This is a genomic window from Cellulomonas iranensis NBRC 101100 = JCM 18110 (assembly GCF_001552375.1).
Classification (GTDB): Bacteria; Actinomycetota; Actinomycetes; order Actinomycetales; family Cellulomonadaceae; genus Cellulomonas; species Cellulomonas iranensis.
The window spans coordinates 1-57,671 of record NZ_BCRB01000002.1 but is presented as its reverse complement, the minus strand read 5'-3'; the positions used below and the strand labels follow the sequence as shown (position 1 = coordinate 57,671).

The window sequence follows — 57,671 nt, the reverse complement described above, 5'->3', positions numbered from 1 at the left end:
CGACGACGTTGACGTACTGCCGGCTGCGCAGGCAGTGGTCGTACGTGCTCAGCAGCGTGTTCGCGTCCGGCGGCAGGTAGACCCGCACGACCTCGGCCTTCTTGTTGACCACGTGGTCGATGAAGCCGGGGTCCTGGTGGCTGAAGCCGTTGTGGTCCTGCCGCCACACGTGGCTCGACAGCAGGTAGTTGAGGCTCGCGATCGGCCGCCGCCACGGGATGTCGTTGGTGACCTTGAGCCACTTGGCGTGCTGGTTGAACATCGAGTCGACGATGTGGATGAACGCCTCGTACGACGTGAACAGGCCGTGCCGCCCGGTGAGCAGGTAGCCCTCGAGCCAGCCCTGGCACTGGTGCTCCGACAGCATCTCCATGACGCGACCCGCGCGCTCGAGGTGGTCGTCGACCTCGGGCCCCTCGAACTCCGCGTTCCACTGCTTCGCGGTGACCTCGTACACCGCCTGCAGGCGGTTCGACGCGGTCTCGTCGGGGCCGAAGATGCGGAACGTGTCGGGGTTCCGGCGGATGACCTCGGTGAGGTACTCGCCGAGCACGCGCGGCGCCTCGGCGATCGTCGCCCCGGGTGCGGGCACGTCCTGCGCGAAGTCCCGGAAGTCCGGCAGCCGCAGGTCGCGCAGCAGAAGGCCGCCGTTCGCGTGCGGGTTCGCGCTCATGCGCAGGTCGCCGTGCGGCGCGAGCGCCGTGATGTCGGCGTCGACCCGGCCCGTCGCGTCGAACAGCTCGGCCGGCCGGTACGACTGCAGCCACTGCTCGAGCACCGCGAGGTGCTCCGGGGTGTCCCGCGCGTTCGCGAGCGGCACCTGGTGCGCACGCCACGAACCCGTCGTCTTCTTGCCGTCGATCTCGTCCGGGCCCGTCCAGCCCTTCGGGGTGCGGAACACGATCATCGGGTACATCGGGCGGCTCACGTCGCCGGCGGCGGCGTTCGCCTTGATCTCGGCGATCTCGTCGAGCACCTCGTCGAGCAGCACCGCGAAGCGGCGGTGGATCTCGAGGTCGTCCTCGTCGTCGAAGCCCGCGACGAACACGTGCGGCTTGTGGCCGTAGCCGACCATGAGGTCGTGCAGCTCGGCGTCGCTGATGCGCGCGAGCACCGTCGGGTTCGCGATCTTGTACCCGTTGAGGTGCAGGATCGGCAGGACGATGCCGTCCTGGCGCGGGTTGACGAACTTGTTCGAGTGCCAGCTCGTCGCGAGCGGGCCCGTCTCGGCCTCGCCGTCGCCGACGACCGCGGCGACCAGCAGGTTCGGGTTGTCGAACGCGGCGCCGTACGCGTGGCTCAGCGCGTAGCCGAGCTCACCGCCCTCGTGGATCGAGCCCGGCGTCTCGGGCGCGACGTGCGACGGGATGCCGCCCGGGAAGGAGAACTGCCGGAACAGCCGGCGCAGGCCCTCCTCGTCCTCCGTGATGTCGGAGTACACCTCGGAGTACGTGCCGTCGAGGTACGCGCTCGCCACCAGGCCGGGGCCGCCGTGGCCGGGGCCCGTCACGTAGATCGTCGACTGCTCGCGCTCCGCGATCGCGCGGTTGAGGTGCGCGTAGAGGAAGTTGAGGCCGGGCGTCGTGCCCCAGTGGCCCAGCAGGCGCGGCTTGACGTCGTCGCGGTGCAGCGGGCGGCGCAGCAGCGGGTTGTCGAGCAGGTAGATCTGGCCGACCGACATGTAGTTCGCGGCGCGCCACCACGTGGACAGGCGCTGCAGCGTCGCGTCGTCGATCTGCCCGGATCCCTTGCGCCAGGCGGTGCGGGCTTCGGCGGCCGCGAACGGTCCCGGGGCGATGGGGCCTGCGTCCGCAGCGTTCTGCGGGTCCGAGGCGGTGGTAGTCATGTCCCCTCCTTGAGGGTCTGCCGTGGTCGGCCGGGGTGCTCCCCAGCCTTCCGTGAGGTCGCAGCGCGAGGTGGGACGTCCGGCCCACCGCGGCTGTGCTCCTGACCACAGCCATCCAACCCCACGCGGCACGTGGTCGCGACGAGGGCGCGGAGGGCACGACGGCGCACCTCCAGGGTGCCCCCGCCGCGTCGTCGGCGCCCGTCCGCGGCGGACCACCGGGCAGCACCCGGGTGCCGGGCGGGTACCGTGAGGTGGTGGCCGAGACCTCCCTGTGGCGCGCCGCGGTCCGCCCGCGGATGCTCGGCCTGCTCGTGCTCCTGCTGGCCGCCGCGGCCGTGTGCGGGCGCCTCGGGGCGTGGCAGCTCGAGCGCGCCGAGGTGCGCGGCGCCGCCGCCGCGCAGCGCGAGGCCGCACGGGTCGTGACGGCCGACCCGGAACCGCTGGCCGACCTGCTCGCGCCCGGCCAGACGTTCGTCGGCGACCTGGTGGCGCGCAAGGCCCTCGTGACCGGCACCTACGACGACGACGGGACGCTGCTCGTCACGGGCCGCGAGCACGCGGGCCGCACCGACGGCTACCTCGTGCTCACGCCGCTGCACGTCGCGACGCCCGACGGGACGGCCGTGCTGCCGGTCGTGCGCGGCTGGTCGCCCACGCCCGACGTCGCACCCGCCCCCGCGGGCGAGGTCGAGGTCGTCGGGTGGCTGCAGGCGGGGGAGGAGGCCGGCACGACGCCCGTCGACGGCCGTACCGACGCCATCAGCGCGCCGCAGCTGCTCACCGTGTGGGGCGGTCCTGTCTACACCGGCTACCTCGTGGTGCAGACCGGCGACCCCGTGGACCCCGCGGGGCTCGAGCCGCTCGACCCGCCGACACGGGCGGGGTCGGGGCTCAACGTGCAGAACCTCGCCTACGCCGCGCAGTGGTGGATCTTCGGCCTGTTCGCCGTCGGGCTGTGGTGGCGCCTCGTGCGGGACGAGGCCGCCGGCCGGCCGCCGCTCCCGGGCGACGGCGACGCCCCGCCCGCGGGACCGGGCGACGGCACGTCCGCGGACGGCAGCACGGGCACGGGCGACGGCACGTCCGGCGGTGCTGCGGCGCCGGACGACCGCAGGGTCACCAGCGGCGCCTGACCACGTCGCCCGGTGCCGTCGGCGGGGCGGTGGGGCAGGGCCTCGCCGTCGGTGGGGCAGGGGTCGCCCGCCGCGGCCGTGCGCGCCGACCCTCCCGACGTGCCCCCGGCGGACCGGTCCACGGGGGCACGTCGGGGTTCAGCGCGGCGACGTCAGGCGGACTCGTGCTGCCACGAGCGCCACAGCGCGGCGTACTCGCCGCCCGCGGCGACGAGCTCCTCGTGGGGGCCGATCTCGCTGATGCGTCCCGCGTCGACGACGGCGACGCGGTCGGCGTCGTGCGCGGTGTGCAGGCGGTGCGCGATCGCGACGACGGTGCGCCCGGCGAGCACCGCGGACAGCGACCGCTCGAGGTGCCGCGCGGCACGCGGGTCCAGCAGCGACGTGGCCTCGTCGAGCACGAGCGTGTGCGGGTCGAGCAGCACGAGCCGCGCGAGCGCGACCTGCTGCGCCTGCGCGGGGGTCAGCGCCGTGCCGCCCGAGCCGACCTCGGTGTCCAGGCCGTCGGGCAGACCCTCGACCCAGTCCCACGCGTCGACCGCGCGCAGCGCGCGCTCGATCTCGTCGTGGTCGGCGTCGACCTTCGCCAGGCGCAGGTTGTCGGCGAGCGTGCCGACGAACACGTGGTGCTCCTGCGTCACGAGCGCGACGTGGCGGCGCAGCTCGTCGAGCGGCAGGTCGACCAGCGGCACGCCGCCGACGGTCGCCGACCCGCCCGTGGGCGGGTGGATGCCCGCGAGCATCCGCCCCAGCGTCGACTTGCCGGCGCCCGACGGCCCCACGACCGCGAGCCGTTCGCCCGGCGCGAGGTCGAGGTCGATGCCGTGCAGCACGTCGTGACCCTCGCGGTACGCGTACCGCAGGCCGCGCGTCGACACGCGGTCGTCGACCGGGCGGGCGCCCGACGCCTCGCGGTCGGACTCGACCAGGCGCACGCCCACGATGCGCGCGAGCGCGGTCGCCGCCACCTGGATCTCGTCGACCCAGAAGATCAGCTCCCACACGGGTCCGGTGACCTGGTACGCGTACAGCACGATCGTCGTGACCGCGCCGAGCGTGACGTGGCCCTGCGACGCGAGCCAGCCGCCCCACACGAGGACCGCGACGGGCGCGAGCACGAACGCGAGGTCGACGCCCGGGAACAGGATCGTGCGCAGCCGCAGGGTCGCGCGCTCGGCGTCGAACGCCTCGCGCAGGTCCTCGTGGACGCGGCGCTCGCGTGCCTCCGCCAGGCTGAGCGCGTCGACCGTGCGCGCGCCCTCGACCGTCTCGGTGATGGTGCCGTTGAGCACCGCGTACGCGGCCGACTCGCGGATGTACGCCGGGGTCGCGCGCCGCAGGTACCAGCGCACCATGACGACCATGGTGGGCACGCCCACGAACAGCGCGACCGACACCAGCGGGTCGATCACGAGGCACGCCGCGACCGTGAGCGTGATCGTCACGACCGCGACGATCACGCGCGGCACGCCGAACCGGACCGCGTGCTGCAGCTTGTTGACGTCGTTCGTCGTGCGGGTGACGAGGTCGCCCGTGCCCGCGCGCTCGACGGTCGACAGCGGCAGCGACGTCACCGTCTCGAGGAACTCCTCGCGCAGCTCGGCGAAGACCTTCTCGCCGAACCGCATGGACGCACGCTGCGCGTACCGGATGAGCCCGGTCTGCGTGACGACGGCCGCGAGGCCGACGGCGACGAGCGTGTTGATGTACCGCGCGTCGGTGCCCCGCGTGACGGCGTCGACGATGCGACCCAGGAGCAGCGGGCCCGCGAGGCCCGCGATCGCGGCGAGCGTGTGCAGCACGGCGATGCCGCCGAGCGGTCGCCGGTGGCGGCGCAGCAGGTCGGCCGCGTAGGCGCGGACGGTCGCCGCGTCGGCGATGGGGAGCTTCACGCGGCACCTCCGGGGGTCGTCGTGGGCTGGGTCAGGGTGCGGGCGTCGGGCTCGGCCGCCTCGAAGGTCTCCTCGACCGGCAGGTCGTCGTCGAGGTTGCGCCCGACCACGCGCCGGTACGTCGCCGCGACCTGCGGGCCTGCGGCGCCGTCGAGCAGCTCGGCGTGCGTCCCGCGGGCGACCAGCCGGCCGTCGTGCACGAGCTGCACCTCGTCGACGTGGTCGAGCACGAGCGGGCTCGCGGTGACGACGAGCGTGGCGCGGCCGCGGCGGGCGTCCGCCAGCCGCGCCGCGATGCGTGCCTCGGTGTGGGCGTCGACCGCGCTGGTCGGCTCGACCAGCACGAGCACCTCCGCCTGCGTGAGCAGCGCACGCGCGAGCGCGACGCGCTGGCGCTGGCCGCCCGACAGCGACCGGCCCTTCTCGGTGAGCTCGCCGTCCAGGCCGTCGGGCACCGAGTCGAGCACGTCCTGCGCGTCGGCCAGGCCGATGGCGGTCAGGAGGTCGTCGCGCGTGGCGCCGCCGCGGACGTCGAGCCCCTCGGCGAGCGGGCCCGAGAACAGCTGCGGCATGGCCTCGGCGACGACGACGCGGCGGCGCAGCTCGGCCAGCGGCAGCGTCGCGAGCGGCACGCCGCCGAGCGTGACGGGCGTCGCGGACTCCTCGGCGTCGTCGAACCGGCCCAGGCGCGTGGCGATGCGTGCGGACTCGTCCGGGTCGGCCGACACGAGGGCGACGACGCGGCCGGCCTCGACCGTGACGCCGCTGGCCTCGTCGACGAGCGGCGACCCCGCGGGCGGCATGACGGTGCCGTTCCGCGGCGCCGTCCCGGCCGCGGGCACGACCCGCAGCACCGTGAGCACCTTGCGCGTGCCGACGACCGCGCGGGTCGTGGCCTGCAGGAACTGCGTGGCGTTCTGCACGGGCCAGCCGAGGAACGCCGCGTAGCCGTAGGTCGTCACGAGCTGGCCGGGCGTGATCGTCCCGGCCAGCGCCATGTGCGCGCCGAGCCAGACGAGCGCGACCACGAACACGCCGGGCAGCAGCACCTGGAGCGCGTCGAGCCACGACTGCGTGACCGCGACCTCGACGCCGCGCCGCCGCACGAGCTGCGACTGCTCGCGGTACCGCCCGGTGAAGACGTTCTCGCCGCCGATGCCGCGCAGCACGCGCAGCCCCGAGACGGTGTCCGCGCCGAGCGTCGTGAGGCGGCCCGACGCCTCGCGCTGCGCGGTCTGACGCCGCTGCAGCGGGCGGACGAGCAGCGCCAGCACGCCCGCGACGGCGGGGAGCCCGAGCAGCACGACGAGCCCGAGCTGCACCGAGACCTGGAGCATGAGCACGGCGACCGCCGCGTACGCCACGACCGAGCCGACGAAGCGCGCGAGGGACGCGTACACCTCGCCCACGCGCAGGGCGTCGTTCGCGACCGCGGACACGACCTCGCCCGTGGGCAGCTCGGCGGTGATCGCGTCGCCCGAGCGCGCCGCGGTGCGACCGACGAGCTGCGACGTCGTGAACGCGGCCCGCAGCCAGTTCGCGACGTCGTACCGGTGCCCGACGGCCGACGCCGCCGCGCTGACGAGCCCGAGCGCGAGCAGCAGGCCCGCGGCCTGCAGCAGCGCGGGCCCGAAGCCGTCGGCGAGCCCGTCGTCGATCGCGCGACCGGTGAGGTACGGCAGGAACGCCTGGCACGCGAACTGCACGACGCCGCACGCGACGGCCGTCAGGAGGATGCCCCACTGGCGACGGGCCATCCACCACAGGTAGGGGGCGGGGCCGCGCAACGGCGGGGTGCCGGGGTCGGCGAGAGGGAGCTGGCGCACGTCGACGCACGTTACGGGGGACCACCGACAGCCGCGAACGCCTTTTGCGCGCCGTCGCGGCGCGCACGCGTCGTGCACCGGGCGACACCGGACGGGTGAAATCGGGGGTCGGGGCTCACCCGGACGGGGGGCCTGGGACCACGGGCCCTTGCCCCCGGGAAGCCGGGCCCAGGGACCGGGCCCGGACGGGGCCGCCGGGCCCGTGCGCGTGGGCCCTGCCGCGCGGCACGATCGGCTCGTGCCACCCCTCCGTCATCCCGCCGTGCCTGCCGGCACGCGCTGCGCCACGCCGCCCACGGCCAGGCCCCAGCGCGCGAAGCTGCCGGCGGGCGCCTCGAGCACGTCGACCGCGCCCGGCCGCGGCGCCACCAGGCCGAACGGTCGCAGCACGTGGACCGCGAGCACGCTGCCGTCGGCGGCGAGCTGCGCGACGTCGAGCGGCACGGTCATGCCGACGCCGTGGACGGACGACTCCCGCACGAACCACATGGCCTCGGGCAGCCGCCGGCGCCACAGCATGCCGCGCGCCCGCGCCCCCCACGTCGACGCGACCGTCACCTCGGCCACGTCCCGGCCGTCCACCCAGAGCCTGGTCACGGGGGCAGTCTGCCGTGCCGCGGGGGCCCCGGTGCGACGCCTGCCCGGCCCCGCCGCGTGCGCGGGGGCGGACGAACCGGGAGGTATCCTCGCCCGGGGTCGCGGCGCCGCCCCCCGAGCGGGGCGCGGCCAGGGCTGGACGGGTGAAACCTCACGTCAGACATGCGACCCGACCGACCCTGCGGCACCCTCGTGAACCGGGTCGCCGACCTCACCACCACCCCACCGGACCGAGGAGGAGCCCCGTGACGATCCTGGCGCTCGCACCGGCGCACCGGCTGCCGTCGGGCACCGTGGTCGCCGAGCCGGACGCCGAGTCCGTCGTCGCCGCGCTCCTCGCGCTCGACCCCGAGGCCCCCGTCCTCGTCGTCGCCGACAGCACGGCCGGCCGGGACGCGGCGCGTGCCGCGCGGCTCGTGCTCGGGCAGGAGCGCGTCGGCGTCCTGGCGCACGAGGTCCCGCCCACCGCGTTCTTCGTCGCGGTCGCCGCGCTGCAGATGCTGCCCGACATCGCGCTCGGGCTCGCCCCCTCGGTGCTCGAGGGGCTCGGCGAGGGCGTGCGGACGGTCGCGCTCGTGTCGTCCGTCGCCGCGCTCGAGCGTCCGCGCCCGTCGGTGGCGCTCGACCTCGCGAGCCGGCTGCCGGGGTCGGTCTTCCGCGTCGACTGGACCGCGCAGACCATCTCGCGCGACCAGGCGCTCGACCTCCCCGCCGGCGTCGCGACGATCGCCACGGCCTCCGAGAGGCCCGTCGTGGCCGCCGGGCTGCCGCAGCCGGCGCAGGCCCACGTGGACCTCGCGACCGACGGCGCGTTCTGGGGCGCGAAGCGCTGGTACGAGGCGACCGTCGTCGTGCGTGCGCTCGAGGAGACCGTCGAGGAACGCCTCAGCCCGTCGTTCGTCGCGGCCGTCCCGCGCTGCGCGAGCTGCGCGCGCCTCGCGACCGGACCGTCCTGCCTCTTCTGCCAGATCCCCGTGCCGGACGGCACGGTCTCCGTCCCCACAGGAGGACACGTATGAACCCGCGCCAGCGGCGAGGGGCGCTCCTGCTCGTCATCACGGCTCTCGGTGCGATCGCCGTGTTCCTCGCGGTGGTCGTGTACGTCGGCGACGTCAGCTCGCGCGTGGGCCCGATGACGCAGGCGTACCAGCTCAACCGTGCCGTCGACGCCTACGAGCCCATCGAGCCCGACATGCTGGAGGCCGTCGAGGTCCCCGAGCGGTGGGTGCCGGCCACGGCCGTGCGCGACGTGTCCGAGACGAGCGGCCTGGTGGCCGCCACCGCGCTGCCCGAGGGGTCGCTCGTGCAGACGGGGATGCTCGTGCCGCGACCCGGCGTCCAGCCCGGGTTCCGCGAGGTCGCGATCGTCGTCGACGCCGAGACGGGTGTCGCCGGCAAGGTCGCCCCGGGCGACCACGTCGACATCCTCGCCACGGTCGACGGCGACGAGCAGCGTCCGCCGCGCGCCGAGGTGTGGGTCTCCAACGCGCTCGTCCTCGAGGTCGGCATCCCCCAGAACATGGAGGACAGCGACGTCGGCGGCAACTTCACGACGACGCAAGGGGTGCCCGTGACGTTCGCCCTCACCTCGGAGGACGCGCTGCGGCTCGCCTACGTGGAGAGCTTCTCGGTCAAGCTGCGGCTCGCGCTGCGCGGTGACGGGGACAGCCAGGTCCTGCCCGACGACGAGCTCGTGTTCCAGGCGGGGTGACGACGATGGTGACGAAGGTCCTGCTCGCCTCACCGGACGAGCGCACGCTCGAGCGCATGAGCCAGGTGCTCGCCGAGGCCGAGGCGATCTCCCTGGTGCAGGTCGTCCGCGACGCGTCGAGCGTCGACGAGGCGCTCGTGCGCCACCCCGACCTCGACGTCCTCGTGGTCGACGAGCAGGTCGACTCGGGCCGGGGGCTCGCGGTCGCCCGCTCGGTCGGCGCGGCGAACCCGCTGCTCGGCGTCGTGATGCTGCTCGACCAGGCCGGTCCGGAGCAGTTCGCCGCCGCGATGGACTCCGGCGCGCGGTCGGTCCTGTCCCGGACGTCCAGCCTCGCCGAGATCGTCTCGCGCCTCGAGTCCGTGGCGCAGTGGGTCGCCGCGGCCCGCTCGGCGGTCTCCGCCGACGCGCGCGGCGGCCGCGCGGGCCGCGTCATCGCGGTCGCGGGGGCCAAGGGCGGCGTCGGCACGTCGACCGTCGCCCTGCTGCTGGCGCAGTCGCTCGTCGCGACGCGCAGCGTCGGTCTCGTCGACTTCGACCTGCAGTCCGGCGACCTCGCGGCCTACCTCGGTGTGCACACCCGGCGCTCGGTCGTCGACCTCGTCGACATCGCGGGCGAGATGACGGGGCGCATCCTGCGCGAGACGTCCTACGACGTGCCCGGCGGCCTGCGGCTGCTGTCGGCGCCGAACGACGGCGAGCGCGGCGAGGAGATGACGGCGCGCGCCGCGCGCTCCGTCGTCAACGCGCTGCGGTACCAGTACGAGGTCGCGATCATCGACGTCGGCTCGCACCTCACCGAGGCGACGGCCGTCGTCCTCGAGGAGGCCGACGCCGCCGTGCTGGTCGTCACGCCCGACCTGCCCGCGCTGCGCTCGGCACGGCGGACGCTGGCCATGTGGGAGCGGCTCGTCATCCGGCAGCAGGCCGGCGTGCAGGTGCTCCTCAACCGGCAGAACCGCCGCAACGAGGTGACCGAGAGCCTCGCCGCCAAGATCGTCGAGACGCGGATCGCCGCGACCGTGCCCGACGGCGGCCAGCCGTTCGAGTCCGCCATGAACACCGCGTCGGTCGTGACGGCCTCCGGGCCCGCGCACAGCGCGGCGGCGAAGTTCGCCGCGGTGCTCGCGGGCAGCGAGGTCGAGGAGAACCCCGCCGACGCCGTCGACGAGGCCTACGCCGAGGCGACCGCGGGCCGCGGCCGCCGCCGCGCGCGCGGCAACGACGACGGGCAGTCGGCCGTCGAGATGCCCGTCGCGTTCACCGTGGCGCTGCTCGTGCTGCTGCTGTGCGGGCAGGGCATCGCCTGGGGCACCGGTTACCTGCTGGCCCGCAACGCCGCGCACGAGGGGGCGCGGACCGTCGGGCTGCAGCCGTGGGGTCCCGCGACCGCCGGCTCCGCCCGCACGGTCGCGCTCGACGAGCTCACGGGCCCGTGGCGCTCGGGTGCCACCGTGGACGTGAGCCCGTCCGACGTGAGCGTCCACATCGTCGCGCCGACGGTCGTGCCGGGCGTCCGGCTCACGTCGTCGGTCTCCGCCCAGGTGCAGAGGGAGCAGTGATGCGCAGGATCGTCGCCCGGCTCTCCCCGCGGGACGACCGGGGCTCGGCCGCGGTCGAGCTCGTCGGGTACGTCACGATGGTCGTGCTCGCCGGCATGCTCTGCCTGCAGGGCGTGTACGTCTCGCAGGCGGGCGCCGTGGCGCAGCAGGCCGCGCGGGACGGCGCGCGCGCCCAGGCGCTCGGGCAGGACGTCGTGGGCGCCGCCCGCGCGCAGGTCCCGTCGTGGGCGCGGCTGCAGGACGTGCGCGCACGCACCGTGGGCGGCGCGTTCGTCGTCGAGGTCGACGTGCGCGTCCCGATCGTGGTGCGCGGCGTGACGTCCTCCGAGATCGTGGTGTCGCGCGACGCGACGATGCCGAGGAGCTGACGATGGCGCTGCGCGACCGCATCCAGCAGACCGAGCGGACCTCCGACGAGCCCGACCTCGTCGGCCACTACCGGGACCGGCTGCTCGAGGAGATCGACCTCGACGAGCTGTCCCGGCTCAAGCCGACCCAGCGGCGCGCGCGCCTCGAGCGGATCCTGTCGACGCTGCTGTCGGCCGACGGCCCCGTGCTGGCGTCGCGCGACCGTTCCGCGCTCATCCAGCGGGTCGTCGACGACGCCCTCGGCCTGGGCGTGCTCGAGCCGCTGCTGGCGGACGAGTCGATCACCGAGATCATGGTCAACGGACCGCGGGACGTGTTCGTCGAGCGCATGGGCCGGCTGCAGCGGGTCCCCACGACGTTCGCGTCCGAGGAGCAGCTCTTCCAGACGATCGACCGCATCGTCTCCACGGTGAACCGCCGCGTCGACGAGTCGTCGCCGATGGTCGACGCGCGCCTGCCCACGGGCGAGCGCGTCAACGTCATCATCCCGCCGCTCGCGCTCGACGGCCCGTCGCTGACGATCCGACGGTTCCCGCGGCCCTACCGGCTCGGCGAGCTCGTCGAGAAGGGCAGCCTCGACGTGCACGCCGCCCACCTGCTGGGGGCGTGCGTGCGCGCGCGGCTCAACATCATGATCTCGGGCGGTACCGGCACCGGGAAGACGACGTTCCTCAACGCGCTGTCGGGCCTCATCCCCGACCACGAGCGGATCGTCACGATCGAGGACGCGGCCGAGCTCTCGCTGCAGCAGGAGCACGTGGTGCGGCTCGAGTCGCGCCCCGCCAACGTCGAGGGCCGCGGCCAGGTCACGATCCGCGACCTCGTGCGCAACTCGCTGCGCATGCGACCCGACCGCATCGTCGTCGGCGAGGTCCGCGGCGGCGAGACGCTCGACATGCTCCAGGCGATGAACACCGGTCACGAGGGCTCGCTGGCCACCGTGCACGCCAACAGCGCCTTCGACGCCATGGGACGCCTCGAGACGCTCGCCTCGATGAGCGAGCTGGAGCTCCCGGTCGCGACCATCCGGGACCAGATCAACTCGGCGATCGACGTCGTCGTGCAGCTCGAGCGCGGCGTGGACGGCACGCGCCGCGTCTCGGAGGTCGCGGCGCTCGTCTCCAGCCGGCGCGACGACTACGTGCTCGCGCCCCTCGTGACGTTCGAGCAGGACCTGCTCGGCCCGGACCACAAGGTCACGGGGACCTTCCGCCGGTACCCGCTGCCGGACCTGCTGGCGGCCCGCCTGCGCCGGGCGGGGGAGTCCCTCGCGCCCGTGGGGAGCGAGCCGTGACGCCGGTCGTCATCCTCTTCCTGCTGTTCGCGACGCTCGTCCTGCTGGTCGTCACGGTCGCGGTGCTGCAGGAGGACGGCGCGCACCGCCGCCGGCTCCTCGCGGCGGTCGACGCCGACCGCGACCGCGGGTCGCAGGTGACGGACCGGCTGGACGACGCGCTGCGACGCACCCGGTGGGGTCAGCGGCTGACGGCCCTGCTCGCGGGCTCGGGCCTCGGCTCGCGCTCGCCGTCGCTCGTGATCGCGCTCGTGGGCAGCAGCACGGTCCTCGCCGCGGTCCTGACCTACGCGGTCGCAGGGCGCATCGCGGCGATCGTCGCGGGCGTCGTGGTCGTCGTGTCGTTCCGGCAGTGGCTCGAGCGCCGGCGCGAGGCCCGCATCGAGAAGTTCATCTCGCAGCTGCCCGAGCTCGCGCGCCTGCTCGCCAACGGTGCGCAGGCCGGTCTGGGCGTGCGTCGGTCGATCGAGCTCGCCGCGCGGGAGATGGACGAGCCCGCGAGCGGCGAGCTGCAGCAGGTCGCCTCCGAGCTCGCGATCGGGCAGAGCCTGCGGGTCGCGCTCGAGCACCTGGCCGAGCGGCTGCCCTCGCGCGAGCTCGTCGTGCTCGTGCAGACCCTCGTCATCCAGGGCAAGGCCGGCGGTGCGCTCGTCACGGCGCTGCAGAACATCGCGGCCACGCTCGACGAGCGGCGCCAGCTCCGGCGCGAGATCACGACCGCCGTCGTCGGTGCCACGTTCTCGGGCTACGCGGTCGTGCTCATCGGCGCGTTCTCGGTCGTGTTCATGAACCTGCTGTCGCCGGGCGCGCTCGACACGATGTTCGGCACGCTGCCGGGGCAGATCGCGCTCGTCGCGGCGGCGTCGTTGTTCCTGATCGGCTTCGTCGTGATCCGGCGGATCACGAAGGTGAGGTTCTGATGGCGCTGCTGATCGGCCTCGCCGCCGCACTCGTCACCGTCCTCGGGTTCAGCGGTGCGCGCATGCTGCGCACGACCGGCCTCGAGGAGGTCGAGGAGGGCATGCGCACGACGCCCGTCGCCCAGCGCGAGCGGGGCTTCGGCGCGTTCCTCGACCGGCTCGGCTCGTTGTTCCTCGGCACGACCATGCGCGCCTACGGCCCGGCGCGGCTGCGGCGCCTCGAGGAGACGATCCGGCGCGCCGGGCGCCCCGACGGCCTGACCCTCACGGTCTACCTGCGTCGCCAGGCGGCGTTCGTCGTCATCGGCGTGGTCGGACTCGTCGTCTTCCTGCTCGTCGGGCAGCCGTGGACGGGTCTGCTCCTGCTCCTGCTGCTGTGCGGGTGGATGCGGCTGTGGCTGATGTCGGCCGGGCGGCGGCGCCAGGAGCAGATCGACATGGAGCTCCCCGACTTCCTCGACGTCCTGGGCGTCACGGTCACCGCGGGCCTGGGCTTCCGGCAGGCCGTCGAGCGCGTGTGCGAGTTCCACACGGGACCGCTCGCGGAGGAGATGCGCACGGTCCTGCAGGAGATGAGCGTCGGCATCTCCCGCAGGCAGGCGTTCATCGCGATGCGTGACCGCACGCGGTCGGACGGCGTGGCGGCGTTCGTCACGGCGCTGCTGCAGGCCGAGGAGCTGGGCGTGCCCCTGTCGAGCGCGCTCGACGACATCGCCTCGGACGTCCGCAAGGAGCACGCGCAGCGCGTGCGGCAGGCGGCCGCGAAGGCCGCGCCCAAGGTCTCGCTCGTCGTCACCATGACGATCGTCCCCGGCACCCTCATCCTCATCGGCTCGTCGATCCTGCTCGCGAACCGTGAGGTCCTCAGTGGCATCTTCTGACGCCACCGCGGTCGTGGACCGCCCCGCGCACCTGGCGATCGGGCGGGTCACGCGCCTCCTGAGCGAGGTGCGGCTCGCGACGCTCGCGCTCGCGCTCGTCGCGGCGCTCGTGGCGGGCACGGCGGACGGCGCCGACCTGTGGGTCGTGCTGCTCGCGGTGCCGTTCTCGGTCTTCCCGGCGCTGTCGTGGGACGCCCGGGGCGCGCTCCTGTCGCGCTCGGGGATCCTGCTGGCCTGCGACCTGGTGACGACGGTGCTGGTGCTGCTGGCCCTGTCGGGCGAGATCATGACGGTCTACGCCGCTGCCACGGTCGCGCTGCTGGGCGTCCTGGTCGGGGCGCGGCTCGCGCTCGTCATGGCGCTCGCCATCGCGATGGTGCTGGTGTACGCGAACGCGCTTGACGCGACGGGCACGACCTGGCTCGTGGTGGCCGTCGGCTCGCTCGGCGTCATCGCGATGGCGGGTGCGGGCTCCGCGCTCGGCTCCTGGCTGCGCGCGCAGGACGTCGCGGCGCGCGAGGCGGCGCTCGCGCAGGTGCGCCGTGCGGCCACGCTCGAGCGCGTGCGGATCGCGCGGGACCTGCACGACACCGCCGCCGGCGACCTCGCGGGCGCGACCATGCTCAGCGGCACGCTGCTCGCGCGGCTCGAGCGCGAGGGCGCCGACGAGCGCACGATCGCGCTGGCCCGGCAGCTCGACGAGGCCTGCCGCGCCGCGCACCTCGACACGCGCACGGCGCTCGGCGAGCTCCGGCGCGCGGGTGCGATGCCGGTCGACGACCTCGTGGACGCGTGCCGGAGGTGGACGCGGGACGTCGGGACGCCCGTCGAGCTCGACGTCGACCCGGCGTACGCGGAGGTCGACGTCGAGCTCGCGGGCGACGTGCGGGCGATGGTGCTCGAGCTGCTCGAGAACGTCCGGCGGCACGCCGGGGCCAACCGGGTCGAGGTCGAGGTCCGGGTGTCCTGCGGCGGTCTGACGCTGACGGTCACGGACGACGGCCGCGGCATGGACCAGGTGCCGCCCGCACCCGACCTGGTGGCGGACGGCCACTACGGCCTGCAGGGCATCGACGAGAGGGCGGCCGCGTGGCGCGGCAGCGTCGAGCGCGGCCCGGCCCCGGGCGGGGGCCTGCGCACGCGTGTGACCCTCGCGCTCACTCCCGAGACGGTGGAGGCTAGATGAGGATCCTGGTGGTGGACGACAACGCGCTGATCCGGCTCGGGCTGCGGGCGGCGCTCGAGGAGCTCGACGACGTCGAGAGCGTCGACGAGGCCGGCGACGGTCAGGCGGCGGTCGACCGGGTGGCGCAGGGCGACGTCGACGTCGTGCTGCTGGACGTGCGCATGCCCGGCCGCGACGGCCTGTCGGTGCTGCCCGAGCTCGTCGGGCGCACGACCGTCGTCATGCTGACCAACACGGACGACATGGCGGCGGTCAACGAGGCGATGCGCGCGGGCGCGGCGGGGTACGTGATCCACGGCTCGCTCGAGCCGGCGGGGATCGGCGCGGCCATCCGCGCGTGCCTCGCGGGCGGCCGCGTGGTGTCGGGGCTCGAGCCGTGGGTGTCGCCCGCCGACCCGCCGCCGCCGCCCGCGGCAGGCGTCGCGTCACGCGACGACCTGTCCGCGCGCGAGGCCGAGATCATGGACGTGGTCGCGCAGGGGCTGACGAACACGCAGATCGCACGCCGCCTCTTCCTGTCCGAGAAGACGGTGAAGAACCACATCAACCGCATCTTCGCGAAGCTGGGCGTGACCAACCGCGCGCACGCGGTGGCGGTCTGGCTGGGCACCGCCCCTGGGCCCGGGGACCCAGGGGCGAATGGGACCGGGATGGGTCCTGGGCCGCTCGTGGGCGGGGCGCCGCGACCGTAGCGTCTTCACCGTCAGCACAACGACCTCGGGGCGCTGGCCCCACGCTCAGGAGGAAACACCATGGAGAACCTCACGCGCCGCGCCATCGCCGCCCGCCTCGCCTTCACGGGCCTCGTGCTGGGCGCGCTGCGCCGCGACGACCGTGGCCAGGGCTCTGTCGAGTACGTCGGTATCATCCTGGTCGTCGTGGCGATCATCGGGATCGTGATCGCGGCGGCCTCGGGTCTCGGCGGCACGATCGTCAGCAAGCTCACCGAGGCCATCAACAGCATCGGCTGACCCAGCCACCCGGCCGGACGTGGCCGGGACACCGGTCCGGCCGCCCGTGGGGCGGCCGGACCGGTCTCGTCGTCCAGGAAGGTCCTCCATGCGCCGTGCCCGTCTGACCGCCGTCGCCCTCGCCGTCGTGCTCTCGGCCACCGCCTGCACGGGGTCGGACCCGGAACCCGGTCCGACGACGACGGGAGCGCAGCCCACGTCGTCCGCCCCGGCGGACGACGGGTCGGTCGTGGTGGAGGTCGAGCACCTCGGGGCGCCGGTCGAGCTGACCGTGCACCCCGTGCAGGTCGTCGGGGAGCACGCGCTGCTCACGGTCGACTACACGATGGGCGACGACGCACCCGCGGGCACGAACCTCTCGATCGCGGCCCTGCTGCGCAACGCGGGGTCCTTCCTCAACGTCGGCAAGCTGCGGCTGGTCGACCCGGAGGGCATGCGCGCGTGGGAGGTCGGCCGGGACGGCGGCACGTCGGTCTCGACCAGCGGCGACGCGCTCAACCTGGCGCCGGGCGGGTCGGTGACCTCGGAGGCGTTCTTCGCCGCGCCGGACGCGACGAGCGTCGACGTCCTCTTCCCGTACTTCGGGCTCGTCGAGGACGTGCCGGTCGTGACGGGGCAGGACGTCGGCACGACGCCCGAGGACCTCGGCGCGACCGCCACGGCGGTCTACCCCGAGGGTGGCGTCGAGGTCTTCTCGGTCGCGTACGACGGCGCCGCCAGCACCCAGGTGCAGGCGGAGGACGCGACCGTCACGCTCGCGTCCGACGTGCTCTTCGCGACCGACGTCTCCGACCTCACGCCCGAGGCCGGAGCGGCCGTCGACGCGGCGGCTGCGCAGATCGCGGCGGCGGCCCAGGAGGGCGAGGTCGTCGTCACCGGCCACACCGACGACGTCGGCTCGGACGACTACAACCTGGCGCTGTCCGACCGCCGTGCGGCGTCCGTGGCCGCGCGCCTCGGCCAGACCCTCGGCGGCGGCTTCACGCTCCGCACCGAGGGCAAGGGCGAGACGGAGCCCGTCGCGTCGGGCACGAGCCCGGAGGCCCGCGCCGCCAACCGCCGCGTCGAGGTCCGCTTCACCGTCGCGCAGGCCGGCCAGGCGCTCGAGGTCACGACCGGCGACGTCGCGGTGCCCGAGCCGACGGGCGCCGTCGGCACGGCGGGCTCGCCGGTGCAGGTCGACGTGGCGGGCGCCACGTGGGCCGTGAGCGCGACCGAGGTGCGCCGCAGCGGACCGTTCCTCGTCGGGTCGCTCGAGATCGAGCGCGTGTCGTCCGGCACGGGTGCGCCCGTCGGGCTGTTCGGCGACTTCGCCGAGGGGCGGCTGCTGTCGCGCGGGCTGTCGTCGACCACCCTCACCGCGGGCGCCTACGGCGCGACCCTGCTCGGCGAGGGGTCCTACCTGTACCCGGCCGACTACCTGCGCGGCGACGCCGACGGCGACGACGCGCGAGGGGTCCTGGCGGACCAGTTCGTCGACGCCCCGCTGTCGCAGGGCGAGTCCGTCACCGTCACGGTCCTGTGGCCCGACTCGGGCCAGGACTCCGTCACCGTCGACGCGCAGGGCCGGTTCCGCATCACCGACGTCCCCGTCGAGGGCTGACGCCGCGGCTCCCCGCCCCGGCGCCGCCCCGAGCAGAGAGCGAGCACCGCATGTCCTGGACCACGCCGCGCGCGTCCGCGCGACGCGTCGACTGGCGCACGGTGGCGCTGTTCGTCGTGCTGGACCTGCTCACCTTCGCGCTCCTGTACTGGCTGCTCCTGCCGGCGTTCGCGACCTTCCTCCTCGCGATCGACCCGACCACCGCGCTCGCGATCGGCTGGGTGCTCTCGGCCGTGCGACTCACGTGCGTCGGCGTCGTCGCGGTGCGCTCCTACCGGAGCCGGCGCGGCTTCGACGAGCGCCGCGAGGTGCTGCCGACCGTCGTCGTCGCGGCGGCGGTCGCGTGGTCGCTGCAGCTCGTCCTCGGCGTCCTCGGCGCCCTCGCGAGCGGGACGTCGCTGTGGTCGTGGCGCCTGGCGCTGGACCTGCTCACGTGGGTGGCCTTCCCGCTGCTGTCCGTGCTGTTCGTCTCGCCCGGCGAGGCCGAGCGGCTCCCGCTGCGCTACCGCAGGTCGCTCGCCGACGACCGGGGCGCGACGAACCTGCTGATCATCCCGGCGGTCGCCGGCCTCGTCGCGGCCGCGCTGCTCGTGGTCGCGGTCGTCGGGTCGGCGACCTCGGACGCACGCGAGTCGCGCACGGCCGCCGACGCGGCCGCCCTCGCCGCGGCCGACACCTGGCGCGACGGCGTGCGGGGTGCGTTCGACCGCGCGCGGTGGGCGAGCGACGCCGACGACTTCTGGGACTTCGCCGGGACGGACCTCGGCGCGTTCACGGGGGGCGCGATGGTCGGGTCGGCGCGGTCCTTCGCGCAGGCCAACGACGCCGAGCTCCTGTCGCTCGACGTCGACGTGCCCCGCGCGCGGGTGACCGTGCGCGTGCGCAGCCTCGACGCGGTCCCGCACTCCGGCAAGCGCGTCGAGCAGGTCGCCACCGCCGAGCTGCGCCTGAGCTCGGGCGTGTGCCGTTCGGGTCGCACGCTCGGCTACCTCGTGCGCGGCACGTGCCGCACGGTGGCGCCGGCACCGACGCCCACCCCGACGCCGACGCCGACGCCCACCCCCGACCCGGACGACCCGGACTGGACGCCGCCGCCCCCGCCGCCCCCGCCGCCGCCGTTCGCGCCGCCGTCGGGCATCGGCGCGTTCCTCGCGGAGACGCGACTGGTGGCGGGCCCGTGACGCGGCGCCGGCTGGGCCCTGCGACCCGGGTCGGGCCTGGGCCCCGTGGGGGAGCCCGGGCCCACGACCGGGCCGCGGCCCGCTCTGTAACGTCCGTCGTGAACCGAGGAGGCAGGCGATGAGCAAGGGTCACGACGGGTGCCGGCCGTCGGACGCGCGCACCGCGCGCGTCCGCGGCGACGAGGGCGCCGGGCTGGTCGAGTACGTCGGTGCGGTCGCCGTGGTCGTGGCGCTCATCGCGGGCATCGCGATGTGGGTGCTGCCCGTGGGCGACACCATCGTCGCGAAGCTGTGCGACGCGTTCGACGCGGACTGCGGCGGCGCCGGTCAGATCGACGTCGACCGCGAGCCCGAGCGGGCCTGCACGCTCGGCACGGACACCACGACGGTCCAGGCGGGCGTCTCGATCGCGTTCGTCGACCTCGGCAGCGAGGGACAGCTGTCGGTCGACCGGCTCAGCGACGGCACGTACCGCGTGACGCTGAACGGCGACGTCGCGGTCAAGGCCGTCGCGAGCGCCGGCGAGGCGCACGGCGGTCTCGAGATCATGGGCTACGGCGGCTCGGTCGAGCTGAGCGCCGAGGCGGCCGCGGGCCTGCACGCCGGCGGCGGTGCCGAGTTCACGTTCGACTCGATCGAGGACGTCCAGGACTTCAACGGCTGGGTGCAGCGCAAGTTCGCGCAGAACGTCGTCGCGTCCGCCACGGGGCCCGCCGCGCCGCTCGTCGGCATCGGCCTCGAGGGCGTCTCGCAGCTCATCGACTGGGTGACGGGCAACACGTACGTGCCGCCGGTCCCGAGCGCGGTGTACGCCGAGGGCGGCGTCGTCGCCAACGCGGGCGCCGGTGTCGGGGTCGGCGTGGCCGGCGGCTCGGCGTCGATCGACTACTCGAACGCGCTCGGCACCAAGATCGACACGAAGACCGGCGACATCACCGTGTACTCCAAGGTCGAGCTGACCGCCGAGGCGGCCGCCCAGCTGGGCTTCTCCAGCAGCGACCCGAACTGGGGGCAGGGCGGCGAGGTCAGCGGCCAGGTCCAGCTCGTCGTCGCGGCGACGGTCGGGCCGGACGGCCAGCTGAACCACGTCTCGCTCGACGGTGCGGCGTCCTCCGAGGGCGCGTACGCGCTGAGCAACGGCGCCGGCTACCCGATCGGCGACGGCTACGGCAAGGGGCTGACGCTCACGGCCGACTTCGCGGTCACCGACCGGAACCGCACGCAGGTGACGGCGGCGCTCGCGGGCCTCGGCGCCGTGGCCGTCGCGGGCCAGCCCTCGATGGCGACCTCGGCGGCGATCCCGCTGATCTTCGACGAGGCGCGGCGCAGCGGTGACATCACCGCGCAGTTCGTCGACGTCAGCTCGCAGGACCTCCTGGCGGCGGCCCTCTCGCTCAAGGCGCCGGCCGTCGGTGGCCTAGGGTTCAGCCTCGGGGCGTCGACGTCGTCGTCGGAGACGACGGACGCGTACTACATGACGCCGACGGGCTGGAAGGAGTGGAGCGGGTGCGCTGCATGAGGGTGCTGGGTGCCGCGGTCGCGGTGGTGGCGGCTCTGACGTTGTCGGCCTGCTCGCAGGACGCGGCCGAGGGTGAGGGCGGCGCGTCGTCCACGGCGCCCACGGCACCGACCGGGGGGTGGGACATCACGACGCTCGAGGGCGTCGACGGGGCGTCCCGCTCGACGGTCGACGGCATCGGGATCGACGTGCCCGCGGACTTCACGTCCGACGAGCGCACGTCGGGCGAGGACACGACGCAGCTCGTGCTGCAGCGCGAGGGCGCGGCGCGCTCCGAGGTGAACCTCACGGTCACGCGCGACGAGGACGTCGACGACGCCGGCGTCGACGCGGCCGCCGCGACGGCGTTCGCGCAGCTGGGCGCGTCGGGCATCGCGAGCGACCTCGAGCAGGTCCCGCTGACGTGGGAGGGCTTCGGTCACGCCGTGGCCGTGCGCGGCGTGCTCACGCTCGACGACGGCACCGAGCTCGACGTCGAGTACGTGACCACGCGCGACCCCGCGGGCACGCGCGTCGTCGGCGTGTGGGCCGAGGCCCCGCGCGGCGGTCTCGCGGACTCGGTCGCCTACGAGGTGCTGCGCACCGTGCGCGTCGACGGCTGACCGGGTGGACCCGGTCACGGGGGTGCAGCCCCTGAGCCCGCTCGCGACGGCGGCCCTGGTGGGCGTCGGCGGCGTGCTCTTCCTGGTGGTGTTCGCGGTCGCGTTCTCGTACGTGTACCGGCGCCACCGGGTGTTCCGGCGCGGGCTGCGCGGCACGGGGCGCGTCCTCGAGGTGCGTGCGACCCGCGTCATGGAGCGACGGTCTGTCACGGAGCGTCCGACGGTACGGGTCGTGGTCGCCACGGCCGCCGTCCCGGGGGGCGTGCTGACGGATCAGAAGCTGCCTGCGGGGGAGTACCAGCCGGGGCAGGAGGTGCCCGTGGTCCAGGACCCGCGCGACCCCCGCCGCCTCTACGTCGACCGGCCCGACCTGGAGCGGCCCGGCTTCCTGGTCGGCGCCATGGCGACGGGTCTCGTCATCTTCCCGCTCGTGCTCGTGCGCGGCCTCGTGCTGGTGCTCGCGGGCGGCTGAGGTCGCGTCTCCCGGGGCACGCGCCGGGTCGCCCGGGTCCCGGACGCGACGCCGGAGCCCGCTCGCGGGGCGACTAGGCTGGGCTGCGTGACGCAGACCCCCGAGCCCGCGACGCCCCCCCAGCCCACGGCCCACCGCCCGGTCCTCGTCGTCGACTTCGGCGCGCAGTACGCGCAGCTGATCGCGCGCCGCGTGCGCGAGGCGAACGTGTACTCCGAGATCGTGCCGCACACGGCCACGGTCGAGCAGATGCTGGCCAAGGACCCCGCGGCGATCATCCTGTCGGGCGGGCCGTCGTCGGTGTACGCCGACGGCGCGCCGTTCGTGGGGCCCGAGCTGTTCCAGGCGGGCGTGCCCGTGCTGGGCATCTGCTACGGCTTCCAGGCGATGGCCAAGGCCCTGGGCGGCACGGTCGCGCAGACCGGCCAGCGCGAGTACGGCGGCACCGCCGTCGAGATCACCGACGCCGGGACCGTGCTCGAGGGGAGCCCCGAGCAGCAGACGGTCTGGATGAGCCACGGCGACGCGGTGCACGCCGCGCCCGCGGGCTTCGAGGTGCTCGCGACGAGCGCCGGCAGCCCCGTCGCGGCGTTCGAGGACCGCGAGCGGCGCCTGTACGGCGTGCAGTGGCACCCCGAGGTCAAGCACTCGCCGCTGGGCCAGGACACGCTCGAGAACTTCCTCTACCGGGGCGCGGGCCTGACCCCCGACTGGAACCCCGGCAACGTCATCGCCGAGCAGGTCGAGCGCATCCGCGCGCAGGTCGGCGACGCGCGCGTCATCTGCGGGCTCTCGGGCGGCGTGGACTCGTCCGTGGCGGCCGCGCTCGTGCAGCGCGCCGTCGGCGACCAGCTCACGTGCGTGTTCGTCGACCACGGGCTGCTGCGCACCGGCGAGGCCGAGCAGGTCGAGCAGGACTTCGTCGCCGCGACGGGCGTGCAGCTCAAGGTCGTCGACGCGCGCGAGCGGTTCCTCACGGCGCTCGCGGGCGTGTCGGACCCGGAGACGAAGCGCAAGATCATCGGGCGCGAGTTCATCCGCGTGTTCGAGGACGCCGCGCGCGAGGTCGTCGAGGACGCCGGCGCGCACGGCGAGGACGTGAAGTTCCTCGTCCAGGGCACGCTGTACCCCGACGTCGTGGAGTCCGGCGGCGGCGAGGGCGCGGCCAACATCAAGTCGCACCACAACGTGGGCGGCCTGCCCGACGACCTGCAGTTCGCGCTCGTCGAGCCGCTGCGCACGCTGTTCAAGGACGAGGTGCGCGCGGTCGGCCTCGAGCTGGGCGTGCCCGAGTCGATCGTGTGGCGCCAGCCGTTCCCCGGCCCCGGCCTGGGGATCCGCATCGTCGGCGAGGTCACCGCCGAGCGCCTCGAGACGCTGCGTGCGGCCGACGCGATCGCGCGCGAAGAGCTGACGCGCGCGGGGCTGGACCGCGAGATCTGGCAGTGCCCGGTCGTGCTGCTGGGTGACGTGCGGTCCGTCGGCGTGCAGGGCGACGGGCGCACCTACGGGCACCCGATCGTGCTGCGGCCCGTGTCGTCGGAGGACGCCATGACGGCCGACTGGACCCGCCTGCCGTACGACGTGCTCGCGACGATCTCCACGCGCATCACCAACGAGGTGCCCGAGGTCAACCGCGTCGTGCTCGACGTCACGAGCAAGCCGCCGGGCACGATCGAGTGGGAGTGACCGGCGACGACGAGAGGACCAGCGTGAGCACCGAGGCGAACGGCCCCGTCCCGACCCCCGCCGCGGCGCCCGCGCCCGAGGTGGCCGCGTGGGCCCGCAAGGCCCGCGGCTCGCTGCGGCGCTACCGCGTCATGGCGTGGGTCACGGGCGTGATGCTGCTGCTGCTGTGCGTCGAGATGGTCCTCAAGTACGTCCTGCAGGTCCCCGGGTTCAACGTCGAGGGCGACCCGCGGTCCGAGGCCGCGCGGATCATCGCGATGGTGCACGGCTGGGTGTACGTCGTGTACCTCGTCACGGTCTTCGACCTGTGGTCGACGCTGCGCTGGCGTCTCGGGCGGCTCGTGACGATGGCGCTCGCGGGCGTCGTTCCGGTCATGTCGTTCGTGCTCGAGCGCCGCGTGCACCGCGACGCGGCGGCGCGCATCGACGCCGTCGTCCCCGCGGAGGCCTGACCGGCGTGCGGGTCGTCCACGTCTCGGACTGCTTCGCGCCGCGCACGGGCGGCATCGAGACGCAGGTCGGGGACCTCGCACGTCACCAGGCCCGCGCGGGGCACGACGTGCACGTGCTCACGGCGACGCTCGGCGAGGGCGGTGAGCGCGGCGGCGTCGTCGACGTCGAGGACGGCGTGCACGTGCACCGGCTGGGGGCCCGGCTGCCGTTCGACCTGCCCGTCAACCCGCTGACCGGTGCGCGGCTGACGCGCGCGGTGCTGCGGGACCTGCGGCCGGACGCCGTGCACGTGCACGCGGGCGTCGTGTCCCCGTTCGCGTTCGACGGCGTGCGCGTCGCGACCGCGCTGGGCCTGCCGACCGCGATCACGTGGCACTGCATGCTCGACGGCCTCGCCGACATCGGCCGCCACGTGGTGCCCCGCACCCGCTGGCGCGACGTCCCCGCCGCGCTGAGCGCCGTCAGCGGTGCCGCCGCCGAGCGCGTGCGCGCCCTGTTCGACGCGCGCGTCGACGTCGTGCCCAACGGCATCGACCTCGAGGCGTGGGCGCCGGCGCCGGACGCGCCCGTGGTGCACGACGGCCCGGTGCACCTGGTCGCGACCATGCGCCTCGCGCCCCGCAAGCGGGCCGTGCCGCTGGTCGACGTGGTCGCCGCGGCCGCGCGACGGCTGCCGCCCGGTGCGCTGCGGCTCACGCTCGTCGGCGACGGGCCGGCGCGCGACGCCGTGCGCGCCCGCGTGGCCGCCGCGGGGCTGCAGGACGTCGTGGACCTGCGCGGCCGCCTGCCGCGTGCGCAGGTGCGCGAGACGTACGCCGACGCCGACGTCTTCCTCGCTCCGGCGCGGCTCGAGGCGTTCGGGATCGCCGCGCTCGAGGCGCGCACGGCGGGGCTCGCGGTGCTCGCGCACGCCGGGACCGGCGTGGGGGAGTTCGTCACCGACGGGCTCGACGGCTTCCTCGTCGCGGACGACGCGGAGATGGTCGAGGCGGTCGTGCTGCTCGCACGCGACCGCGAGCTGCTCGCCGCGATGCGCACGCGCGCGTGCACGACACGGCCGCCGTTCGACTGGGAGCACGTGCTGGCGGCCGCCGACGCGCAGTACGCGCGCGCTGCCGGGCTCGCCGCGCGCTGAGCCCGGGCTTCCCGGCAGCGGGGCGGACGCACGCGTGCTCCGTCCGCGGGACACCGGGCGGAACGGGCATCGTGGACGTGCCGAACGCCCGCAGCGGTGGGAAACTGAGGCTGACCTGCGCTTTCGTGTATCGTCGCAGGTCCAGGGGGGCGTCGGGCCTTTGGTCCGGGGTCGAGAAGCGAGTCACCCGCACGGGTGATACGTCGCGGTACCCCGAGGGACCAGAGTCCCACGGGATCCGCTCGACCTGCGACGACGCTTTCTTACGTGAGCACGACCGCTCACCGGGACCGGCAGCGATGCGGTCCCGACCGTGGGGGTACACCGCAAGCCGATCGGGGAGAACGACCATGTCCGCAGTGCAGAGCAAGCCCGCCCACATCAAGGCCCTGGCGATCGTCGTCATGGTGTTCGGCGCGCTCTTCGCCGTCGCCGGCACGGGCACCTGGATCGCCGTGTCCAGCAACCTGCGCGCCGAGCAGATCACCGTGTCCGAGGACGCCGCGGCGTTCGGCGGCGCGATCGTCGACACGCCGTGGGAGGCGTGGGCGCAGGCCGACATCATCAACCACCACGCGCTCGACGCGTCGGGCGGCAAGACCTACTCGCAGCTCGACCGCGAGGACCCGGTCCGCGAGACCATGATGAACGGCTCGTTCCTGCGGGCCTCGCTGTTCACCTCGGTCGTCGCGTTCGGCGTCGCCCTGCTGGTCTTCGGCCTCGGCGTCGTCTTCATCATCACCGGCGAGACCCTGCGTCGCATCGCCGCCCGGGTCGAGGCGACCACCGCCGCGCCCGTCGTCCAGAACGTCTGAGCACCCGCTCCCTCCACGGGTCGCGCCCCGCGCGGTCCGGTGAGCGGACCGCACGGCAGACGCACGAAGGCCGGTACCCGACACGGGTACCGGCCTTCGGTCGTCCCGCCGGGGCGCACGGTTCCTCCACCGTGCGCCCCGGCGGCGGTTCAGCGCGGCACCCGGGCCTCGCGGCCACGGCGCATCCCCTGCACGAGCGGGCCGAGGATGAGCCCCACGCCCGCCAGGATCAGCAGCACGATCGCCGCGAGCTCGACGTCGATCGTGTACCCCGCGGCGACGAGCAGCACGCCCACGCCGAGCAGGACGCCGATGAGCCCTCCGACGACCGTGCTGACCCGCACGCCCGGCCGCGGGGCGGTCGCCGCCGGCGGGGTGACGCCGACGGGCGCCTGGTCCGGCGTCCCCGGGGCGTGGGCGGCGTCGGCGGGTGCCGCCAGGGGCTGCGTCTCGTCCGTGCTCATGCTGCGTCCTCCTCGATGATCCTGACCTCGCCGACGCCCGAGCTGATCTCCAGCACCAGGTCGGGCGTCCCCGCCTCGGCCGCGGCGTCCTCGAACACCACCTCGCCGAGCGCGATGCCGCTGCGCTCGTGGTAGTCGTCGTCCAGCCGCCACGAGACCTTGCCGATGCCCGCCGACACCTCGGCGCGCACCGCCGCGTCGGTCGGCACGACGACGGTGAGGTCGCCGGCCCCGATCGAGATCGGCACGTGCAGCGTGTCCCGCGTGATCGGCAGACCCGTGAGGTCGACCCGCGACTGGCCGAACCCGAGGCTGACGCCGTTCGCGGCGACCTTGCGGTTCGTGACCGTGACGTCCGACGCCGCGGGGGCGTCGCTGCGCCACACGACGGGGAAGTCGCCGCGCCAGTCGTCCGACTGGTGGGCGAGCGCGCCCGGCACCCACACCAGCGCGGCGACGACGCTCGCGACGCCCAGGAGGCCGCTGCGGCGGCCCCGGAACCCGAGCGAGATCCGGCCGAGGCCCGCGAGGACCAGGAAGACGCCCCCCGCGGTGAGCCACACGGGACCGTCGAACGTGCCGGTGCGCTCGGCCAGCATGAGCGCGCCCAGCGCGACGACGCTCAGCCCGACGACCGTCGCGACCGTGGTCGCGTCGGGGCCCGGACGGCGCTGCCGCGGCGGACGCGGGGGCGCGGGCGGCGGCACGGGGGCGCCACCCGCGGGGGCGCTGCCGTAGGGCGGTGCCGGCGGACCCGGGGGCACGGGCGGCGTGGCGGCGCCGTACGTGCCGGTCGGGGGCAGCGGGGTCGTCGTGCGGGCGGACCACGCCGCCGCGGGCGTCGTCGCGCCGGCCGTCGGTGCGGCCGTCGCCGCGGGCGGCGTGCCGTACGCGGGTGCCGGACCCGACGCGGCGGGGCCGCCCGGCGGGGGCGTGGGCTGCCACGGCCCGCGCGCCCGGCCGCGGCGCTGCATCGACGTCACGACCAGGACGAGCAGCCCGACCAGGAGCACGGCCCAGAGCAGGCCGGCGAGCGCGCCGCCGCCGTCCCAGAACCACCACCAGCCGTCGCCGCGCGCGAGCCCGACCACGACCACGACCAGCGACCCGAGCAGCGCGCCGTCGGTCTCCCCGGCCAGCAGCCGCTCGAACAGGATGCGACCGTCGCGGGCGTCCGGGAGCAGCGCCCAGGCCACGCCGTACAGCACGAGGCCGAAGCCGCCGAGCAGGAACGACACCGCGAGGACGCCACGCACGACCAGGGGGTCGACGCCGAGCCGGTCGGCGAGACCGCCGGCGACGCCGGCGACCCAGCGGTCGTCGGACCGGTGCAGGCCCGAGCGGCGGATGCCCGACCAGAACGACGACGTCGAGGGCGGCGCGGGGGGCGTGGCGCCCGGCTGGGGGCCCGTGCCGGGCGTCGGGCCCGGCGAGCCGGTGCCGGCACCGGCGGGAGTCTGCGTGTCCATGGCTCGATCCTGCCGGTCGCGGTACCCCGGGCACATCGGGGACCGCCCCTGAGGGCACCCTGGGACGCACCCCCAGATCCCGGGCGCCGGCCCCTGAACCTCCGTCCCGGTGCGTGCCCCGGCGGGTGCGCGCGTGTGACGATCGGGGCGTGACCACCGCCCCCGCGCCGTTCGGCGCGCCCCCGCGCCCGGCCGCCGTGCCGCGCGTGCGGCTGCCGCTGCGCCGCCCCGAGCAGGGGCGCTGGTTCGCCGGCGTCGCGACCGGGCTCTCCGCGCACCTCGCGCTCCCCGCGGCCGTCGTGCGCGTGGCGCTCGTGCTGCTGGTGCCGTTCGCGGGCACCGGCCTCGCGCTGTACGTGTTCTGGTGGCTCGCGGTCCCCGTGGGCGACCCGGCGGCCGCCGCGGCCGCGGCGCGGCCCAGCACGCTGCAGCGCCTCGCGCGGCGGCAGCCGCTGCGGGCGGACGGACGGCGCGTGCCGTGGGCCGAGCTCGCGCTCGGCGCGCTCCTCGTGCTCGCGGCCGCCGTGCTCGTCGCGATGCGGCTCGGCGCGCAGATCGACGCGGCGTGGGCGCTGCCCGTGCTCGTCGTGCTGCTGGGCCTGGCGCTGGCGTGGAGCCAGCTGGACGCCGTGCAGCGCTCGCGGGGCGACGGCCGTCGCATCAGCGTGCTGCGGCTCATCGGCGGCGGGCTGCTCGCGGGGGCCGGCGTGCTGCTGCTCGCGGGTCAGGTGGGCGGGCAGGGCGTCGAGCCCGCGCTGCTCGTGCAGTCGGCCGTGGCGGGTCTCGCGGTGCTGCTGGGCGTCGGCCTCGTGCTCGCGCCCTGGTGGGTGCGGCTCGTGCGCGAGCTCGGCGACGAGCGTGCGGCACGTGCGCGGGAGGCCGAGCGCGCGGACATCGCGGCGCACCTGCACGACTCGGTGCTGCAGACGCTCGCGCTGATCCGCGCGCGCGCCGACGAGCCCGTCGAGGTCGCGCGCATGGCCCGTGCCCAGGAGCGCGAGCTGCGCGAGTGGCTGTACGACGACCGGCACGAGCCGGGTACGTCGCTCGTCGCGGCGCTGCGCGCCGTCGTCGCGGAGGTCGAGGACTCGCGGTCGGGGCCGAGCGGCGAGGCGGTGGCCGTCGACGTCGTCGTCGTCGGCGACCGCGTGCCCGAGCCCGACACGCTCGCGCTGCTGCAGGCGACGCGCGAGGCGCTCGTCAACGCGGTCGTGCACGGCCGCCCGCCCGTGTCGCTGTACCTCGAGGTGGGGCCCGAGCTGGTCGAGGTGTTCGTGCGCGACCGCGGCGACGGCTTCGACCTCGACGCGGTCGGTCCCGACAGGTTCGGCGTGCGGGAGTCCATCATGGGGCGCGTACGGCGGCGCGGCGGGACCGCGCGCGTCAGCAGCAGCCCCGAGCGGGGCACGGAGGTGCACCTCGCGATGCCGGTCGGTCGCGGCGGCTCCGGGACGGACGAGGACGAGGAGCGGGGCGCGTGAGCGAGCAGGTCGACGTGGTGCTGGTCGACGACCACCACATGTTCCGGGCGGGCGTGCGCGCGTCGCTCGACGCGCGCGTGCGGGTCGTGGGGGAGGCGTCGGACGTCGACGAGGCCGTGCGGGTGGTGCACGAGCTCGCGCCGCCGGTGGTGCTGCTCGACGTGCACCTGCCGGGCGGCGACGGCGGCGGCGGCGCCGAGGTCGTGCGGCGGTGCGTCGACGTGCCCGGCACGCGGTTCCTCGCGCTGTCGGTGTCCGACGCGTCCGAGGACGTGGTCGCGGTGATCCGCGTCGGCGCGCGCGGGTACGTCACCAAGAACATCGACCCGCAGACGCTGTCGGACGCCGTGCTGCGGGTCGCGGGCGGCGACGCGGTGTTCTCGCCGCGCCTCGCGGGGTTCGTGCTCGACGCGTTCGGCACGGCCGCGGGCGACGTCGCGACGGGCGACGACGAGCTCGACCGGCTCTCGGCGCGCGAGCGCGAGGTCATGCGGCTCATCGCGCGCGGGTACACGTACCGCGAGGTCGCGGGGGAGCTGTTCATCTCGGTGAAGACGGTCGAGACCCACGTGTCGGCGGTGCTGCGCAAGCTGCAGCTGTCGAACCGCAACGAGCTGACCCGGTGGGCGGCGGCGCGCCGGCTGCTCTGAGCCGGCGCGCGGGCGGGGCGCCGACGGACACCGCCGCGGTCCACGGACAGCGGCGCGGGCCACGGACAGCGGCGTGCGCCTGCCCGCCGAGCCGGGAGCCTGTCCGGCGGTGCGGTGCGGTGGCGTGGCGGTTGCCACGTGCTGCGGACGGTCGCAGCGATCTGACAGCGTGTCAGATCGCCTAGGGTGGGGTCATGGACGTGGTCTACGGAGTTCTCGTGGTGCTCCACCTGCTCGGGTGGGCGATGGTGTTCGGCGGCGTGCTCGCCGGGTTGAAGGGCGTGACCCTCAACCCGGGCACGTTCCACGGCGTGCTGACGGCGCTCGTGACCGGCATCGTGCTGGTCGGGCTCGCGTCGTCCGGCGTCGCGGGGCACGAGCCGAACAACGTGAAGATCGCCGTCAAGCTCGTGGTCGCGCTGGCCGTGACCGCGCTCGTGGTGGTCGGGCGCCGACGCCCCGACGTCGTGACGCGGGGCTACCTCGGCGGGATCGCCGGTCTGACGGCGCTCAACGTCGCGATCGCCGTGCTCTGGCGCTGACGCCGGTGCCGGTGCCCGGCACCGGCACGGCGGGCAGCGTCCCGCCGTGTCGGTGGCGGCGCCTAGGCTGGGTGCTGCCATGACGTCGCTGTTCGACTCCCTGCCCCTGTTCGGCCCCGCCACCACCCGCTCGCACGCGGGCGAGTCGTCGGGGCTGCCGCTCGTCGTCCCCCCGCGCGGCGACGACGCGACCGCCGACGAGCGCAGCGCCGCCGACGAGGCCCGCGCGGCCGCGCTGCTCGACGGCCTCAACCCGCAGCAGCGCGCGGCCGTGCTGCACGCGGGCGGCCCGCTGCTCATCGTCGCCGGCGCCGGGTCGGGCAAGACCCGCGTGCTCACGCACCGCATCGCGCACCTCCTCGCGACGCGGCGTGCGCGCGCGGGCGAGATCCTCGCGATCACGTTCACCAACAAGGCCGCGGCCGAGATGCGCGAGCGCGTCGAGCAGCTCGTCGGCCCGTCGGCGCAGCGCATGTGGGTCTCGACGTTCCACTCGGCGTGCGTGCGCATCCTGCGGCGCGAGGCCGCGACGCTCGGCCTGCGCACGAGCTTCTCGATCTACGACCAGGCGGACTCGCAGCGGCTGCTCACGCTCGTCGCGCGCGAGCTCGAGCTCGACCCGAAGAAGTACCCGGCCAAGTCGCTGGGGCACAAGATCTCGGCGCTCAAGGACGAGCTGGTCGACCCCGACGCGTTCGCGGCCAGCAACGGCGGCGGCCGCGCCGACGAGTTCGACACCGTGCTCGCGCAGGTCTACACGCGGTACCAGCAGCGCCTGCAGCAGGCGAACGCGCTCGACTTCGACGACCTCATCATGCGGACGGTGCACCTGCTGCAGGCGTTCCCGCAGGTCGCCGAGCACTACCGGCGACGGTTCCGGCACGTGCTGGTCGACGAGTACCAGGACACCAACCACGCGCAGTACGTGCTGGTCCGCGAGCTCGTCGGCGTCGGCGCGCAGGACGACGCCGGCGCGCCGGAGGGCGTGGGGCGCGGCGAGCTCACGGTGGTCGGCGACGCCGACCAGTCGATCTACGCGTTCCGTGGTGCGTCCATCCGCAACATCCTCGAGTTCGAGGCCGACTACCCGGACGCCACCACGATCCTGCTCGAGCAGAACTACCGCTCGACGCAGACCATCCTCTCGGCCGCCAACGCGGTCGTGTCCAAGGTGCCGGGGCGCCAGCCCAAGCGGCTGTGGACCGACTCGGGCGCGGGCGCGCAGATCGTCGCGTACGTCGCCGACGACGAGCACGCCGAGGCGCGGTTCGTGGCCGAGGAGATCGACCGCCTCGGCGACTCCGACGGCGTGCGCCCCGGTGACGTCGCGATCTTCTACCGCGCCAACGCGCAGTCCCGCGCGCTCGAGGAGGTGCTCGTGCGCGTCGGCCTGCCCTACAAGGTCGTCGGCGGCACGCGCTTCTACGAGCGCAAGGAGATCAAGGACGCGATCGCCTACCTGCGCGCGGTCGCGAACCCCGACGACGACGTCAGCACGCGACGCATCCTCAACGAGCCCAAGCGCGGCCTCGGGGAGCGCTCGGAGTCGATGGTCGCGGCGTTCGCCGAGCGCGAGCGGATCTCGTTCGGCGCCGCGCTCGCGCGCCTCGACGAGGTGCCGGGGCTCGGCACGCGCGCGGTGACCGGCCTGCGGGCGTTCCAGGAGATGCTCGACGGGCTGCGCGACCTCGCCGCGTCGGGCGCCGGTCCGGCGCAGGTGCTCGGCGCCGTGCTCGACCGCAGCGGCTACCTCGCGAACCTGCGCGGCAGCGACGACCCGCAGGACGGCTCCCGCGTCGACAACCTCGCCGAGCTGCACGCGGTCGCCTCCGAGTTCGAGGAGTCCGACCCCGAGGGCGACCTCACCGACTTCCTCGAGCGCGTGTCGCTCGTCGCGGACTCCGACCAGATCCCGACGCCCGACGGCGCCGACGCCGAGGCGGAGGCGGCCGCCGCGGCGGCCGCGGGCGTCGTCACGCTCATGACGCTGCACACCGCCAAGGGGCTGGAGTTCCCGGTCGTGTTCCTCACGGGCATGGAGGACGGCACGTTCCCGCACATGCGGTCGCTGGCCGACCCCGACCAGCTCGCCGAGGAGCGGCGCCTCGCGTACGTCGGGCTGACGCGCGCGCGGCAGCGGCTGTACGTGTCGCGCGCCGCGCTGCGGACGGCGTGGGGCACGCCCAACGAGTTCCCGCCCAGCCGGTTCCTCGACGACATCCCCGACGAGCTCGTCGACTGGCGTCGCCGGGAGTCCTCGACGTCGCGGCTGCGCGGCGGCTGGGGCTCCGGGTTCGGCTCCGCAGGTCGCGGGTCGTCGTCGTGGTCGGAGCGGGGGTCGTCCGGCGCGGGCAGCGGGCCCGTGCGCACCGAGCGGCGCGAGCCGCTGCCGCGCACCGGTGCGTCGTTCGGGTCGGCGACACCCCGCGGGGACGTGCCCGACCTCGACGTCGGCGACAAGGTCACGCACGACTCGTACGGGCTCGGCACCGTGATCGCGATCGAGGGCGCCGGCCAGAACGCCGTCGCGAAGATCGACTTCGGGACGCACGGCGCGAAGCGCCTGCTGCTCCGGTACTCACCCGTCACGAAGCTCTGACCCCGCGCGTCGCACGGGCCGGTGGCTCCGTCTCCCCAGGAAGGCCCACGTGCTGAAGGTCATCGCCCAGGACCTCATCGAGGTCGCCGCGATCGACACGGTGATGCCGCTGTACCGCGAGCTCGTCGTGCTGACGCGCCAGGAGCCGCGCAACATCAGCTACGACCTGTACGTCGACAGGGACGACCCGGGGCACTTCGTGTTCGTCGAGACCTGGCCGGACCAGGAGGCGCTCGACGAGCACTGCGCGAGCGAGCACTTCCGCCGCCTCGTGCCGCAGATCGACGCCTTCCAGCGCGGCAAGGACACCTACATCCTCATGGCGGACGCCTTCCCGGACCTCGCGCGGGAGCCACGCGCCGAGGGCGTGCGACGGCGGCACGACGTGCCCGCCGCACCGCCGCGACCCGCACCCGGCCCCGACGCGAGCGACGTGACCCCGCCCACAGTCTCTTGATGTCGAGGGACCTCGGTCCCGGCGATACGATCACTGCGGCGACGCGGCCGCACCGGGCCGCCGCGGTGGTGACGAGAGGAACCGGACCAGGTGGACCTGTTCGAGTACCAGGCACGTGACATCTTCGAGAAGCACGGCGTGCCCGTGCTCGGCGGCATCGTCGCCACGACGCCCGACGAGGCCCGCGCGGCGGCGGAGCGCCTGCTCCCGCCCGAGGGCGGCGTGGTCGTCGTCAAGGCCCAGGTGAAGACGGGCGGTCGCGGCAAGGCGGGCGGCGTCAAGATCGCCCGGTCCGCCGACGAGGCCGCCGAGAAGGCCGGCGAGATCCTCGGTATGGACATCAAGGGCCACACCGTGCACCGCGTGATGGTCGCGGCCGGTGCGCGCATCGCCCAGGAGTTCTACTTCTCGCTGCTGCTCGACCGCGCCGAGCGTCGCTACCTCGCGATGTGCTCGGTCGAGGGCGGCATGGAGATCGAGCAGCTCGCGGTCGAGCGCCCCGACGCGCTCGCCAAGGTCGCGGTCGACCCGCGCACGGGCATCGACCAGGCCAAGGCCGACGAGATCGTCGCCGCCGCGGGCTTCGCCCCCGAGCTCGCGCCGAAGGTCGCCGACGTGCTGCAGAAGCTGTGGACCGTGTACCGCGAGGAGGACGCGACGCTCGTCGAGGTCAACCCGCTCGTGCTCACCGAGGAGGGCGACGTCGTCGCGCTCGACGGCAAGGTCACGCTCGACGCCAACGCGGACTTCCGGCACGCGGACCACGCCGAGCTCGAGGACGCGGCCGCGGCCGACCCGCTCGAGGCGCGCGCCAAGGAGAAGGACCTCAACTACGTCAAGCTCGACGGCGAGGTCGGCATCATCGGCAACGGCGCCGGGCTCGTCATGAGCACGCTCGACGTCGTCGCGTACGCGGGTGAGGCGCACGGCGGGGTCAAGCCCGCCAACTTCCTCGACATCGGCGGCGGCGCGTCCGCGGAGGTCATGGCCGCGGGCCTCGACATCATCCTGTCCGACCCGCAGGTGAAGTCGGTGTTCGTCAACGTCTTCGGCGGCATCACGGCGTGCGACGCGGTCGCGAACGGCATCGTCGCGGCACTCGAGATCCTCGGCGACGAGGCGTCCAAGCCGCTCGTCGTGCGCCTCGACGGCAACAACGTGGTGGAGGGCCGCGCGATCCTCGCGCAAGCCGCGCACCCGCTCGTGACGCTCGCCGACACGATGGACGGCGGGGCCGACAAGGCCGCCGAGCTCGCCCACACCGCCTGAGACCCCCCGACCAGAGAGAAGCAGACACACCATGGCGATCTTCCTCACCGAGGAGTCCAAGGTCATCGTCCAGGGCATGACGGGGTCGGAGGGCCAGAAGCACACGACCCGCATGCTCGCGTCCGGCACGCAGGTGGTCGGTGGCGTGAACCCGCGCAAGGCCGGCACGTCGGTGACGTTCCCGCACGGCGACGGCACGGTCGACGTGCCCGTCTTCGGCTCGGTCGCCGACGCGGTCGCGCAGACCGGCGCCGACGTGTCCGTGATCTTCGTGCCGCCGGCCTTCACCAAGGCCGCGGTCGTCGAGGCCGTCGACGCCGGCGTCCCGCTCGTCGTCATCATCACCGAGGGCGTGCCGGTGGCCGACACCGCCGAGTTCTTCGCCTACGCGCAGGACAAGGGCGTGCGCCTCGTCGGCCCCAACTGCCCGGGCCTCATCAGCCCCGGGAAGTCGAACGTCGGCATCATCCCCGCCGACATCACCGGCCCCGGCCGCATCGGGCTGGTGTCGAAGTCGGGCACGCTGACCTACCAGATGATGTACGAGCTGCGGGACTTCGGGTTCTCGTCGGCCGTCGGCATCGGGGGCGACCCGATCATCGGGACGACGCACATCGACGCGCTCGCCGCGTTCGAGGCCGACCCCGACACGGATCTCATCGTCATGATCGGCGAGATCGGCGGCGACGCCGAGGAGCGGGCCGCCGCCTACATCCAGGCGAACGTCACCAAGCCGGTCGTCGGCTACGTCGCGGGCTTCACGGCCCCCGAGGGCAAGACGATGGGCCACGCCGGTGCGATCGTGTCCGGCTCGTCCGGCACCGCGCAGGCCAAGAAGGAGGCCCTCGAGGCCGCCGGCGTCAAGGTCGGCAAGACCCCGTCGGAGACCGCCGCGCTCGCGCGCGAGATCCTCTCCGCCTGACGCGTCCGACGAGACCGGCGGACCGGGCCCGGAAGGTCCCGGTCCGCCGGTCTCGTGCGTCACGGGGTCGCGGGGCCACGACGCGCCGGGTCGGGTGCCGTCGCCCGGCCGGCGGAGCGGCGACCATGGGCGGGTGCCCACCTCCACCGGTCCCGTCCCGACCACGGGGCGCGTGCGCCGCGTCCTGCAGGACGACCCCCGCCCGTCGTTCTTCACGTCGGCGATCGACGGCGCGCCGCGCTGGGCCGTCGGGGCGCTGACCGCGCTGCAGGGCGCCGCGCTGTCGCTGCTCGCGGTCACCCTGCCGGCGGTCGCGGTGTTCGTCGCGACCTCGGCCGACCCGGCCAACGCCGACGTCGCGTGGACCCGGGCGGTCGTCGTCGCCGCCAACCTGTGGCTGCTCGCGCACGGCGTGCCCGCGACCCTGGGCGGTGCCGTCGTGTCGGTCGTGCCGCTGGGGCTCACGGCGCTCGCGGTGTTCACGTGCTACGCGTCGGCGCGTCGTTCCGGGCAAGCGACCCGGGGTGCGGCCCTCGCGGGCGTCGCGGCGTACACCCTCCTCGCCGTGCTCGTCGCGGTCGTGACCGGTGCGGGCGGGACGGGCGTGCTGCGCGCGCTGCTGGGCGGCGTGCTCGTCGGCGGCCTCGGCCTGGGCGCCGGGCTGCTGCGGCGGCCCGAGGCGCCGCCGTGGGCGCGGCTCGTCGCACCGGTGCGCGACCGGCTCCCGGGCGGCGTCGCGGTCGGGCTACGCGCGGGTCTGCTGGCGACCGCCGGGCTCGTGCTGCTCGCGTCGGTGGTCTGCGTCGTGTGGGTCGTCGCGGGGCACGCCGCGGTCGCGCAGGTCGTCGCCGGGCTCTCGCTCGACGCCGTCGGCGGGGTCGTGCTCGCGGTGGGCGAGCTCGCGTTCCTGCCGAACCTCGTGGTGTGGGCGCTCGCGTGGGTCGTCGGCCCCGGGTTCGCGGTCGGCGCCGGGACGCGGTTCGCGCCCGCCGAGGTGGTCGCGGGCCCGTTGCCGGCCGTGCCGCTGCTCGGGGCGCTGCCCGACGCGGGCGGCGGGCCGCTGCTGGCCGCGCCCGCGCTCGTGCTCGCCGTCGGCCTGCTCGCGGGGCTCGTGCTGCGGCGCTGGTCGACGCCCGTGCGGCCGCGCGACGTGGTGGTCGCGCTCGCGGTCCTCGCGGTCACGGTCGGGTCCCTCGTCGCGCTGCTCGTGGCGGCCGCGAGCGGTGCCGCGGGCCCGGGGCGCATGGCCCACGTCGGGGCGCACGTCGGCCTCGTCGCGCTGCTCGCCGCCGCCGGGACCGGCGTCGCGGCCGCGTGCACGAGCGTCCCGTTCGACCCCGAGGTGCGTGCCGCGGTGCGTCGTGGGCGCGAGCGGCGACGCGCGGCAGCCGCGGCGCCCGCACCGCGCGCGGGCGACGACGCGACGCCAACGGGCCCGGACGCCACCGGGTGAGCGACCGGCCGGCACGTCGCCGTGCGGCGACGTGCGGCCCAGCGGTCGTCAGCCGCCGAGGCCGAACACGGACCCGATGCGCTCGCGGACGTCCCGGTCGAACTGCGACTGGCACGCGCTCTGCGCCTGCTGCGTGAGCGCCGCGCCGCTGCACCGCTGCAGGTCGCGCACGGCGTCGAGGTAGAGCAGCGACTGCGCGCTGAGGAACGTCCACATCAGCGACGCGACGACGAGCACGACGGACAGCGCGACGACCGGTCCGCGTGCGCGCGCGCGGGCCGCGCGCGTCACCGCGACGATCGCGAACGCGAGGCTCGCGACGGCCGTGACGGGGGCGACCAGCAGGCCCGGGTACGGCGCGCTGAGCAGCACGACGCCGGCCAGCAGGAGGCACGCGCTCCACACCGCGGCGCGGGTCGCGCGCGCGACGCCCGCAGGGTCGGGCGGCGTCGGCGGTCGCTGCCCCGGGTGCGGCCCGGCCGGCGGCCCGGCGTGCTGCCCCGGGTGCTGGGGGCTGCCGTGCTGCGGGCCGCCGTGCTGCGGGTGCGGTCCCGGCGCGCCGGGGTACGGGCTCTGCGACCCGGGCTGCTGCGGCGGTGCGACGTGCCCCGGGTGCCACGCGCCCCCGGTGCCCGGCGGGGGCGTCGCGCCCCCCGGCGCACCGGGCGCCGGCGGCGGCGACTGGTCCCGCGGCTGCGACTGGTCCGGCGGTGCCCACGGGTTGCCCATGGCGTCATTCTCGCGCACGCGCGGCGCCGGACGCGCGGACGGGTCGGCCCGCGGGCGGGGTAGGTTCACCCGCGTGACTCGCACCGGCCCCGGTCCCGTCCCGCCCGCCCACGCCGTGTCCCGCGCGCACCGCCTCGTCGTGCTCGTGTCCGGCACGGGGTCGAACCTCGCGGCGCTGCTCGACGCGCACGACGACCCGGCCTTCGGCGCGCGCGTCGTCGGCGTCGTGTCCGACCGTGCGGGCGTCGCGGCGCTCGACCGCGCGCGCGAGGCCGGGGTCCCGACCGCGGTCGTCGCGCTGCGCGACTTCCCCGACCGCGACGCGTGGGACCGTGCGCTCACCGAGGCCGTCGCGGTGTTCTCGCCCGACACCGTGGTGCTGGCGGGGTTCATGAAGCTCGTGGGCGCGCCGTTCCTCGCGCGGTTCGGCGGGCGGACGGTCAACACGCACCCCGCGCTGCTGCCGTCGTTCCCCGGCGCGCACGGCGTGCGCGACGCGCTCGCGTACGGCGTCAAGGTCACGGGCTGCTCGGTGATCGTCGTGGACGCGGGCGTCGACGACGGCCCCGTCGTCGCGCAGGAGGCCGTCGCGGTCGCGGACGACGACGACGAGTCGTCGCTGCACGAGCGCATCAAGGTCGTCGAGCGTCGCCTGCTCGTCGACGTCGTGGGGCGCATCGCGCGCGACGGGCTCACGGTCGACGGCCGGCGCGCGCGCCTGGGTCGGCCCGCGGCCGACTGACCCGCGCGCGCCGGTGCGCCGGTAGACTCGTGCGCGGTCGTGACTGGCGAGGGTGGAGGACCACCGGGGAGCGACCGAGCACCACCCTGCCGAGTGCACCGCCCGCCTGGGTGCCGGGGTTCGTCGAAGGTCCTGCCGGACCGCCGCCCGACCCAGGAAGGTGCCACCCATGCCGCACGACCTGCCCCCCGTCGCCCCCGTCGCGGACCCGACCGCCGACGCCACGCGCCGCCCGCTGCGCCGCGCGCTGCTGTCCGTCTACGACAAGACCGGCCTGGTCGAGCTCGCGACGGCGCTGCACGCCGCGGGCGTCGAGCTCGTGTCCACGGGGTCGACGGCCGCGACCGTCGCGGCCGCGGGCGTGCCGGTGACGCGCGTCGAGGACCTCACGGGCTTCCCCGAGTGCCTCGACGGGCGCGTCAAGACCCTGCACCCGCGCGTGCACGCCGGGATCCTCGCCGACACGCGTCGCCCCGAGCACCTCGCCCAGCTCGACGAGCTGGGCGTCGCCGCGTTCGAGCTCGTCGTGGTCAACCTGTACCCGTTCACGCAGACCGTCGCGTCGGGTGCGGGTGTCGACGCGTGCGTCGAGCAGATCGACATCGGCGGGCCGTCGATGGTGCGCGCCGCCGCGAAGAACCACCCGAGCGTCGCGGTCGTCGTCGACCCCGCGCGCTACGACGACGTGGTCGCGGCCGTCGCCGCCGGCGGGTTCACGCTCGCGGAGCGCACGCGCCTCGCGGCGCAGGCGTTCGTGCACACCGCGACCTACGACGTCGCGGTCGCGTCCTGGATGGGCAACGTCGCGACGACCACCGACGAGGTCGACGGCGTCGCGACCGGCTTCCCGGCCTGGGTCGGCGCGACCTGGGAGCGGTCGGACGTGCTGCGCTACGGCGAGAACCCGCACCAGCGGGCGGCGCTCTACACGGCGGACCAGGGCACCCCCGGGCTGGCGCAGGCGCGCCAGCTGCACGGCAAGGCCATGAGCTACAACAACTACGTCGACGCGGACGCGGCGTGGCGGGCCGCGCACGACCACGGCGACCTGCCCACGGTCGCGGTCGTCAAGCACGCCAACCCGTGCGGCGTGGCCGTGGGCGCCGACGTCGCCGACGCGCACGCCAAGGCCCACGCGTGCGACCCGGTCTCGGCGTTCGGGGGCGTCATCGCGACCAACCGGCGGGTCACGCTCGCGGCCGCCGAGCAGATCGCGCCCGTGTTCACCGAGGTCGTCGTCGCCCCGGGCTTCGACGACGACGCGCTCGCGCTGCTCACGCAGAAGAAGAACATCCGCCTGCTGGTGGTCGACGCGCCGCCCGCGACGCACGTCGAGCTGCGCCCGGTGTCCGGCGGTCTGCTCGTGCAGTCGGTCGACCGCATCGACGCGCCCGGCGACGACCCGGCCACGTGGACGCTCGCGGCGGGGGACGCGGCGGACGCGGCCACGCTGGCCGACCTCGTGTTCGCGTGGCGCGCCGTGCGGGCCGTGAAGTCGAACGCGATCCTCCTCGCGCACGACGGTGCGTCCGTCGGCGTCGGCATGGGGCAGGTCAACCGGGTCGACTCGTGCCGGCTCGCGGTCGAGCGCGCCAACGCCGGGGACGTCGAGCGCGCGCGCGGCGCCGTCGCGGCGTCCGACGCGTTCTTCCCGTTCGCCGACGGGCTGCAGGTGCTGCTCGACGCGGGCGTGCGCGCGGTCGTGCAGCCGGGCGGCTCGGTGCGCGACGAGGAGGTCGTCGCCGCGGCGGCGGCCGCGGGCGTGACGCTCTACCTCACGGGCACGCGGCACTTCGCGCACTGACCCGCGTCCCGCACGGGCCCGGCCGCACGGCGGTCGGGCCCGTGCGGCGTCGGGCCGACGGGGGACGTGCCCGCGGGGGCCTCGCCCGCGTCAGGCCGGGGGCGTCGCGCGCACGAGCGTGCGCAGGTCCGCCGCGGGCGCGGCGTCGGGCCCCAGCGGGAGGTGGGGCAGCCCGTCGCGGGCGAACAGGCGCCGCGCCGCGCCGACGTCGCGCGGACGGTCCACGACGAGGGCGCCGGTGACGGCGTCGTCGTGCGACCACAGCACGGTCCAGCCCGCACCGTCGCGGGGGTCGCCCAGCACGGTCGTCCGGTCGCCCGGGCCCGGCAGGCCGAACATCGTGAGGTCGTGCCCCAGCTGGGTCGAGAACACGTAGGGCACCGGCTCCGGTCCCTCGACCGGCAGGCCGAGCAGGTGGCGGACCAGCACGTCGGGGCCGTGCAGCGCCTCGTCCCAGTGCCCACCGGGCACCCAGCCGTGCCGCGCCGAGCGCCGTACCGCGACGTCGCCCACCGCGAGCAGGCCGGGCAGCGGGCCGTCGGGACCCAGCGCGCGGTACGCCTCGTCCACGGGGACGGCCCCGTCCCGCAGCGGCAGCGCCCCGTCGAGCCACGCGGTCGCGGGCCGCGCCCCGACGGCGACGAGCACGACGTCCGCCGGCAGGTGGCTGCCGTCGGCGAGCCGCACACCGGCGGCGTCGAGCGACGCGACGGCGGCCGACGTGCGCAGGTCGACCCCGGCGGCGGCGTACCAGGGGGCCGTGAGCGCGCCGACCTCGACACCGAGCGCGGCCGCGAGCGGCGCCTCGCGTGCCTCGACGACCGTGACGTCGTGGCCCGCCGCGGCCGTGACACCCGCGACCTCGGCGCCGATCCACCCGGCGCCGACCACCACGAGCCGGCGCGGCGACACGCCGAGCGCGGTGCGCAGCGCGTCGGCGTCGGCGGCCGTGTGCAGCGTGCGGGCGCCGTCCCAGCCCGCGACGCGCACCGCCGCGGCGCCCGTCGCCAGCACGACGCAGGACGCCGCGAGCTCGCCGTCGTCGGTGCCGACCGCGGCGCCCCCGCCGGCCAGCGGGCGCAGGCCGCGCGCCGCCCTGCCCAGGTGGACCTCGTCGGCGAGCGCGTGCAGGTCGTGGCCCAGGTCGTCGGCGAGCCAGGCCGGTGACGTCCGGTCCAGCAGGTGCTTCGACAGCGGCGGCCGGTCGTACGGTGCGACGCCCTCGGCGCCGAGCACCCGCACGACGCCGTCGTACCCGTGCTCGCGCAGCGCCGCGACGGTACGGAGCCCCGCGAGGCCCGCGCCCACCACCAGGACGTCGCGGACGGGGGACGGTGCGGCAGGTGCGTCGGTCGTCACGGTGTCACCGTAACGAGGCGTCGCAGCGGTACGCTGATCCGCACCGCGCACGTCCGCCGGGTCCGCTCAGGGGGCCGACCGGCGGGGCCTCCCGGCCGGCCGCGGTGGTGGACGACGAAAGGGGCCGCATGTCGAGCGCGGCGCGCATCCCCGGCGCGGACCTCCGCACACCGACCTGGACGACGCGGCCCGGCGCCGGCGGTGCGGAGCAGCGCGACGGTGCGCCCGAGACGCCGGCAGACGGTCGTCCCCGCGTGTCGGTCGACCAGCACCCCGGTCTGCGCCCGGCCGCCGCAGCCGGCGCGTCCGCGGCACCGGTGGACCCCGACGTGCGCCCGGTGCCGCCCGAGGAGCAGGCGCTCGATCCGCGGTCGATCGCACGGGCGTCGCTCGCGGCGGGGCGCAACCGGTCGTTGTGGTGGACGCTCGGCGGCATCGCCGGTGCGGTGGGTGCCGCGTTCGCGTGGGACGCGGTCGTCGGCGTGCTGGTGCTCGCCGCGCTGCTCGTCGTCTACGGCGCGGTCCGGGCCGTGGGCACGTCGCCGGGCCCGGCCGCCGTCGTGGTCCGCTCGAAGGCGCTCGACGTGACGGTCCTGCTCGGGTGCGCCGCGGCCCTCGTCGCGCTCGCAGCGGTGCTGCCGGGCGCCTGACGCGCGCCCCCGCCGCCACGAGGCGGGCGTGACGGACGTCGGACGGACGACGAGGGCCCCGGGTCGTCCGACGGACGTCCCGGGGCCCTCGTGCGTGGTGGCTCAGCGCTCGACGACGAGCACGTCCTCCTCGGCGACGTACAGCTCGTCCTCGCCGAACAGCGAGTCCTCCGGCGGCTCGGCCGCGAACGCGCGGTAGACGAGCGCGGCGATCGCGGCCCCGAGCAGCGGCGCGACCCAGAACAGCCACACCTGCGACAGCGCCCAGCCGTCGGAGAAGATCGCCGCGGCCAGCGAGCGCGCCGGGTTGAGCGAGCCGTTGGTCACAGGCGTCGCGACGAGCAGCAGGACGGCGAGCGCCAGGCCGACCGCGAACGGGACGTGCTGCTTGTTGGCGCGACGGTCGGTCGCGCCGAGGATGACGCCGACGAACACGGCGGTCGCGACGGCCTCGACGAGCAGCGCCACCACGAGGCTGAACTCGGCCTGGCCGCCCGAGAGCGTCGCGAGGGGCGAGTGGTCGGCGTAGCCGTTGGCGACCGAGCTGAAGAACGTGCGCGTCGACGTCTGCGCGCCCTGGCTGACGAGGCCCGGCAGCGCCGCGGGCACCGTGAGGAACAGCACCGCCGCGGCGAGCGCGCCGCCGACGACCTGGGCGAGCCAGTAGGGGAGCAGGTCCTTGAAGGACGTGCGGCCCGCGAGGCACGCGCCGAACGTCACGGCCGGGTTGAAGTGCCCGCCCGAGACGCGGCCGACGGCGATGATGCCGGCGAGCACGGCGATGCCGAAGCCGAGGGCGACGCCCAGGCCGCCGCCGGTGTTGCTGAACGCCGAGTACAGCGCGACGCCGAGGCCGACGAGGACCAGCAGGAACGTGCCGAACGCCTCGGCGCCGAGCCGCGCCAGCAGGCCGGGGCCGGCGGCCACGACGGAGCCGGCGGGCAGCACGTAGGCGTCGCCCTCGTCGAGCTCCGTCGCGTCGTCGTCCGTCTCCGCCACGGCGACGACCGGCTCGGCCGGGTCGGCGGGGCTGGCCGGCGCGGGCGTGCTGCTCGCGGTGGTGCCGGCGGCGGCCGCCGTGGTGTCCTCGGGCTCCGGTGCGCCCTCGGTGGGCTCGGGCTTCTGCTGCGACATGTCGGTCCTGTCGGTCGGTGTGTGTGGGTCACCGTCGGATGCCGGGCCGCGGTGCGGCCGGCCGGCGGGCGTCGATGGCGCGGACGGGTGACGCAGGGCCCAGCATGCCAGCCGACCCTGTGCGGCGGCAGGTGGTCCGCCGGACCGAGATCTCTCGATGTCGAGTAACCTGGGCGGCACACCCACGGCACAGGAGGCAGGCCCGCGCATGGCGAAGATCAAGGTCGTCGGCCCCGTCGTCGAGCTCGACGGCGACGAGATGACGCGCATCATCTGGCAGTTCATCAAGGACCGCCTGATCCACCCGTACCTCGACATCGACCTGCGCTACTACGACCTGTCGATCGAGAACCGCGACGCGACCGACGACCAGGTCACGATCGACGCGGCGCACGCCATCAAGGAGCACGGCGTCGGCGTCAAGTGCGCGACGATCACGCCCGACGAGGCGCGCGTCGAGGAGTTCGGCCTCAAGAAGATGTGGGTCTCGCCCAACGGCACGATCCGCAACATCCTCGGCGGCGTCGTGTTCCGCGAGCCGATCATCATCAGCAACATCCCGCGGCTGGTCCCGGGCTGGAACAAGCCGATCATCATCGGCCGGCACGCCCACGGCGACCAGTACAAGTCGACGAACTTCAAGGTGCCCGGCGCCGGCAAGATCACGATGACGTTCGAGCCGGCCGACGGCTCCGAGCCGCAGCGCTTCGAGGTCGTGACGATGCCCGAGGCCGGTGGCGTCGCGATGGGCATGTACAACTTCAACGAGTCGATCCGCGACTTCGCGCGCGCGTCGTTCGCGTACGGCCTGCAGCGCGGCTACCCCGTGTACCTGTCGACCAAGAACACGATCCTCAAGGCGTACGACGGTGCCTTCAAGGACATCTTCGCCGAGGTGTTCGAGGCCGAGTACAAGGACCAGTTCGAGGCCGCCGGGCTCACGTACGAGCACCGCCTCATCGACGACATGGTCGCCGCCGCGATGAAGTGGGAGGGCGGCTACGTCTGGGCGTGCAAGAACTACGACGGCGACGTGCAGTCCGACACCGTCGCGCAGGGCTTCGGCTCGCTCGGGCTCATGACGTCGGTCCTCATGACCCCCGACGGCAAGACCGTCGAGGCCGAGGCCGCGCACGGCACCGTCACGCGGCACTACCGCCAGCACCAGCAGGGCAAGCCGACGTCGACCAACCCGATCGCGTCGATCTTCGCGTGGACCGGCGGCCTCAAGCACCGCGGCAAGCTCGACGGCACGCCCGAGGTCACGCAGTTCGCCGAGACGCTCGAGGACGTCGTCATCACGACCGTCGAGAGCGGCAAGATGACGAAGGACCTCGCGCTGCTCATCGGCAAGGACCAGCCGTGGCTCACCACGGAGGAGTTCCTCGCCGCGCTCGACGAGAACCTCGCGGCGCGCCTCGCCTGAGACGTGCACGACGCGACGCCGCCGGCCCGTGCCGGCGGCGTCGCCGTTTCATGGCACGGGTCGCCCCCGTGCGCGATAGGTTCGGTGGTGGCGCGTGGACGCGTGTCGGCGCGCCACCACCGGTCGACCGAAGGAGCCCGCCCGTGTCCGTCTCCACGCCCGCCGTCGTCACCGTCACCGGGGCCGCCGGTCAGATCGGGTACGCCCTCGCCTTCCGGATCGCGTCGGGGCAGCTGCTCGGCCCGGGCACGCCGGTGCGGCTGCGGATGCTGGAGATCCCGCCCGCGGTGAAGGCCGCCGAGGGGGTCGCGATGGAGCTCGACGACTGCGCGTTCCCGCTGCTCGACGGCATCGACGTCACGGACGACGCGACGGCCGCGTTCGACGGCGTGAACGTCGCGCTGCTCGTGGGGGCGCGCCCGCGGACCAAGGGCATGGAGCGCGGTGACCTGCTGAGCGCCAACGGTGGCATCTTCGGGCCGCAGGGCGCCGCGATCAACGCGGGCGCGGCGGACGACGTGCGGGTCCTGGTGGTGGGCAACCCCGCGAACACGAACGCGTACATCGCGGCGGCGCACGCGCCCGACGTGCCGGCCGAGCGGTTCACGGCGATGACGCGGCTCGACCACAACCGTGCGCTCGCGCAGCTGCGGCACCGCACGGGTGCGGCGGTCGACGACATGCGGCGCGTCGCGATCTGGGGGAACCACTCGGCGACGCAGTACCCCGACCTGACGCACGCGACGATCGGCGGGCGGCCCGCGCTCGAGGTCGTCGGCGACGACGTGTGGGTGCGGGACACGTTCATCCCGACGGTCGCGAAGCGCGGCGCGGCGATCATCGAGGCGCGCGGCGCGTCCTCGGCAGCGTCGGCGGCGAACGCGGCGATCGACCACGTGCACACGTGGGTGCACGGCACCGCCGAGGGGGACTGGACGTCCGCCGGTGTCGTGTCGGACGGCTCGTACGGCGTGCCCGAGGGGCTGATCTCGTCGTTCCCGGTCACCGCCGCGGGCGGCGCGTACACGATCGTGCCGGGGCTCGAGCTCGACGCGTTCTCGCGCGAGCGGATCGACGCGTCGGTCGCCGAGCTGGTGGAGGAGCGCGAGGCCGTGCGCGCGCTCGGCCTGGTCTGACCGGCGGGAGGGGCGTGCGCGTCGCGATCCGGGTGCGTCCGGGGGCGTCGCGCACGCGCGTCGGTGGTCGGTACGGCGACGCGCTGGTCGTCGCGGTGCAGGCGCGCGCGGTGGACGGCGCCGCGACCGAGGCCGCGCTCGCGGCGCTCGCGGACGCGCTGGGCGTGCGGCGTCGGCACGTCGCCCTGGTGACGGGCGCGACCAGCCGGGACAAGGTCGTCGAGGTGGACGACACCGCGACGCGGGGTGACGCCGGGGCGCGGGTGCTGGAGCTGCTCGACGCCTGAGGGCGGCCGACGGGTCGCAGGGCCGGGCGGATCGTCCGGATCGCGCGGCATGCCCGAAACCCTTGCTGCAAGTTGTTGCAACGGGTTACGGTCACCGGGACAGCCCCCCACCGACGGCACGACGACGTGCCGTGACGAAGGAGTCCCGATGGTCGGCGCCGCCCTGCCACGCCCCCTCGCCCCCCGCGCCGCACGCCGTGCGCTCGCCCTCCTCGCCGCCGGGGCCGTGGCCGCGACCGGCGCCGTCGTCGCGCTGCCCGCACCGACCGCCGTCGCCGCGGCCGGCGCGGTCACGCTCGTCGGCAGCCTGCAGGACGAGCTCGGGTGCGCCGCCGACTGGGACCCCGCCTGCGCGAGCACCGCGCTCGCGCCGACCGACGTCCCCGGCCGGTTCTCGGCGACGTTCGACGTGCCGGGCGGCGCGCACGAGTGGAAGGTCGCGCTCGACGGCACGTGGGACGCGGCGTACGGCGCCGACGGCGGCGACGCGAACACGCCGCTCGTGCTCGCCGGGCCCGCGCGGCTCACGTTCACCTACGACGACGCGACGCACCGCACGTCCGTCGTCGTCGCGGACCTCGCGGGGGGCTACACGGACGCCGACGCCGACCTCGTGGCGGACCCCGTGCGCGACCCGGGTGCGGGGGAGAGCTTCTACTTCGTGCTCACCGACCGGTTCGCCGACGGCGACCCCGGCAACGACACCGGCGGTCTCGACGGCGACCGGCTGACCACCGGCCTCGACCCCACCGACAAGGGGTTCTACCACGGCGGCGACCTCGCGGGCCTGCGCGAGCGGCTCGACTACGTCGAGGGGCTCGGCACCACGGCGATCTGGCTCACGCCGTCGTTCCTCAACAAGCCCGTCCAGGGCGCGGGCGCCGACGCGTCGGCCGGGTACCACGGCTACTGGGTCACCGACTTCACGCGCATCGACCCGCACCTGGGCACCAACGCCGAGCTCGAGGCGCTGATCGCCGACGCGCACGCGCGCGGCATCAAGGTCTACTTCGACATCATCACCAACCACACGGCCGACGTCATCGACCACGCCGAGGGCGGGTACGGGTACGTCGACCAGGCGACCCGGCCCTACCGCGACGCCGCGGGCGAGCCGTTCGACCCCGCGACGTACGCCGGCACCGGCGACTTCCCCGCGCTCGATCCTGCGACGTCCTTCCCGTACACGCCGGTGATCGACCCGGCCGACGCCCAGGCCAAGGTGCCCGCCTGGCTCAACGACCCGACGCTGTACCACAACCGCGGCAACTCGACGTGGACGGGGGAGTCCGTCACGTACGGCGACTTCGACGGCCTCGACGACCTCATGACCGAGCACCCGGACGTCGTGCAGGGCTTCGTCGACGTCTACGAGGCGTGGGTGGACCTGGGGATCGACGGGTTCCGCATCGACACCGTCAAGCACGTGAACCGCGAGTTCTGGGACGTCTTCACCACGGCGATCGCGCAGCACGCGGCCGCGGTCGGCAACCCGGACTTCTTCATGTTCGGCGAGGTGTACGACGCGGACCCGGCGCTCACCGCGCCGTACGTGCGCGAGACCGACATGGACGCCGTGCTCGACTTCTCGTTCCAGGCCGCGGCGGCGAGCTACGCCAGAGGCTTCTCGGCGGCGGGCCTGCAGGGCCTGTTCGCGGGCGACGACCTGTACACGACGCCGACGAGCAGCGCGCAGGCGCTGCCCACCTTCCTCGGCAACCACGACATGGGTCGCATCGGGTACGCCGTGAAGGACGCGGGCGACGCGCAGGCGCGCTCGGGTCTCGCGCACGCCCTCATGTACCTGACGCGCGGGCAGCCGGTCGTCTACTACGGCGACGAGCAGGGGTTCGTCGGCGACGGGACGCTCGGGGGCAAGGACAAGGACGCGCGGCAGTCGCTGTTCGCGACCCAGGTGGACGAGTACGCGGACCAGGCGCTGCTCGACGGCACGCCCGCCGGCTCGGTCGACCGGTACGCGACGGACACGCCGTTGTACCGGCAGATCGCGACGCTCGCGGAGCTGCGCGCGCGGACGCCCGCGCTGACCTCCGGCGCGCAGGTCGAGCGGTACGCCGCCGGGTCGGTGTACGCGTTCTCGCGCGTCGGCGACGACGGCGTCGAGCACCTCGTCGCGCTCAACAACGCGGCGACGCCGGCCGACGTCGCGGTCGACAGCCTGACGCCGGGTGCGACGTTCACTCCTCTGCTCGCGACCTCGGGCGCCGGCACGGTGCCGGGCGCCGCCACCACCGCCGACGCCACCGGGACCGTCGCCGTGACGGTGCCCGCGTTCGGCGCGGTCGTGCTGCGGGCCGACGGCCCGGTGGCGGCGGGCGACGACGGCCTCACGCTGGCGGCGCCGGGCGCGGGCGCGGCGCTCGAGGGGCTGGCCCCCGTGGTCGCGGACGTCGACGACGACGCGTTCGCCACGACGTCCTTCGCCTACCGCGTGGTCGGCGACGACGCGTGGACGCCGCTCGGCACCGCCGAGACCACGACGCCCCGGGTGTTCCACGACGTGCGCGACCTGGAGCCCGGCACGCTCGTCGAGTACCGCGCGGTGCGCCAGGACGTGACCGGCCACCGCAGCGCCGCGTCGACGTACGCGAGCGTCGGCGTGGCCGTCGACGGCGTCGAGCCGCCGCCGGCGCCGGGCGGCACGCTCGTCACGGTGCCCGGCAGCCACAACGCCGCGATGGGGTGCCCGGGGGACTGGCAGCCGGGCTGCGAGGTGGCGCGCCTCACGTCGACCAACGGGGTCGTCTACTCCGGGACGTTCACGGTCCCGCCGGGGTCGTACGAGTACAAGGTCGCCGTGGGCGGCACGTGGGACGAGAACTACGGCGCGGGCGGCGCACCCGGCGGCGCCAACGTCACGTACACCGTGGCCGGCGACGCGCCGCAGCAGGTGACGTTCGTGTACGACGCGACCACGCACCAGGTGACGTCCTCGGCGCAGGGTCCGCTGCTCACGCTGCCGGGGTCGTACCAGAGCGAGGCGGGCTGCGCGGCCGACTGGGACCCCGCGTGCCTGGCGACCGCCCTGGTCGACGGCGACGGCGACGGGACCGCGACGCTGACGCTGCCCGACCTGGCGGCGGGCACGTACGAGCTCAAGGTCGCGCACGGCCTGTCGTGGGCCGAGAACTACGGCGCCGACGGCGTCCGCGACGGCGCGAACGTCGCGTTCGCGGCACCCGGCGGCCGGCCCGTGACGTTCGTCTACGACCTCACCACGCACGTGCTGACGGTGCAGGTCACCGACCCGCCGCTGCCCGGTACGGGGCAGGCGCAGGCGCACTGGGTCGACGCCCGCACGCTCGCGTGGCCCGCGGGCCTGGTCACGAGCGGCACCGACGCGTCGGCGCTGCGGTTCACGCTGCACGGGTCGCCCGAGGGGGCGCTCGAGGTGGTGGACGGGCACGTGACGGGCGGTGAGGAGGTCGCGCTCGAGGTCGTCGCCGGTGGGCTCACCGCGGCGCAGGTCGAGCGGTTCCCGGCCCTCGACGGGTACGTCGCGCTGCGCGTGCCGTCCGACCGCGCCACGGTCGAGCGGCTGCTCACCGGCGAGCTGCTGGTGCGGCAGGCGGACGCGGACGACGTCGCGCAGGCGGTCACGGGCGTGCAGGTGCCGGGCGTGCTCGACGACCTGTACAGTGCGAAGGCAGTCAAGCGTACGTTCGGCACGACGTGGGTGAAGGGGGCGCCGCACCTCGCGCTGTGGGCCCCCACCGCGCAGGACGTCGCCGTGCTGGTGTGGCCCGCCGACCGGCGCGGTGCGCTCGACACGTCCCGCGAGCCCGTGCGGACCGCCGCGCAGCGGCAACCCGACGGCAGCTGGACCGTCGCCGGCGCGAAGGCCTGGGCCGGCGCGGCGTACCTCTGGGAGGTCACGGTCTACGCGCCCACCACGGGGAAGGTCGAGGTGAACCGCGTGACCGACCCGTACGCCGTCGCGCTCACGCTGAACTCGACGCACGGCGTGCTCGTCGACCTCGACGACGCCCGCTACCGGCCGCGCCAGTGGGAGCGCACGCCCCAGCCGGTCGTGCGTCCCGTCGACCAGACGATCTACGAGCTGCACGTGCGGGACTTCTCCGTCTCGGACACCACGGTGCCGGCGGCGCTGCGTGGCACGTACGGAGCGTTCGCGGTGCCCCGCAGCGACGGCCGCGACCACCTGCGCGCGCTCGCCGACGCGGGGCTGACCACGGTCCACCTGCTGCCGACGTTCGACATCGCGTCGATCGAGGAGGACCGGTCGGCGCAGGCGGCGCCCGCGTGCGACCTCGCCGCGCTCCCGCCGGACTCGCCCGAGCAGCAGGCGTGCGTGACCGCCGTCGCGGGGCAGGACGCGTTCAACTGGGGCTACGACCCGTGGCACTGGACCGTGCCGGAGGGCTCCTACGCGGTCGACGCGGTGGGCGGCGCGCGGGTCGCCGAGTTCCGCACCATGGTCGGGGCGCTGCACGCCGACGGGCTGCAGGTCGTGCTCGACCAGGTGTTCAACCACACCGCGGCGAGCGGGCAGGACCCGAAGAGCGTGCTCGACCGCGTCGTGCCGGGGTACTACCACCGGCTCGACGCGACCGGGAAGGTCGAGACCTCGACGTGCTGCCAGAACGTCGCGACCGAGCACGCGATGGCCGAGAAGATGATGGTCGACTCGGTCGTCACCTGGGCGCGGGACTACAAGGTCGACGGCTTCCGGTTCGACCTCATGGGCCACCACTCGCGGCAGACCATGGAGGCCGTGCGCGACGCGCTCGACCGGCTGCGCCCGCGCACCGACGGCGTCGACGGGCGCAAGGTCTACCTGTACGGCGAGGGCTGGAACTTCGGCGAGGTGGCCGACGACCGGCTCTTCGAGCAGGCCACGCAGGGTCAGCTGGGCGGCACGGGCATCGGCACCTTCTCGGACCGGCTGCGCGACGCCGTGCGCGGCGGCGGGCCGTTCGACGAGGACCCGCGCGTGCAGGGCTTCGGCTCCGGCGCGTTCACCGACCCCAACGGGGCGCCCGTGAACGGCACCGAGGCCGAGCAGCTCGCGCGCGTGCGGCACCAGGCGGACCTCGTGCGCCTGGGCATGGCCGGCAACCTGCGGTCGTTCGAGCTGCTGACGAGCGACGGCACCGTCAGGCGCGGCGACCAGGTCGACTACAACGGGCAGCCGGCCGGGTACGCCGACTCCCCGGAGGAGGTCGTCACGTACGTCGACGCGCACGACAACGAGACCCTGTTCGACAACCTCTACCTCAAGCTCCCGCAGGACACCCCGATGGCCGACCGCGTCCGCATGAACACGGTCTCGCTCGCGACGACGACGCTCGCGCAGACCCCGTCGTTCTGGCACGCCGGCGCGGACCTGCTGCGCAGCAAGTCGCTCGACAGGAACTCGTACGACTCGGGGGACTGGTTCAACGTGCTCGACTGGTCCGGGCGCACCAACGGGTTCGGGCGCGGGCTGCCGCCGGCGGCGGACAACGAGGCGAAGTGGCCGTTCCAGCGGCCGCTGCTGGCCGACCCCGCGCTCGTGCCGACCCCCGCCGACGTCGCGGCGGCGCGCGCGGCGTCGGCCGAGCTGCTCGAGCTGCGCGCGTCCACGCGGCTGTTCCGGCTCGGCGACCCCGACCTGATCGAGCGCAAGGTGACGTTCCCGGGCGCGGGCCCCGACGCCACCCCGGGCGTCGTGGTCATGCACGTCGACGACCGGCCGGGCTGGGACGCGGCGACGCGCCGCTGGCGCACCGACGTCGACGCGCGGCTCGACGGCCTGCTCGTGGTCGTCAACGCGTCGGACGAGCCGACGACGCAGCGGGTCGACGCGCTCGCCGGGAGGCGGTACGTGCTGTCGCCCGTGCAGGCCGCGGGCGCCGACCCGGTGGTGCGGACGACCGCGTACGACCGCGGCACGGGGACGGTCACGGTGCCGGCCCGGACGGTCGCGGTGCTCGTCGAGCAGCGGGCGGCGACGCCGCGCCCCGACCCGTGGCGGGACCTGGTGTGCGGACTGCTGGGGCGGTGGTTCCCCGGGGTGTGCCGCTGACCTGCGCGTGCGTCAGCGCGACGCCCCGTGCCTTCGACGGTCGAAGGCACGGGGCGTCGTCGTCGGGGGTCATGCCCGTTTCGAACAGACTCGATGCGGCGTGCAGCGCGCGGGTGACGTCAGGACACGGATTGGTCACGGCTCTTGCCTGCCCCAAGCCTTCAGGTCTTGAATGCAACGCGAAGCCGCACCCGGCTCCTCGGCAGCGACGCCGACCCCGGGTGGCCCGGACGACGGACGTCCCGGCCGCAGCAGCGGCGCACACGAGGGAGCGACGACGATGTCACTGGCATGGAAGAAGACGGCGGTCGCGGTGCTCGCCGCGGGCCTGCTCGCAGGGTCCCTGGCCGCGTGCAGCTCCGAGCGCGACACGGGCTCCGGCGGCGGGGCGACCGACGGCGCGTCGGGCAGCACCGAGGACACGACGGTCGGCATCGCGATGCCCACCAAGAGCCTCGAGCGCTGGAACCGCGACGGCGCCCACCTCGAGGAGCTCCTCAAGGACGCCGGCTACGAGACGAGCCTGCAGTACGCCGACAACAAGGTCGACCAGCAGATCACCCAGATCGAGAACATGATCAACCAGGGCGCGGACATCCTCGTCATCGCGTCCATCGACGGCACGGCGCTCGCGCCGACGCTGCAGCAGGCGGCCGACCAGGGCATCAAGGTCATCGCCTACGACCGCCTCATCAACGACACCCCGAACGTCGACTACTACGCGACGTTCGACAACTACGGCGTCGGCAAGATGCAGGGCGAGTTCATCGTCGACGCGCTCAAGCTCGACACGGGTGCGGGGCCGTTCAACCTCGAGCCCTTCGCCGGGTCGCCCGACGACAACAACGCGAAGTTCTTCTTCGCGGGTGCGTGGGACGTCCTCAAGCCGTACGTCGACAAGGGCCAGCTCGTCGTGCCGTCGGGCAAGGCGCCCGCGTCCGACGACGACTGGGCCTCGATCGGGGTCCAGGGCTGGAGCTCGGACACCGCGCAGTCCGAGATGGAGAACCGCCTCAACTCGTTCTACTCGGGCGGCACCAAGGTGAACGTCGTCCTGTCGCCCAACGACTCGCTCGCGCTGGGCATCGCGCAGGCGCTCGAGGGCGCCGGCTACGCGCCCGGTCCGGACTACCCGGTCCTCACGGGCCAGGACGCCGACAAGGCCAACGTCCTCAACATGATCGCCGGCAAGCAGTCGATGTCGGTGTGGAAGGACACCCGCGCCCTCGGCGACCAGGTCGCGAAGATGGTCGACCAGATCGTCAAGGGCGAGACCGTCGAGGTCAACGACGAGAAGACCTACGACAACGGCGAGAAGGTCGTCCCGACCTACCTCCTGCCGCCGCAGGTCATCACGCCGGACAACGTCCAGGTGCTCGTCGACTCGGGCTTCTACACGGCCGCCGACCTCGGCCTGTGAACCACCGCCGGCCGCGCGACCCGTCCGGTCGCGCGGCCGGCACCGCCCGGACGACCCAGCGAGGACCCATGGACACCGAGCACATCCTCGAGATGCGCGGCATCACCAAGACGTTCCCCGGCGTGAAGGCGCTCGCGGACGTCACCCTGTCCGTCCGCCGCGGCGAGATCCACGCGATCTGCGGCGAGAACGGCGCGGGCAAGTCGACGCTCATGAAGGTGCTGTCGGGCATCTACCCGCACGGCACGTACGAGGGCGAGATCGTCCTCGACGGCGAGGTGCAGGAGTTCCGCGGCATCCGCGACTCCGAGCGCCAGGGCGTCGTCATCATCCACCAGGAGCTCGCGCTGTCGCCGTTCCTGTCGATCGCCGAGAACATCTTCCTCGGCAACGAGCGCGCCGAGCGCGGCGTCGTGGACTGGAACCGCACGAACGCCGAGGCGGCCAGGCTCCTCGCGCGCGTCGGGCTGGCCGAGCGTCCCGACACGCGCGTCAGCGACATCGGCGTCGGCAAGCAGCAGCTCGTCGAGATCGCGAAGGCGCTGTCGAAGGAGGTGCGCCTGCTCATCCTCGACGAGCCCACCGCGGCGCTCAACGACGAGGACTCGGCGCACCTGCTCGGCCTCATCCGCGGCCTGCGCGACGAGGGCATCACCTCGATCATCATCAGCCACAAGCTCAACGAGATCGAGGCCATCGCCGACACCACCACGATCGTCCGCGACGGGCGCACCATCGAGTCGCTCGACATGCACGGCACCGACGCCGTCACCGAGGAGCGCATCATCCGCGGCATGGTCGGCCGGCCGCTCGACCACCGCTTCCCCGACCACACGCCGAGCATCGGCGAGGAGGTCCTGCGGATCGAGGACTGGACCGTGCACCACCCCGTCGACCAGGCCCGCAAGGTCGTCGACCGGGCCAGCCTCACCGTGCGACGGGGCGAGATCGTCGGGCTCGCGGGGCTCATGGGCGCGGGGCGCACCGAGCTCGCGATGAGCGTGTTCGGGCGCTCGTACGGCACCCGGATCTCGGGACGCGTCTACAAGGACGGACACGAGATCACCCTGGCGACCGTGCAGCAGGCCATCGCGCACGGCATCGCCTACGCGACCGAGGACCGCAAGCGGTTCGGGCTCAACCTCATCGACACCGTGCAGCACAACGTGTCGGCCGCCGCGCTGGGCAAGCTCGCACGCCGCGGCGTCGTCGACCGCGAGGCCGAGTCGACCGTCGCCGAGCGCTACCGCAAGGAGCTCAACATCAAGACGCCGACCGTCGCCTCCGTCGTCGGCAAGCTCTCGGGCGGCAACCAGCAGAAGGTCGTGCTCGCCAAGTGGCTCTACGCCGACCCGGACGTGCTGATCCTCGACGAGCCGACGCGCGGCATCGACGTCGGCGCGAAGTACGAGATCTACACGATCATCAACAGCCTCGCGGACGCGGGCAAGGGCGTGCTCGTCATCTCCTCCGAGCTGCCCGAGCTCCTCGGCGTCTGCGACCGCATCTACGCGCTCAGCCAGGGTCGCGTCACGGGCGAGGTGGCCCGCGCCGACGCGACCCAGGAGCACCTCATGCACTTCATGACGATGGACAAGGACGGGATCGCCCGATGAGCACCACGACCGACGTCAACGTTCCGTCCCCGACGCCGCCGGGTGCGCCCCGCGTGTCGCTCGGGCAGCGGCTGCAGGGCCTGGGCGGCAACGCGCGCCAGTACGGGATCTTCGGCGCGCTCGTCGTCATCGTCCTGCTGTTCCAGGTGCTCACCGACGGCAAGCTGCTGCTCGCCAACAACGTCGCGGCGCTGTTCCAGCAGAACGCGTACGTCATGATCCTCGCGATCGGCATGGTCATGGTCATCGTGGCCGGGCACATCGACCTGTCGGTCGGGTCGGTCGTGGCGTTCGTCGGCGGCGTGGTGGCCGTGACCATGCGCGACCCGATCGGCCTGCCGTGGATCGCCGCCGTGCTCGTGGGCCTCGCGGTCGGCGCGCTGGTCGGCGCGTGGCAGGGGTTCTGGGTCGCGTACGTCGGGATCCCCGCGTTCATCGTCACGCTCGCGGGCATGCTCGTGTTCCGGGGCCTCGCGCTCGTGATCGTCGGCGAGACGCTCGCGGGCCTGCCGCCCGCGTTCATCCGGATCTCGAAGGGCTCGCTGCCCAACGTGCTCGGGTTCGTCGCCAACATGGACGTCGTCACGCTCGTCATCGGTGCGCTCGCGGTCGCCGCGATCGTGCTCACCCAGGTGCGTGCGCGCCGCTCGCTGCGCAAGCACGACCTGCACGTCGAGGCGTTCGGCCTGTTCCTCGCGAAGATCGCCGCGATCGCGGTCGGCATCGGGATCCTCACGGTGATCCTGTCGTTCTCGGCCGGCGGCACGCCCATCGTGCTCGTCATCGTCGGCGTGCTCGTCGTCGCGTACTCGTTCCTCATGGGGCGCACGGTCTTCGGCCGGCACATCTACGCGATCGGCGGCAACCGGGCGGCGGCCGCGCTCTCGGGCGTCAGCACGCGGCGCGTGGACTTCTGGATCTTCGTCAACATGGGCCTGCTCGCGGGTGTCGCGGCGATCGTCACGACCGCCCGTGCCGGTGCGGCCATCGCGGCGGCCGGGCAGAACTTCGAGCTCGACGCCATCGCCGCGTGCTTCATCGGCGGTGCGGCGGTGACCGGTGGCATCGGGCGCGTGTCGGGTGCGATCGTCGGCGCGCTCATCATGGGCGTGCTCAACATGGGCCTGTCGATCCTCTCCGTGGACCCCGCGTGGCAGATGGCCATCAAGGGCTTCGTGCTGCTGCTCGCGGTCGCGTTCGACCTGCTCAACAAGCGGCGCGCGGGCACGCAGTAGAACCGGACGTGCGTCCGTGACGGGCGTGGGCGCCGGTAGGTTGCCCTCGTGAGCAGGCGAGCGGGTGCGGCGGGCTCGCAGACCGCGCTGCGCGAGGCCAACAAGGCGCTCGTCGTCGGCACCGTGCAGCGGTACGGCGGGCTCACGCAGGTCGAGCTCGCCGCCGCCACCGGGCTGTCGCAGGCGACGGTGTCGACGATCGTCCGCGAGCTGCTGGCCGCGGGCATCGTCGACACCGCCGTCACGACGCGCAGCGGGCGGCGCGCGCAGCTCGTCACGCTCGCGCGGCGCGTCGGGCTCGCGGTCGGCATCCAGGTGGGCCACCGGCACCTGCGGGTCGTGCTGGGGGACTTCGCGCACGAGGTCGTGGCCGAGCAGACGCTGCCGCTGCCGTTCGAGCACCCCTCGGACACGACGCTCGACCGCGGCGCGCTGCTCGTCATGGACCTGCTCGAGCGCATCGGCTCGGACCTCGAGGACGTGGTCGCCGTCGGCCTGGGCGTGCCGGCGCCCGTCGACGTCGGCACGGGCATGGTCTCGGTGCCGGGGCTGCTGCGCGGGTGGGAGGGTGAGCACCTCGCGCAGGTGCTCACCGAGCGCCTGGGTCGCCCCGTGCTGGTCGACAACGACGCGAACCTCGGGGCGCTCGCGGAGTCCACGCTGGGGGCGGCCCGGGGCTACCGCGACGCGGTGTACGTGCGTGCGTCGTACGGCGTCGGTGCGGGCATCGTGCTGGGTGGGCAGGTGCACCGCGGGTTCGCGGGCACCGCGGGGGAGATCGGGCACGTGCAGGTCGACCCGACCGGCCACATCTGCCGGTGCGGCGCGCGCGGCTGCCTCGACACCGTCGTGGGCGCGACCGCGCTGGTCGAGCCGCTGCGGGCGTCGCACGGGTCGCTCGCGCTGCGCGACGTCGTCGCGCGGGCCCGCGCCGGCGAGCCGGGGTCGTCGCGCGTCGTGGCGGACGCGGGTGCCGTGATCGGGGCGGTGCTGGCGGGGCTGGGCACGAGCATGAACCCGCAGTGCGTGGTGGTCGGGGGCGAGCTGGCGGAGACGGGCGACGTGCTGCTGGGCCCGCTGCGGGAGGCCGTGCAGCGGCGCGTGCTGCTCAACCAGGT

At 74.7% G+C, this 57,671-nt stretch carries 48 protein-coding genes and 1 riboswitch (1 of these 49 running past the window's edge); of the genes, 39 read left to right on the top strand and 9 right to left on the bottom strand.

The annotated features are described in order from the left end of the window. On the bottom strand, positions 1–1,846 hold the 5' portion of the coding sequence (locus CS2_RS00700) for a phosphoketolase family protein (protein ID WP_226239010.1). 689 nt of this gene lie to the left of the window's left edge; 1,846 of the gene's 2,535 nt are visible here — the first part of the coding sequence; the start codon lies at positions 1,844–1,846; its stop codon lies off the left edge, out of view. 257 nt (positions 1,847–2,103) lie between these two features. On the opposite strand from CS2_RS00700, the gene CS2_RS00695 reads away from it, so the two are divergent. Continuing rightward, entirely contained in the window at positions 2,104–2,982 is an 879-nt protein-coding gene (locus tag CS2_RS00695) for an SURF1 family protein (RefSeq protein ID WP_082739597.1), read from the top strand. A gap of 152 nt (positions 2,983–3,134) precedes the next feature. Here the strand turns inward: CS2_RS00695 and CS2_RS00690 are convergent, their stop codons facing one another. The 3 genes from CS2_RS00690 to CS2_RS00680 all read right to left on the bottom strand — a co-directional run bounded on the left by CS2_RS00690 (position 3,135) and on the right by CS2_RS00680 (position 7,297). Next, on the bottom strand, positions 3,135–4,874 hold the full coding sequence (locus CS2_RS00690) for an ABC transporter ATP-binding protein (RefSeq protein ID WP_046528926.1): 1,740 nt from the start codon (positions 4,872–4,874) through the stop codon (positions 3,135–3,137). Beyond that, entirely contained in the window at positions 4,871–6,700 is a 1,830-nt protein-coding gene (locus tag CS2_RS00685) for an ABC transporter transmembrane domain-containing protein (RefSeq protein WP_070318458.1), read from the bottom strand. Before CS2_RS00685 ends, CS2_RS00690 begins: the two co-directional genes overlap by 4 nt. A 252-nt stretch (positions 6,701–6,952) precedes the next feature. Then, positions 6,953–7,297, bottom strand: a complete 345-nt coding sequence (locus CS2_RS00680) for a DUF192 domain-containing protein (RefSeq protein ID WP_134850604.1) — start codon at positions 7,295–7,297, stop codon at positions 6,953–6,955. A gap of 245 nt (positions 7,298–7,542) precedes the next feature. Here CS2_RS00680 and CS2_RS00675 point away from each other — a divergent pair, with 245 nt between their 5' ends. The 19 genes from CS2_RS00675 (at position 7,543) to CS2_RS00585 (ending at position 25,660) form a co-directional block, all read left to right on the top strand. After that, positions 7,543–8,316 carry a hypothetical protein gene (locus tag CS2_RS00675; protein WP_070318456.1) on the top strand — a complete coding sequence of 258 codons (774 nt, stop codon included), beginning with the start codon at positions 7,543–7,545 and terminating at the stop codon, positions 8,314–8,316. Then, positions 8,313–9,008 carry a Flp pilus assembly protein CpaB gene (cpaB, locus tag CS2_RS00670; protein ID WP_070318455.1) on the top strand — a complete coding sequence of 232 codons (696 nt, stop codon included), beginning with the start codon at positions 8,313–8,315 and terminating at the stop codon, positions 9,006–9,008. The genes CS2_RS00675 and cpaB overlap by 4 nt, the downstream gene beginning before the upstream one ends. 5 nt (positions 9,009–9,013) lie before the next feature. Further along, complete coding sequence (locus CS2_RS00665) at positions 9,014–10,570, top strand: CpaE/TadZ family protein (RefSeq protein WP_143320211.1); 1,557 nt, start codon at positions 9,014–9,016, stop codon at positions 10,568–10,570. After that, positions 10,570–10,938: a TadE/TadG family type IV pilus assembly protein gene (locus tag CS2_RS00660; RefSeq protein ID WP_156441930.1), complete on the top strand. Its 369-nt coding sequence runs from the start codon at positions 10,570–10,572 to the stop codon at positions 10,936–10,938. Before CS2_RS00665 ends, CS2_RS00660 begins: the two co-directional genes overlap by 1 nt. Before the next feature lie 2 nt (positions 10,939–10,940). After that, positions 10,941–12,233, top strand: a complete 1,293-nt coding sequence (locus CS2_RS00655) for a TadA family conjugal transfer-associated ATPase (RefSeq protein ID WP_046528920.1) — start codon at positions 10,941–10,943, stop codon at positions 12,231–12,233. After that, positions 12,230–13,153 carry a type II secretion system F family protein gene (locus CS2_RS00650; protein WP_046528919.1) on the top strand — a complete coding sequence of 308 codons (924 nt, stop codon included), beginning with the start codon at positions 12,230–12,232 and terminating at the stop codon, positions 13,151–13,153. Before CS2_RS00655 ends, CS2_RS00650 begins: the two co-directional genes overlap by 4 nt. Then, on the top strand, positions 13,153–14,034 hold the full coding sequence (locus tag CS2_RS00645; protein WP_052748262.1) for a type II secretion system F family protein: 882 nt from the start codon (positions 13,153–13,155) through the stop codon (positions 14,032–14,034). Before CS2_RS00650 ends, CS2_RS00645 begins: the two co-directional genes overlap by 1 nt. Beyond that, positions 14,021–15,220 carry a sensor histidine kinase gene (locus CS2_RS00640; RefSeq protein WP_134850608.1) on the top strand — a complete coding sequence of 400 codons (1,200 nt, stop codon included), beginning with the start codon at positions 14,021–14,023 and terminating at the stop codon, positions 15,218–15,220. Before CS2_RS00645 ends, CS2_RS00640 begins: the two co-directional genes overlap by 14 nt. Further along, positions 15,217–15,912 carry a response regulator transcription factor gene (locus CS2_RS00635; RefSeq protein ID WP_082739583.1) on the top strand — a complete coding sequence of 232 codons (696 nt, stop codon included), beginning with the start codon at positions 15,217–15,219 and terminating at the stop codon, positions 15,910–15,912. The genes CS2_RS00640 and CS2_RS00635 overlap by 4 nt, the downstream gene beginning before the upstream one ends. Before the next feature lie 60 nt (positions 15,913–15,972). Beyond that, the gene (locus CS2_RS00630; protein WP_046528916.1) at positions 15,973–16,191 is read left to right on the top strand and encodes a hypothetical protein; all 219 of its coding nucleotides are present in this window, start codon (positions 15,973–15,975) and stop codon (positions 16,189–16,191) included. An 88-nt stretch (positions 16,192–16,279) separates the two neighbouring features. Continuing rightward, entirely contained in the window at positions 16,280–17,794 is a 1,515-nt protein-coding gene (locus tag CS2_RS00625; protein WP_070318451.1) for an OmpA family protein, read from the top strand. Between the two features lie 50 nt (positions 17,795–17,844). Next, positions 17,845–18,975: a hypothetical protein gene (locus CS2_RS19355; protein ID WP_046528914.1), complete on the top strand. Its 1,131-nt coding sequence runs from the start codon at positions 17,845–17,847 to the stop codon at positions 18,973–18,975. Positions 18,976–19,093: 118 nt separating this feature from the next. Continuing rightward, the gene (locus CS2_RS00615; protein WP_070318450.1) at positions 19,094–20,494 is read left to right on the top strand and encodes a hypothetical protein; all 1,401 of its coding nucleotides are present in this window, start codon (positions 19,094–19,096) and stop codon (positions 20,492–20,494) included. Continuing rightward, complete coding sequence (locus CS2_RS00610; protein WP_134850611.1) at positions 20,491–21,096, top strand: hypothetical protein; 606 nt, start codon at positions 20,491–20,493, stop codon at positions 21,094–21,096. Before CS2_RS00615 ends, CS2_RS00610 begins: the two co-directional genes overlap by 4 nt. Before the next feature lie 22 nt (positions 21,097–21,118). Beyond that, a complete protein-coding gene (locus tag CS2_RS00605) occupies positions 21,119–21,568 on the top strand; it encodes a DUF3592 domain-containing protein (RefSeq protein ID WP_169798607.1) in 450 nt (149 codons plus the stop codon). Between the two features lie 87 nt (positions 21,569–21,655). Next, the gene (guaA, locus tag CS2_RS00600; RefSeq protein WP_070318447.1) at positions 21,656–23,257 is read left to right on the top strand and encodes a glutamine-hydrolyzing GMP synthase; all 1,602 of its coding nucleotides are present in this window, start codon (positions 21,656–21,658) and stop codon (positions 23,255–23,257) included. A 23-nt stretch (positions 23,258–23,280) separates the two neighbouring features. Continuing rightward, a complete protein-coding gene (locus CS2_RS00595; protein WP_082739595.1) occupies positions 23,281–23,709 on the top strand; it encodes a DUF3817 domain-containing protein in 429 nt (142 codons plus the stop codon). 5 nt (positions 23,710–23,714) lie between these two features. After that, positions 23,715–24,845, top strand: a complete 1,131-nt coding sequence (locus tag CS2_RS00590) for a glycosyltransferase family 4 protein (protein ID WP_070318446.1) — start codon at positions 23,715–23,717, stop codon at positions 24,843–24,845. Between the two features lie 350 nt (positions 24,846–25,195). Next, positions 25,196–25,660: a hypothetical protein gene (locus tag CS2_RS00585; RefSeq protein ID WP_046528907.1), complete on the top strand. Its 465-nt coding sequence runs from the start codon at positions 25,196–25,198 to the stop codon at positions 25,658–25,660. 149 nt (positions 25,661–25,809) lie between these two features. On the opposite strand, the gene CS2_RS00580 is transcribed toward CS2_RS00585, so the two are convergent. After that, positions 25,810–26,124 carry a hypothetical protein gene (locus CS2_RS00580; RefSeq protein WP_070318445.1) on the bottom strand — a complete coding sequence of 105 codons (315 nt, stop codon included), beginning with the start codon at positions 26,122–26,124 and terminating at the stop codon, positions 25,810–25,812. Beyond that, positions 26,121–27,593 (bottom strand): PspC domain-containing protein, encoded by a 1,473-nt coding sequence (locus CS2_RS19615; protein WP_070318444.1) that lies wholly within the window; start codon positions 27,591–27,593, stop codon positions 26,121–26,123. Before CS2_RS19615 ends, CS2_RS00580 begins: the two co-directional genes overlap by 4 nt. A 149-nt stretch (positions 27,594–27,742) precedes the next feature. On the opposite strand from CS2_RS19615, the gene CS2_RS00570 reads away from it, so the two are divergent. From CS2_RS00570 to CS2_RS00535, 8 genes are all read left to right on the top strand, one after another. After that, entirely contained in the window at positions 27,743–29,074 is a 1,332-nt protein-coding gene (locus CS2_RS00570) for an ATP-binding protein (RefSeq protein ID WP_070318443.1), read from the top strand. Next, entirely contained in the window at positions 29,071–29,724 is a 654-nt protein-coding gene (locus CS2_RS00565; protein ID WP_046528903.1) for a LuxR C-terminal-related transcriptional regulator, read from the top strand. The genes CS2_RS00570 and CS2_RS00565 overlap by 4 nt, the downstream gene beginning before the upstream one ends. Before the next feature lie 194 nt (positions 29,725–29,918). Beyond that, complete coding sequence (locus CS2_RS00560) at positions 29,919–30,266, top strand: hypothetical protein (protein ID WP_070318442.1); 348 nt, start codon at positions 29,919–29,921, stop codon at positions 30,264–30,266. Positions 30,267–30,345: 79 nt separating this feature from the next. After that, the gene (pcrA, locus tag CS2_RS00555) at positions 30,346–32,865 is read left to right on the top strand and encodes a DNA helicase PcrA (RefSeq protein WP_070318441.1); all 2,520 of its coding nucleotides are present in this window, start codon (positions 30,346–30,348) and stop codon (positions 32,863–32,865) included. A gap of 49 nt (positions 32,866–32,914) precedes the next feature. Beyond that, positions 32,915–33,322 (top strand): putative quinol monooxygenase, encoded by a 408-nt coding sequence (locus CS2_RS00550; protein WP_082739581.1) that lies wholly within the window; start codon positions 32,915–32,917, stop codon positions 33,320–33,322. A 90-nt stretch (positions 33,323–33,412) separates the two neighbouring features. After that, positions 33,413–34,591: an ADP-forming succinate--CoA ligase subunit beta gene (sucC, locus tag CS2_RS00545; RefSeq protein WP_070318440.1), complete on the top strand. Its 1,179-nt coding sequence runs from the start codon at positions 33,413–33,415 to the stop codon at positions 34,589–34,591. A gap of 31 nt (positions 34,592–34,622) precedes the next feature. Beyond that, positions 34,623–35,513 (top strand): succinate--CoA ligase subunit alpha, encoded by an 891-nt coding sequence (gene sucD / locus CS2_RS00540; RefSeq protein ID WP_070318439.1) that lies wholly within the window; start codon positions 34,623–34,625, stop codon positions 35,511–35,513. Positions 35,514–35,646: 133 nt separating this feature from the next. After that, positions 35,647–36,966, top strand: a complete 1,320-nt coding sequence (locus CS2_RS00535; RefSeq protein ID WP_174524286.1) for a cell division protein PerM — start codon at positions 35,647–35,649, stop codon at positions 36,964–36,966. A gap of 48 nt (positions 36,967–37,014) precedes the next feature. Here the strand turns inward: CS2_RS00535 and CS2_RS18685 are convergent, their stop codons facing one another. Next, the gene (locus CS2_RS18685; protein WP_070318438.1) at positions 37,015–37,695 is read right to left on the bottom strand and encodes a hypothetical protein; all 681 of its coding nucleotides are present in this window, start codon (positions 37,693–37,695) and stop codon (positions 37,015–37,017) included. 73 nt (positions 37,696–37,768) lie between these two features. Between CS2_RS18685 and purN the strand changes: the two genes are divergently transcribed. Both purN and purH read left to right on the top strand, forming a co-directional pair. After that, positions 37,769–38,437 (top strand): phosphoribosylglycinamide formyltransferase, encoded by a 669-nt coding sequence (purN, locus tag CS2_RS00525; protein ID WP_070318437.1) that lies wholly within the window; start codon positions 37,769–37,771, stop codon positions 38,435–38,437. Positions 38,438–38,466: 29 nt separating this feature from the next. Next, positions 38,467–38,556: riboswitch (ZMP/ZTP riboswitch) on the top strand. 50 nt (positions 38,557–38,606) lie between these two features. Continuing rightward, positions 38,607–40,241, top strand: a complete 1,635-nt coding sequence (gene purH / locus CS2_RS00520) for a bifunctional phosphoribosylaminoimidazolecarboxamide formyltransferase/IMP cyclohydrolase (protein ID WP_070318436.1) — start codon at positions 38,607–38,609, stop codon at positions 40,239–40,241. Between the two features lie 90 nt (positions 40,242–40,331). On the opposite strand, the gene CS2_RS00515 is transcribed toward purH, so the two are convergent. After that, positions 40,332–41,600 (bottom strand): NAD(P)/FAD-dependent oxidoreductase, encoded by a 1,269-nt coding sequence (locus CS2_RS00515; RefSeq protein ID WP_070318435.1) that lies wholly within the window; start codon positions 41,598–41,600, stop codon positions 40,332–40,334. A 254-nt stretch (positions 41,601–41,854) separates the two neighbouring features. On the opposite strand from CS2_RS00515, the gene CS2_RS00510 reads away from it, so the two are divergent. Beyond that, positions 41,855–42,250: a DUF3017 domain-containing protein gene (locus tag CS2_RS00510; protein WP_233421014.1), complete on the top strand. Its 396-nt coding sequence runs from the start codon at positions 41,855–41,857 to the stop codon at positions 42,248–42,250. A gap of 102 nt (positions 42,251–42,352) precedes the next feature. Here the strand turns inward: CS2_RS00510 and CS2_RS00505 are convergent, their stop codons facing one another. Continuing rightward, on the bottom strand, positions 42,353–43,384 hold the full coding sequence (locus CS2_RS00505) for an aquaporin (RefSeq protein WP_070318434.1): 1,032 nt from the start codon (positions 43,382–43,384) through the stop codon (positions 42,353–42,355). Positions 43,385–43,592: 208 nt separating this feature from the next. On the opposite strand from CS2_RS00505, the gene CS2_RS00500 reads away from it, so the two are divergent. The 8 genes from CS2_RS00500 to CS2_RS00465 all read left to right on the top strand — a co-directional run. Then, entirely contained in the window at positions 43,593–44,810 is a 1,218-nt protein-coding gene (locus CS2_RS00500) for an NADP-dependent isocitrate dehydrogenase (protein WP_046528894.1), read from the top strand. Between the two features lie 143 nt (positions 44,811–44,953). Continuing rightward, positions 44,954–45,946 (top strand): malate dehydrogenase, encoded by a 993-nt coding sequence (locus CS2_RS00495; RefSeq protein ID WP_070318433.1) that lies wholly within the window; start codon positions 44,954–44,956, stop codon positions 45,944–45,946. Between the two features lie 14 nt (positions 45,947–45,960). Further along, positions 45,961–46,233, top strand: coding sequence for a DUF167 domain-containing protein (locus CS2_RS00490; RefSeq protein WP_070318432.1), 273 nt, complete (start codon positions 45,961–45,963; stop codon positions 46,231–46,233). Between the two features lie 148 nt (positions 46,234–46,381). Next, entirely contained in the window at positions 46,382–52,282 is a 5,901-nt protein-coding gene (pulA, locus tag CS2_RS00485; RefSeq protein ID WP_070318431.1) for a pullulanase-type alpha-1,6-glucosidase, read from the top strand. Positions 52,283–52,562: 280 nt separating this feature from the next. Next, a complete protein-coding gene (gene chvE / locus CS2_RS00480) occupies positions 52,563–53,702 on the top strand; it encodes a multiple monosaccharide ABC transporter substrate-binding protein (RefSeq protein WP_082131406.1) in 1,140 nt (379 codons plus the stop codon). A 68-nt stretch (positions 53,703–53,770) separates the two neighbouring features. Then, entirely contained in the window at positions 53,771–55,318 is a 1,548-nt protein-coding gene (mmsA, locus tag CS2_RS00475; RefSeq protein WP_046528889.1) for a multiple monosaccharide ABC transporter ATP-binding protein, read from the top strand. Then, positions 55,315–56,553, top strand: a complete 1,239-nt coding sequence (gene mmsB, locus CS2_RS00470) for a multiple monosaccharide ABC transporter permease (RefSeq protein ID WP_070318430.1) — start codon at positions 55,315–55,317, stop codon at positions 56,551–56,553. The genes mmsA and mmsB overlap by 4 nt, the downstream gene beginning before the upstream one ends. Positions 56,554–56,601: 48 nt before the next feature. Beyond that, on the top strand, positions 56,602–57,671 hold a 1,070-nt coding region (locus tag CS2_RS00465; RefSeq protein WP_070318429.1), incomplete at its 3' end, for an ROK family transcriptional regulator.

Excerpts from the sequence above, each read along its gene's own strand:
- cpaB (WP_070318455.1), top strand. The coding sequence starts at position 8,313 with ATGAACCCGCGCCAGCGGCGAGGGGCGCTCCTGCTCGTCATCACGGCT.
- CS2_RS00665 (WP_143320211.1), top strand. The coding sequence starts at position 9,014 with ATGGTGACGAAGGTCCTGCTCGCCTCACCGGACGAGCGCACGCTCGAG.
- CS2_RS00660 (WP_156441930.1), top strand. The coding sequence starts at position 10,570 with ATGCGCAGGATCGTCGCCCGGCTCTCCCCGCGGGACGACCGGGGCTCG.
- CS2_RS00655 (WP_046528920.1), top strand. The coding sequence starts at position 10,941 with ATGGCGCTGCGCGACCGCATCCAGCAGACCGAGCGGACCTCCGACGAG.
- CS2_RS00645 (WP_052748262.1), top strand. The coding sequence starts at position 13,153 with ATGGCGCTGCTGATCGGCCTCGCCGCCGCACTCGTCACCGTCCTCGGG.
- CS2_RS00635 (WP_082739583.1), top strand. The coding sequence starts at position 15,217 with ATGAGGATCCTGGTGGTGGACGACAACGCGCTGATCCGGCTCGGGCTG.
- CS2_RS00630 (WP_046528916.1), top strand. The coding sequence starts at position 15,973 with ATGGAGAACCTCACGCGCCGCGCCATCGCCGCCCGCCTCGCCTTCACG.
- CS2_RS00625 (WP_070318451.1), top strand. The coding sequence starts at position 16,280 with ATGCGCCGTGCCCGTCTGACCGCCGTCGCCCTCGCCGTCGTGCTCTCG.
- CS2_RS19355 (WP_046528914.1), top strand. The coding sequence starts at position 17,845 with ATGTCCTGGACCACGCCGCGCGCGTCCGCGCGACGCGTCGACTGGCGC.
- CS2_RS00615 (WP_070318450.1), top strand. The coding sequence starts at position 19,094 with ATGAGCAAGGGTCACGACGGGTGCCGGCCGTCGGACGCGCGCACCGCG.
- CS2_RS00610 (WP_134850611.1), top strand. The coding sequence starts at position 20,491 with ATGAGGGTGCTGGGTGCCGCGGTCGCGGTGGTGGCGGCTCTGACGTTG.
- CS2_RS00585 (WP_046528907.1), top strand. The coding sequence starts at position 25,196 with ATGTCCGCAGTGCAGAGCAAGCCCGCCCACATCAAGGCCCTGGCGATC.
- CS2_RS00580 (WP_070318445.1), bottom strand. The coding sequence starts at position 26,124 with ATGAGCACGGACGAGACGCAGCCCCTGGCGGCACCCGCCGACGCCGCC.
- CS2_RS19615 (WP_070318444.1), bottom strand. The coding sequence starts at position 27,593 with ATGGACACGCAGACTCCCGCCGGTGCCGGCACCGGCTCGCCGGGCCCG.
- CS2_RS00560 (WP_070318442.1), top strand. The coding sequence starts at position 29,919 with ATGGACGTGGTCTACGGAGTTCTCGTGGTGCTCCACCTGCTCGGGTGG.
- pcrA (WP_070318441.1), top strand. The coding sequence starts at position 30,346 with ATGACGTCGCTGTTCGACTCCCTGCCCCTGTTCGGCCCCGCCACCACC.
- sucD (WP_070318439.1), top strand. The coding sequence starts at position 34,623 with ATGGCGATCTTCCTCACCGAGGAGTCCAAGGTCATCGTCCAGGGCATG.
- CS2_RS18685 (WP_070318438.1), bottom strand. The coding sequence starts at position 37,695 with ATGGGCAACCCGTGGGCACCGCCGGACCAGTCGCAGCCGCGGGACCAG.
- purH (WP_070318436.1), top strand. The coding sequence starts at position 38,607 with ATGCCGCACGACCTGCCCCCCGTCGCCCCCGTCGCGGACCCGACCGCC.
- CS2_RS00505 (WP_070318434.1), bottom strand. The coding sequence starts at position 43,384 with ATGTCGCAGCAGAAGCCCGAGCCCACCGAGGGCGCACCGGAGCCCGAG.
- CS2_RS00500 (WP_046528894.1), top strand. The coding sequence starts at position 43,593 with ATGGCGAAGATCAAGGTCGTCGGCCCCGTCGTCGAGCTCGACGGCGAC.
- pulA (WP_070318431.1), top strand. The coding sequence starts at position 46,382 with ATGGTCGGCGCCGCCCTGCCACGCCCCCTCGCCCCCCGCGCCGCACGC.
- chvE (WP_082131406.1), top strand. The coding sequence starts at position 52,563 with ATGTCACTGGCATGGAAGAAGACGGCGGTCGCGGTGCTCGCCGCGGGC.
- mmsA (WP_046528889.1), top strand. The coding sequence starts at position 53,771 with ATGGACACCGAGCACATCCTCGAGATGCGCGGCATCACCAAGACGTTC.
- mmsB (WP_070318430.1), top strand. The coding sequence starts at position 55,315 with ATGAGCACCACGACCGACGTCAACGTTCCGTCCCCGACGCCGCCGGGT.